We start from the raw sequence: 57,671 nt of genomic DNA, 5'->3' as shown, positions 1-57,671 counted from the left end.
AATTGAACAAATTGACTTAGAACGTATTATTCAAATTACAGTCCGCAGTCGCAATGAAATCGGTGACGAATCAGTAAAAACATTAGTAATCGAAATAATGGGACGACACAGTAATATTATCTTAGTAGATACGAAAACAAATGTTATTTTAGATAGCTTAAAACACGTTTCTTTAGCGGTAAACCGACATCGTACTGTATATGCTGGAGCTGAATATGTTGCCCCACCGGCACAACATAAAGTTAATCCGCTTCTTATCGAAACAGAAGATGATTTTATTAAACCGCTAGACTTTTTATCTGGCAACATGGACAAACAACTTGTCGGAGCATTCATGGGAATTTCCCCATTATTTGCAAAAGAAGTTGTAAAAAAAGCAGGTATGGCAAATGAAAAAGCATTATCTGAAGCTTTCTTCAGCTTGCAAAAACCATTGCTAACACATCAGTACGTGCCAGCAATGATAACAGCAAATGGAAAAGAGTTCTTTTACCTATTCCCTCTTTCTCACTTACAAGGAAACGAAAAAACATTTTCATCTGTTAGTGAATTATTAGATCGTTTCTTCTTTGGTAAAGCAGAGCGCGATCGTGTAAAACAACAAGCTCACGATTTAGAACGCTTTATGCAAAATGAAAAAACAAAAAACGAAAAGAAGCTAATTAAACTAGAAAAAACATTACAAGATGCCGGAAAAGCAGATAAATATCAACTATTTGGAGAGCTACTTACAGCCAATATGTACGCTTTGAAAAAAGGTGATAAAGAGATAGAAGTCGTTAACTATTACGACGAAAATGGTGGGACTGTAAAAATCACATTAAATCCTTTAAAAACACCATCTGAAAATGCACAACGCTATTTCCAAAAGTACCAAAAAGCGAAAAATTCAGTTGCTATTGTAGAAGAACAAATCGTAAAAACAAATGAAGAAATCCTTTATTTCGATAGCTTACTTCAACAAATGGAGGTTGCTTCTTCAAAAGATATTGAAGAGATTCGTGAAGAACTGACCGAAGAAGGTTATGTACGTAATCGTAAGAAGAAAAACACAAAGAAAAAACCGACAAAACCAGTATTGGACAAATATTTAGCTAGTGATGGCACAGAAATTTTCGTCGGTAAAAACAATAAGCAAAATGATTATTTAACAACGAAATTCTCCCGTCGTGATGAAATTTGGTTACATACGAAAGACATACCTGGGTCCCACGTTGTCATTCGTTCTCTTGAACCTACGGAAGAGACTTTACAAGAGGCCGCTAAAATCGCTGCTTATTACAGTAAAGCAAAAGATTCTAGTTCTGTTCCTGTAGATTTCACAAAGGTACGCCATGTCAAAAAACCGAGCGGTGCAAAACTTGGATTTGTTACATATGACAATCAACAAACATTATATGTAACACCAGATGCTGATACAGTAATGAAATTAAAAGCGTAAATTAAAAAATGCGTTGCTTGCTAGCAACGCATTCTTTAATTTAGTTCATATATCCATTAACTAATTCGTAACATCTTTCTTTTGTCATCTTATATTTCTCTTCCGAAGCCTCTATACGTCTCATCGTTCCATTATTTGGATCTGTACCAATCGCTGTAACTTTACTTTCTTTTTCTTTAACCCATGCAATCTGTTTTGTTTTTAATGACTGAAATGCATCAGCTGACATCGTATTTTTTAATGTACTGTAAATTTCATTTAGTTTATTATCCCATAGTTGATAATTTCCTTCTATTTCATTTACTATGTCATTTGTTGACATAACATTTGTATGTTTTTCTTCGTTTTCTAGAGCAACTAACTCATTTAGAGCCTTAGTTTTACCTAATACTGAAGAAGATTCTTTTTTTGGCTGCTTCTCTTCTTTTGAACTAGTATACGTACTGGAATCATTTCCCTTAGCTGTTTCTTGCTCTTGAATAAAATCTTGTTTCGTTACCTTTTCTTGCTCTTCATCATCTACATTGTGAGTAATAACAGATGTTTGGGCATCCACAGCAACTACTCCGTTACTTTCTTTAAAAATATATTTCTTATTTCCACTATTCTCTTCTCTAACGAAAGAGACATTCTTGAAACCTTGAACTCTAAGAATTTCGTTAGCTTCTTCTTTAGTTAACTTTAAATCTACTGGCGTATTTGATGACCATTTATCCATTAACCATTTTCCATCGGTATAAACTAAAACAAATTCCCACGTCTCCGCTTCATTCCCCATATCATTTGCAAGGATAAGCGTCTCAATCTTTAAAACATCATTTTTCTGTGAACAAGTTATTCTCACGTCTGGCTCAATATGAATTGGGAATGGCAACATATCCGTCTCTCTAGACCTATTAAATGTGTCAAGCGACTTAGGAAGCTGATTTTCTACAAACTTATCTGTAACTAATCCCTTAACTCCTTTTTTCGCTGTCTCCATATCTCCAGGATTATTTCGGCTCCATCCATTTTCTTTTTCCATCTCACTAAAAGCGTTTGCTATCCTATCTACGCTCTTTCGTACAATCTTTTTCGCTTCTTTTCCTGTCACTTCTGGTGCTTCATCAAGCTGTTCAATCTTTTCATTTACTTGAACTTTGTTTTCACTTTTTTCACAACCTGCTAGAACAAACATACTAACTACCAAGCAAAATGACATTACTTTACTTAATTTTTTCATATACTCACATTCCTTAATCCTATTTATTCGTTACGTATCCCTATCTTCGAGAGAAACCCAACAATTACCTATTGTATCAATAATTTTTTATTTATATATTAATTTTTATATTAAAATAAATAATAAATGTAATGTTATTTTCAAATATACACTCTAAACATCGCTTATCCTTTTCTTTCCTAACTTCGATATTCCAAAAAAATTTGACATTATTTTCTCGTATTTGTATAAATTTTTTTACAGTGTGTAAAAAAATCGATTCGATGTTCTTTTCATTTGCTCACTAATATTTTGAAGCAATCCGTAGTTTTCAAATAGTCCTTCCCACAAATAGCGGACAGAACTTTACCTTCCCTTATATATATTCCCCACTATCCTTTCTCTAAAGTTAACTTTTGGCACGCTATTTGCTTTATTCAATACTGTGAAAAGGGGGAAATTAACATGACTTTAAGAATTAATAAAATCCAAAATCAACTACAAAAATATGAAATTGACGGATTACTTATTACCAAAAAAGAAAATCGCCAATATGCAACAGGCTTTACAGGTAGCGCTGGCGTCGTCTTAATCTCTGCGGATAAAGCTGTTTTTATAACTGATTTCCGCTATGTAGATCAAGCGAAATCACAAATAAAAGAAGCTAAAATTATTATGCATAAAGGAAATCTAGAAAAAGAAATCGCAAATCAAGTATCGAAATTAAACATTCAAAAACTTGGAATTGAAGAAAATAACATGACATTACAACAATATAAAAACTTACAAAAATACATACATGCGGAAATGGTGCAAGTGTGCGAAATCATCGAAGATATTCGCATTATTAAAGACACACCTGAAATAGAAACAATGAAAATTGCGGCTAATATTGCTGACGAATCATTTCACCACATCCTTACGTTTCTAAAGCCAGGAATAAGTGAGACTGATGTCCGAGATGAATTAGAATTTTTCATGCGAAAGAAAGGGGCTACATCCTCATCATTTCAAATTATTGTAGCTTCTGGCGTTCGCTCTTCACTTCCTCATGGCGTTGCATCGAATAAAATAATCGAGCACGGCGATATCGTTACATTAGATTTCGGTGCACTTTATAACGGGTATTGTTCCGATTTAACACGTACTGTAGCGATTGGCGAACCATCGGAAGAATTCAAAGAAATATATAATGTTGTATTAGAAGCATTAAAGCGTGGAACTGCAGCCATTAAACCTGGAGAAACTGCGAAAAGTATCGATGATATAACGAGAGATTACATTACAGAACATGGATACGGTCAATATTTCGGCCACTCTACTGGTCATGGGCTTGGGTTAGAAATTCATGAACCTCTCCGTCTATCCCAAGAAAGTAAGGCTACTTTAGAAGAAGGTATGGTTGTTACAGTTGAACCAGGTATTTATATACCAAACTGGGGCGGGTGTAGAATTGAAGATGATATTGTCATCACAAAAGAGGGCTATGAGGTTATTACAAAGGCAAATCGGGAACTAATTGTCATTCCCTGTTAAAAATCATGAACTTTTTAACAGGAGTTTTTTCATAACTACTTTAAGTGGTTTCACGTATTTGAAGATGAGATCAACCATCGCGGACAAATTCGTTTAGTTAAAAAGATGCAAAAAGCTCATTCAGTAAAGTAAGAAAATGCCACCGAATAAGGTGGCATTTTCTTTTATTCATTAACGAATAACTTTTCGTTTACTTTTTTAGCGACTACCGCTACCGATATTAAAATGCATATTAAATATAGCAATTTCGCAATAAATAACCACCCTTGAAACATTACAATTCCATCTATTATCTCATTTCCTTTCAATAACAAAAACGGAATCGTACTAATTATAATGACAAACTCGATGCTGAAAACAATTTTCTTTTTTCGACTATATGCTTTCCATTCATCCCAGCGATACATAGGAGCAAAAATCAATACTCCTATACATAATATTACTGGTACCCATTCACTTTTAAGAAGTTGCCCCGAAATAACTGATAATAGTAAACAAACGAGCACACCATAATACCGATACGATAAACTTAACTAAATCTATACAATTCAATCAAATTTATACAAGTTAGTGCTTCATCGTGTTCTCGCACCCCCGAAGGGACGAGGGGTATAACACTCCACACGAGGCAGTATCGTTACCTCCTATTATCAAGCATTTATTTTACCCATCTTGATAAATTTATCGACACATTTACATCCCTATCGTGATGGCTATTGCACCCAACACAACGCCACTCACGTATTTTTAAACTCCACTGTCCTTCTGGTTGAACTGAATGGTCGTATTTTACTCCGCAACATGAACAAATCTTGCTTGAGGCGAACCATTTATCAGCTTTTACATACTCAATGCCATACTTCTCGCACTTGTATGACAAACATTGAAAAAAGAAGTTTAATTTTTGAAATGAAAATGCTTTCGATAGTTTTTTGTTTTTTAACAGGTTTGAGATAGGTAAGTCTTCCACAACAATTCTCATTGGTTTGGTTTTCACCAATTTAGCTGTTGCTTGATGGATATGGTTATTTCGGATATTCGTAATTTTCCTAGATAACCGCAGGTGCTCAGTTTTAGCTTTTTCATATCCGGCAGATTGAATTTTTACACCTTTTTTAAATCTCCTAGACATATCTCTCTGTGCTGACTTTTTCCTTTTCAAAAGTTTTTTAACCTTGGCATCTTTGTTTATATTTCGTTCTTTCATACCATTAGAAGCTACAAAAAGCTCTTTTACACCAACATCCACACCAATCGACTCATCGGTTAGTTCTTGTGATTCAAAGTCTTCTTGGAACCCTACACTAATCCACCAGTGACGACCATCAAATGTAACTCTTGGATTGGATAGTTTTTTGTTTCTTGGTAGTTGTTGGCTTGCTTTCACTTCTCCAATAGACTGAATATGAACTACTTTCTTTCCTATAATCAGTCTTTCATAATTGGCATAAAATCCTTGAATTAAATCTTTTTTAGATTTATAAGAAGTGTGATAACCATTTTTGTACTTTTCGAACGAATTTTTCCTCGCCTTATCAAAATCTTTTGAAGCCTGTTTGGGAACTTGTGCGTTGATGTCATTTAACCACTCATATCGCTTTCGCTTCTTGATCTTTGTAAATCGTTTCTGTAAAGCTAACTGTGAAACAGATTTTCCAAATAACTTATAGTATCTATCACTCATTTTTTTACAATAGTTATAAGCGAATCTTGCAGCACCAGCATGGTTTCTAAGCACTTTTTCTTGTTCAGGCGTTGGAATCAGTCTGACTTTCTTCGCCAATATCATCAGAATTTTACTCCTTTACTGTGCGATTATTCGGCACTCACCTTTCAGATAATGAAAGATTTGTTCTTCTGAATAGTAGCGTGTTCCACCAGCATTCTCCTAAGACTACTAGGATACAAACCTGTTAATTCCGATACTTGACTAACTCGTAAAAATTTCATTATTATTCTTACCTCATTGAATCCAATATTGCACATACGTTCAGTGTATTCAATGAAGTTTGATAGATTCAATAAAATTTATCTCGTTCAACTAAGGGCGCAATTCCTTGGCCAGTTCTCTTATGAACTTCTCATGTTTTCACATGAGCGCAGACTATATGTTTATCTCTTTAGGGATAGAGGATTTTCCCATCACCATAGGCTTGTGATATACTCTCGTCAGTTATACGAGATAGTCGTTGAACGTTCATCTTATCAATTTTGACTTAGACGATTCGATGCGGAAGACCCATTATTCTAGTGTTTAGGATTTAACCGTGCACGATCTGATTGATTTTTTCTGCTTTCGCGACATTCACGCTCGCCATTTCTAGCCACGTTGTAGTTCAATCAGCTTTAGGGATTGCCCGCAGTTAACCCTCACTACTAGCCAATCACTTGACTAGCAGGGCTTACTGATATATTTAATTAACTTTAGTTATAATTGGTTAAATAAATCGTAACAGTTAGTTACCCTATTTTCTCTCTCATTCGTACTCCCCCATTCTACTTCTCCTTTAATATGTAACTTGCTATTCTTATCATGACTCTTAGAAAAATAACGACTACAATTACAAGATAAAGACCTTTCGCAGAAGACATCCAATCTTGAAAAATAGACATTTTCTCCATTTGCTTTTGGCCCTCTATTAAAATAACCCCTACGACAAATGAACAAACAACAATGATACCTATCATAATTCCAATACCTTTCTTACCATGTTGTTTCATGTCATCCCAACGATATAACAGTATAAAAACAAACCCGAGAACAGGTATGATACTTATCCATTCATTGTTTGTAAGCAGATTTAAAATGATTAATAGACTACAAGATATGATAAATCCCCAAAATCTAATTTCTTTGCGCATAAGCCCTTCTTTAATTCCATTTTTAGGGTTAATTGTATTGTAACATCCATTTATTGTTCTTACCATTACAGTACATGAAATTTCACTTTTTTTCTTTTTCCTATCCTCACATACTTTCACTGCTTCCATACAATGAACTACACGAATGCCTAAAGGATGTGAATGTTATGGGAGTTGAATTAACGCTTTTACATGCTCTCTATATTCTTTGTTTACTCACTATTATTACCTTTTTTATTTTTAGAAAAGATACGACGATCATTTGTATCGTTTTTATCTTTTTATTAGCATTAACCGCTACAAGTTCTATCCCTCTTGCCATTAGTGGTATCTTTCAAAGTTTCATTTACGCCATTACCGAACTATTACCAACTATATTAATCATCTCCATTATCGTATCAATGAGCAACCTACTCGTTCATACCGGCATAAATGATACGATGATTTCACCATTTACAAAGATGATTCGTACACCTGCACATGCCTACTGGATTATCGGTCTTTTAATGATGACAATTTCCTTTTTCTTTTGGCCTTCTCCAGCTGTCGCCTTAATGGGGGCCATTTTATTACCAGTCGCTGTACGCGTCGGCCTTCCGCCAATTGGAGTCGCAATCGCTATGAACTTATTCGGACACGGCATCGCCTTATCTGGTGACTTCGTTATTCAAGGTGCACCGAAATTAACTGCAGATGCTGCTGGTCTTCCTGTTTCCAGCGTTGTTTCAGCCAGTGTTCCCCTCGTTATCGTTATGGGTATTGTGACAACTTCCGTCGCATTTTTCTTCTTACGAAAAGAATTTCATACAGGCTTATCTATACAAGAATCTATTCCATCAACTGAGTCTTCTAAAACGCTCACTTCATTATCTCCTCAGACAAAAAAATGGCTCGCTATTTGTATTCCGATCGTATATGCCATAGATATTCTTTGCATGATTCAATTTAAACTACAAGGAAGCGATGCAACTGCACTTATCGGCGGGACGACTGTTATTATGATTATCATTATTTCTCTCATCGCCTACAAAGGTAATGGACTGAATAAAACGACCGATTATTTTATAGAAGGGCTCCAATTTGGATTTAAAATCTTTGGTCCAGTTATCCCAATTGCTGCACTCTTTTATTTAGGAGATAGCGGCTTTGTGAAAATTATCGGGGACTATTTACCGAAAGGTTCACATGGAATCATTAACGACTTAGGAATCGCCTTATCTCAAATTGTTCCTTTAAACCAATATGTATCGGCAGGAACATTAACTATCGTTGGTGTCATAACAGGCTTAGATGGATCTGGCTTTTCCGGTATATCACTTACTGGTTCGATTGCCAATCTTTTCGGAACAGCACTTGGGCATGGAACAGCTACATTAACAGCACTTGGGCAAATTGCAGCAATCTGGACTGGCGGTGGCACTTTAATTCCTTGGGCGCTTATTCCTGCCGCTGCCATATGCAAAGTAGATCCTTTTGAACTTGCGCGCCGAAACTTTTTACCAGTTGTGATTGGCTTAATCGTCACCACGATCGTTGCGATGTTTATTCTATAGCGTAAGCGAGTATTCTCTTGCTTACGTTTTTCATTGTGAAATCAATCATTTATTACTGACTTTCAAAAGGGATTATGTATATGTTAGCGAAGTTATATTAGGAGAGTATTTATTTCAAAACGTTTACGAGAAACAGATTACTTCAATTAGAAAAGGGGACATAACTATGAATGAATTGATTTTTGTCTTATTAATTTGTCCATTACTTATCTTTATCGTTTCTGTTATTGGAACACGTAGAACGAGAACGTACTATGTAATGCCAATTGTAACGTTTGCTAGTTTTTTAATAGTAGGTGCTATCGCCTTCCCTCCAAAGTTTTTCTTTTGGGTCGGTATGTATAGTATCTTCTCATTTATTATTTCTTATATGACTCTATTGTTTGTGAGAGGATATGAAGTTGCAGAAAACAATAAGTAGTTATTAGTGAGGAGATTGTACTATGATTTTCTTTGATATCGATGGAACTTTACATAAAATTTTAGCAATGATATAAAAAAGACGACCGCGTTCCCCCGCGGTCGTCTTTTTTCGTGTTACGCTGTAATCCAAGCTTCATTTGCTGGATTTTTACGCCACTCTTGTAATTTTTTCGTTTCAGCTTGTCCGATCATACCTTTTTCTGCTGCAACTTCAGTTAATGCACTGTAATCACTTAAAGAATATGATGCTACGTTTGCTGCTTCTAGTTTCTCTTTTCCTGACTCAAGCTCGTATGTGAAGATTGATACGATTCCTAATACTTCACAGCCAGCTTCGCGAAGTGCTTCTACACATGTAATTGCACTACCGCCAGTTGAAATTAAGTCTTCTACTACTACTACTTTTTGACCTTTTTCAGCTTTTCCTTCGATTCGGTTCCCTTTACCGTGACCTTTTGCTTTACTACGCACGTAGCACATTGGTAAATCCATACGATCGCTTACCCATGCAGCGTGCGCAATACCAGCAGTTGCTGTTCCTGCAATAACTTCTACAGTTGAGAAGTGCTCTTTAATTAACTCTTCTAATCCAGCTGCAATCGCTTGGCGTACTTTTGGATAAGATAAAGTTAAACGATTATCACAATAAATTGGTGATTTTATACCAGAAGACCAAGTAAATGGGTCATTCGGTTGTAAAAATACTGCTCCAATTTCTAATAAATGCGATGCGATTTCTTTTTTCATACTGTTACACCTTCCCACTGTTGTTTTACTGTTTTATACGCTTCAAGCGGATTTTCTGCTTTTGTAATACTCCGTCCAACTACGATGTAGCTTGAACCAAGTTCCCTCGCACGTTTCGGTGTTGCTACGCGCACTTGGTCATTTACGTCATCGCTTGCAAGACGAATCCCCGGTGTTACTGTTACAAATTCATTTCCGCATACTTCACGTAATTTTGGTACTTCAAGTGTTGAACAAACAACTCCATCAAGTCCACTTTCTTTCGTTAATTTTGCATAATGAGCAACCGCTTCTTCTAACGTTTTCTCAATGCCAATCTCTTTTTTCATCATAGCTTCCGAAGTGCTTGTTAATTGTGTAACTGCAATACAAATCGGTCTCTCTTTTCCTTCTTGCTTACCTTCCTCTAATCCCTCAATCGCAGCTTTCATCATACTGCTTCCCCCAGCAGCATGAACATTTACCATATCTACATCTAGACTAGCTAGGCTACGCATAGCGCTTTTTACCGTATTCGGAATATCATGAAGTTTTAAATCTAGGAAGATTTTATGTCCTTTTTCTTTTAAGTACGTAATAATTGCAGGACCTTCTTTGTAAAACAACTCCATACCAACTTTGACAAATAACTCTTCCCCTTCAAAGTGGTGTAAGAATTGTTCTACCTCTTGTTTCCCTGGAAAATCTAGTGCAACGATTAACGACTGTGACATGTTTGCTTCCAGCTCCTTCCTTGACATTCCGAAATATGATCAAATCCTAATTCATCTAGTAATGCTGGTAATTCTTCAATAATTGTCGGACATACGAACGGATCGATAAAGTTCGCCGTTCCAACTGCGACCGCGCTTGCGCCCGCATAGAAGAATTCAATTACATCTTCCGCTGTTTCAATACCACCCATTCCGATGATCGGAATGTTAACCGCTTGACTTACTTCATGTACCATACGAATTGCTACTGGCTTAATCGCAGGCCCTGATAGTCCGCCCGTACGGTTTGCTAAAATTGGTTTTGCAGTTTTTAAATCTAGACGCATACCAAGCAATGTATTAATCATCGTTAAACCGTCCGCACCCGCATTTTCAATTGCTTTTGCAATTTCCACAATGTTTGCCACGTTCGGTGACAATTTCACATATACCGGTACTTCAGAAACCTCTTTTACTCGCTTCGTTAAATCAGCAGCAATTTCAGGATTTGTACCAAAAGCGATACCACCCGTTTTTACGTTTGGACAAGAAATATTTAATTCTAGCGCATGAACATTAGGTGCCTTTGAAATCGCCTTCGCAACCGCTACGTAATCCTCAGCTTGTGAACCCGCAACGTTTGCAATAATCGGAAGATCAAATTGCTCGAGAAAAGGTAATTCAGAATTCATTACCTTTTCTAATCCAGGATTTTGAAGCCCGATTGCATTTAGCATTCCGCCTGGTGTTTCAGCAACACGAGGCGTTGGATTTCCATAACGAGGTTGTTCTGTTGTCGCTTTAATCATAATTGATCCAAGTACACTTAAATCATAGAACTGTGCATACTCACGACCAAATCCGAAGCAACCAGATGCTGGGATGATTGGATTTTTTAATGATAACCCTGGTAATTCAACTTGCAATCTGTTCATAGTACAACCTCCCCGATTGGAAATACTGGTCCGTCGCTACACACCTTCTTGTAAGAATGCCCACTCGGATCTGCTTGCAAATGGCATACACATGCGAAACATGCTCCGATACCACAGCCCATACGTTCTTCTAATGAAATGTAGGCTTTTCTCTCCTTATAGCGTCCTTCTAATGCACGAAGCATCGCTAAAGGTCCACATGAGTAGAGAATGTCAAAGTCAATTCCATAGCTATCGATTACATCTGTTACAAACCCTTTTGTACCATGTGTACCATCAACTGTTGCAACATACGTATCACCAAGTTCTGCGAATTTCTCTTCATAGAAGACAACATCTTTCGTTTGGAAACCTAAGATGTGAATAACGCGTACTCCTTTTGCTACAAGACGCTGTGACAATTCATATAGTGGTGGTACACCAATTCCCCCACCAACTAATAGAGCCGTTTGTCCAGGTTCCGCTTCTTCTACAGGAAATCCATGACCAAGTGGTCCTAACACATCTACAAGTTCACCTTGTTTTCTTTTCGCTAATGTTTTTGTCCCTTGTCCTTCCGCACGATATAGCATTGTAAATTCGTTCTTGTCTTGATCGACATTACAAATACTAATTGGGCGGCGCAGAAGGGGCGTAATGCCCTCTGCTACCTTAATGTGTACAAACTGCCCTGGATCGTTCATTTGCTGCACTAAATCCCCTTGAAGCACTAATTCGTAAATGTTTTTTGCGATTTCTTTTTGGTTAACGACGATCATATTTTGCTTTTGCATCATGCATGTACCACCTCGTGACGCTTCGTTTGCGTAATTTCTTTCATTGAATGAGCTGAGAATGTCATAGATTCTAATACTCTCAAGATTGCTCTCGTTGTATCAAGTGATGTTAAGCAAGCCACACCATTTTCTACTGATTCACGGCGAATGCGGAAACCATCACGCGCTGGTTGTTTTCCTTTTGTTAATGTATTGATTACAAACTGCGCTTTCCCTTGACGGATAATATCAAGTAAGTTGTAGTCTTCAGAATCAATTTTGTTTACAACTTGCACCGGAATGTTTTGTTCTGTTAGCGATTGTGCTGTTCCTGCTGTTGCTAATAAGTTATAGCCGATTTCATGGAAGCGTTTTGCAATTTCCAGCGCTTCTTCTTTATCTTTATCCGCTACAGTGATGATTACTGATCCGTGCGTTGGAATGTTAATTCCTGAAGCAACAAGTCCTTTATATAATGCTTTTTCAAGCGTTAAATCTTTACCCATTACTTCCCCTGTTGATTTCATTTCAGGCCCTAATGTTGTATCAACTGAGCGTAGTTTCGCAAATGAGAATACCGGTGCTTTTACATACACTTCCTTCTCTTCTGGGTGATAGCCAGTTCCATATCCTTGTTCTACAAGGTTTTGACCTAAAATAACTTTCGTTGCGATATTTGCCATCGGTACGCCTGTAATTTTACTTAAGAATGGTACTGTACGGCTCGCACGTGGATTTACTTCAATTACATACACTTCATCTTTGAATACTACAAACTGAATGTTTAGTAATCCAACAATGTTTAAACCTTTTCCAAGCCCAATTGTATGTTCAATAATTTGTTCTTTTAGTTTTTCAGATAAGCTCTGTGGTGGATATACTCCAATTGAATCCCCAGAGTGAACTCCAGCGCGTTCGATATGTTCCATAATACCTGGAATGAATACATTCTCACCGTCTGAAATTGCATCTACTTCAATTTCTTTACCAACCATATAACGGTCGATTAATACTGGGTGATCTGCGTGAACTTTAACCGCATTTTTCATGTAGTGCAGTAATTCTTCTTGACGATATACGATTTCCATCGCACGTCCACCTAGTACGTAAGATGGTCTTACTAATACTGGGTAACCAATTTTGTCAGCGATCGCTACTGCTTGCTCTACAGTCGTTGCTGTTTTACCAACTGGTTGCGGGATACCAAGCTTTGTTAAAGCTGCTTCAAACTTATCACGATCTTCTGCACGGTCTAAATCTTCAAGTGATGTTCCTAAGATTTTTACACCGTGTGCTTCTAATTTAGCCGCTAAGTTAATTGCCGTTTGTCCACCGAACTGGACGATAACACCTTCTGGCTTTTCTAAATCGATAATGTGCATTACATCTTCGATTGTTAATGGTTCAAAGTATAATTTGTCAGAAATACTGAAGTCTGTTGAAACTGTTTCTGGGTTGTTATTAACAATGATTGCCTCATATCCAGCTTCTTTTATTGCCCATACAGAGTGAACTGTTGCATAATCAAACTCAACACCTTGACCAATACGGATTGGACCAGATCCTAGTACAACTACACTCTTACGATCTGTTACAATCGATTCATTCTCGTCACCATATGTGCTGTAGTAGTATGGTGTTGCAGATTCAAACTCTGCCGCACAAGTATCTACCATCTTATAAACAGGAGTCATATTGCTTTCTTTACGCATATCGTAAATTTCTCGCTCTGTTTTGTTCCAAGCATTGGCGATGTAATGGTCACTGAAGCCCATTTCTTTAGCAGATTGTAACACTTCCATATTTCCTACATTCGCTTTTACTTCGCGTTCCATGTTTACGATATTTTCAACTTTTTGTAAGAAGAAGAAGTCCATTTCACACCATTCGTTGATTTCTTCTTTCGTTACACCTTGACGGATTGCTTCTGCTACAACGAACAGACGCTCGTCATCAGCTTTTATAATACGCTTTTTCATCGTTTCTTTATCAAGCTCTTTTAAGTGGTCTAACTCTAGGTGATAAACGCCAAGCTCTAAAGAACGAATCGCTTTTAATAATGATTGTTCTAAGTTACGTCCGATTGACATAACTTCACCAGTTGCCTTCATTTGTGTACCAAGTGTTCTGTTTGCTGATTCAAACTTATCAAATGGCCAACGTGGAATTTTTGAAACAATATAGTCTAATGCTGGCTCGAAGCAAGCGTATGTTTTTTGTGTTACTGGGTTTATAATTTCATCTAATGTTAAACCGACTGCAATTTTCGCCGCTAGCTTCGCAATTGGATATCCAGTTGCTTTAGATGCTAGTGCAGACGAACGACTTACACGCGGGTTTACTTCGATTACATAGTATTGGAAGCTATGTGGATCAAGTGCAAGCTGAACGTTACATCCACCTTCAATTCCTAATGCACGAATAATTCTTAATGAAGTGTTTCGTAACATTTGATACTCACGGTCACTTAATGTTTGGCTCGGTGCTACAACGATAGAATCACCTGTGTGAACCCCAACCGGATCGATATTTTCCATGTTACATACTACAATCGCGTTATCATTCGAATCACGCATTACTTCATATTCAATTTCCTTACAACCGGCAATACTCTTTTCTAATAAACATTGTGTTACTGGACTATGTTTTAATCCACCTGATACGATTTCAATTAGTTCTTCTTCATTATTACAGATTCCGCCACCTGTTCCCCCCATTGTAAATGCTGGGCGAACAATAACTGGATAACCAATTTCTTTTACAAATTCATGTGCTTCTTCCAGCGTATGAATAATCGTGCTAGATGGAATTGGTTCATTTAATTCCTGCATTAATGTACGGAATAAATCACGATCCTCTGCTTGCTCGATTGCTGATAATTTTGTTCCTAAAATTTCAACTCCGCACTCTTCAAGTATGCCTGATTTCGCAAGTTCAACCGCCATGTTTAGGCCTGTTTGACCACCTAATGTTGGTAGGAGTGCATCTGGACGTTCTTTACGAATGATACGGCTTACGAATTCTAATGTTAATGGTTCTATATATACTTTATCTGCTGTTGCAGTATCTGTCATAATTGTTGCTGGGTTAGAGTTAACAAGGATTACTTTGTAACCTTCTTCTCTAAGAGATTGACAAGCTTGTGTACCAGAGTAATCAAACTCTGCTGCTTGCCCAATTACAATTGGTCCTGATCCGATTACTAAAATTGTGTTAATGTCTAGGCGTTTTGGCATAACTCTTCCCCTTCTTTCTTGAAGTTTTCAATCATTGCTAAGAAATCTTCGAATAAATCATTTGCATCTTCTGGTCCTGCAGAAGCTTCTGGATGGTATTGTACTGTAAATGCTGGGAACTTCGTATGACGAAGACCTTCTACTGTTCCATCATTTAAAGCAACATGTGTAATTTCCAGTTCTGTATTTCCAACTGATTCTTCTTCTACTGCGTAACCATGGTTTTGAGATGTAATTGCTACTTTTCCAGTTGTAAGATTTTTTACTGGATGATTTAAACCACGGTGACCGAATTTTAACTTACTTGTATTCGCACCAGATGCCAGGGCGAACAATTGATGTCCTAGGCAAATCCCGAATAAAGGAACTCTACCAATAATTTCTTTTAACATTTCAATTGCTTCTGGTACATCTTTTGGGTCCCCAGGTCCATTACTTAACATAATTCCATCTGGGCTAAGGCGTAGAATTTCTTCTGCTGTTGTATTGTAAGGTACAACAATTACATCACAATCACGCTTATTTAATTCTCGTAAAATACCATGTTTCATTCCGAAGTCTACAAGTACAACTCGGTGTCCACGGCCTGGACTTGGATATGGATCTTTTGTTGATACGCGTTTCACATGATCTGTAAAGACAGTTGCTTTCAATTGGCTAACGATTTCCTCTACATCCACATCCATATTGCAAAGACGTCCGCGTAAAGTTCCATATTGACGAATTTTTCTTGTTAATTTTCTCGTATCAATTCCTGCTAATCCTGGGATATTTCTTTCTTTCAAGTAATCATTTAACGAAATTTCATTACGGAAGTTTGATGGGTGATCACAAATTTCGTTTACGATTAAACCATTTACAGATGGGTGAATTGATTCAAAATCATCACGGTTAATGCCGTAGTTTCCGATTAATGGATACGTAAATGTTACGATTTGACCGCAGTATGATGGATCAGATAAAGTTTCTTGATATCCAGTCATCCCAGTTGTAAATACAACCTCACCTGACTTTTCTATTTCTCCTCCGAAACCTTTTCCAATTAATACTGTTCCATCTTCTAAGATAAGTTGTCTTTTCATACTAATGCACTCTCCTTTTGCCATGCGATCTTACCACCAACGATTGTCATAACCGGCCAACCTTGGCATTTCCAACCTGCGAATGGTGTGTTTTTTCCTTTTGATAAGAATGTTGTTGGATCAATTTCTTCTTCCTGTTCTAAATCGATAATTGTAATATCAGCTGTTCTACCTTCTGTTAGGCGCCCTGCTTCTAAACCGAATGTGTCAGCTGGTTTTTCTGTTAAGAATTGAATCAGTTGCTCTAATGTAATGATTTCTTTTTTCACAAGGTTTGTATATAAAAGCGGGAATGCTGTTTCAAAACCAGTAATTCCGAACGGTGCTCTTTCAATCCCTTGCGCTTTCTCTTCTGCAGTATGCGGTGCATGGTCAGTTGCGATCATATCAATTGTTCCATCTAATAGTCCTTCAATTAACGCTGCATGATCTTCTTTTCCTCGAAGCGGTGGATTCATTTTAAAGTTAGGATCAGCCGATGGGATATCATCTTCACATAATACTAAGTGATGCGGTGTTACTTCTGCTGTTACTTTAATTCCCGCGCGTTTCGCGTCACGGATTACACGTACAGATCCTTTTGTACTTACGTGACATACGTGGTAGTGACAATTTGCAGCTTCCGCAAGTAGTATATCCCTTGCAATATGTACGGATTCACATACTGATGGGATACCGTTTAATCCGTGTTTCTCAGAAAACTTCCCTTCATGTACACATCCTTTATTAATAAGTGTGTTCTCTTCACAGTGTGCAACAACTGCCATTTTTAATTTCGATGCACGCTTCATTGCAGCTAACATCATGCTTGCATCTTGCACGCCTACGCCATCATCAGTGAAAGCAAACGCTCCAAGTTCTTTTAACGTTTCAAAATCGGTCATTTCAGAACCTGCTTGACGTACTGTAATTGCTCCATATGGTAATACATTTACATGTGCTTTTTCTTTAATACGCTTTTGCAGGTCTTCCATATGTTCTCTGCAATCTGGTACTGGGCGTGTGTTTGGCATTGCGCAAATTGTAGTAAATCCACCTTTTGCTGCTGCAAGTGTTCCTGTTTCAATTGTTTCTTTATGTTCACCACCTGGTTCACGAAGATGAACGTGTACATCTACTAATCCAGGTGCCATTAACTTTCCATTTACATCGATTACTTCAGCATTATCTGCCGTAATATTTTCTGCTACCTTCGCAATTTTACCGTTTTGTACGAGAAGATCTGTTGCTACAATTTTTCCTTCTTCATTCATATAACGACCGTTTTTAAACAAATAATTCATGTTTCATTCCTCCTAATACATTTGGTAATGCGCGTTTTAGTACAGCCATTCTTACGTAGACCCCGTTTTCCATTTGCTTAAATATGCGTGAGCGTTCACACTCGACAAGTTCACTCGCAATTTCAACATCACGGTTTACAGGGGCTGGATGCATAATAATGCTTCCTTCTTTCATACGTTTTTCTCTTTCAACTGTTAACCCATGTTGCTCGTGATACTCTTTCATAATGTCTGTTTCATAATGGTCATGACGCTCATGTTGTACACGAAGTAACATCATCACATCCACTTCTGGAACAAGTTCATCTAAACTCTTGTACGTTCCAAATGTGTTCTCTTCATCTTTCCACTCTTCTGGGCTTGCAAAGTAAATTGTCGCGCCCAGTTTCGTTAATGCTTCTGCATTAGAACGTGCTACTCGGCTATGACGAACATCCCCAACTATTGCAATCTTCAAACCTTCAAATTTTCCAAACTCTTGTTTAATTGTTAGAAGATCCAGCAGACATTGCGTTGGATGATTTCCACATCCATCTCCAGCGTTCAAGATTGGGATATTCACCTGATCTTTTAATTCATCGAAGTAACGATCTTGCTCATGGCGGATGACTACCGCTTTTGTTCCGATTGATTCTAGTGTTCTTATCGTATCGTATAAAGTTTCTCCTTTTTGTACGCTAGATGCATCTGCGGAAAAGTCTAATACTTCAAGTCCTAATCTCTTCTCAGCAACTTCAAAGCTAAATCTCGTCCTCGTACTATTCTCAAAGAACAAGTTCGCAACAAATGTTTGCTCTGTCGTTTTTCTCTCTTTTCCATTCGCGAAATCTTCTGCGTCTTTTAGGATTTCTGAAATTTCTTGTTCCGATAATTCACTCATCGTTAACAAATGGCTCATCGTCATCCCTCATCTTTCTGTTTTTTATGATAACACCATTGAATTTATATAACAATAACTGTATAAAAATACCCTAGTCTTTGAGACTAGGGTGCGTTAAAGTAGCCACCCTTTTCTATCTCACAGGACTGAATTAAAAGGTTATTTTTATGAAGCAATCTGCTTAGATTGTTTTGTTTTATTTGTTTGTTTTGTCTCTGGTAGTAGTAGATTTAATAGTACACCTACAATTGCTGCTAACGCCATTCCTTCCACTTGGAACGATTCACCTACGTGCAGTACCGCTCCGCCAATACCGATTACTAGTATAACTGATGCAATCATTAAGTTTCGTTTGTCACCTAAGTCTGTTTTATCGTCTACCATCATACGTAAACCACTTGATGCGATTACACCGAAGAGTAAGATTGATACACCACCCATAACTGGTGTTGGAATCGAATGAATCAGTGCTGAAATCTTCCCGATAAATCCAAACATGATTGCGAACACTGCTGAACCGATGAATAAGTATACACTGTATGCTCTCGTAATTGCTAGCACACCGATGTTTTCACCGTACGTTGTATTCGGTGGTCCTCCTATTAATGATGCGATCAATGTTGCTATCCCATCACCGAAGATTGAACGATGTAAACCTGGTTTTTCAATTAAATCTCTTTTAATAACATTTCCAAGTACAATTTGATGTCCGATATGTTCTGAAATTGTTACAAGTGCAACTGGCACCATTAAGAGTACAATTTTCCATGAAAACTCCGGAGTATATGTTACAAACGGTACTGTGAAGTCTGGTATGACAAACCATTTTGCCTCAGCTACTGGCTTTAAATCTACTAGCCCTTGGAAGTAAGCGAATATATACCCGCCGATGATTCCAAGTAGCACTGGTATGATACTGAAAAATCCTCTCCCGAATATGGAGCAAATGATTGTAATTGCTAATGTTACTAATGCTACTGAAAAGTGTGTAATGCTATACTTACCATCCGCACCGTTCATCGCCATGTTCACTGCTGTATGTGCTAAAGATAAACCGATTACCATTACGACTGGCCCAACTACGATTGGCGGAAGTAATTTCATAATCCATTCTGACCCAGATTTCTTAATTCCGAGTGAGATTAAGATGTAAACAAGTCCCGCAAGCATTCCTCCAAGCATCGCTGCTCCAGGTCCACCTGCTGTTTTCGCTGTAATAATTGGTGCAATAAAGGCGAATGATGATCCTAAATATGCTGGTACTTGACCTTTCGTTATTAGAAGAAACGCTAGCGTTCCTAATCCACTTGATATTAAAGCTACTGATGGATTCAGTCCTGTTAAAAACGGAACAAGCACTGTTGATCCAAACATCGCGAACAAATGTTGTATACTTAATAATAACCATTTTCCCGGTTTCGGTACTTCATGAATGTCTAACACTGGCTTTTGCTCCATTGTTACATCCTCCTTCAGTTTTAATTTTTGCAATAAAAAAACTCTTTGTGCCTGTGCACAAAGAGTCCTACACTTTCGTATGCCAAATTTGACATATGAAAGCCAAGACCCTTTGGCAGCCTCACAGGACTACATTTAAAAGGGCTTTACTTATCGTATATGCTTACTCGATCTTGTTGATCTGTCTCTTGCAAATCAACTTCGATACGCTCTTCACTAGATGTTGGAATGTTCTTTCCTACATAATCAGCGCGAATTGGTAATTCACGATGACCTCTATCAACAAGAACAGCCAATTGGATTTGTGATGGTCTACCTAAATCCATAAGAGCATCCATTGCTGCTCGAACTGTTCTTCCTGTATATAACACATCATCCACAAGGATAACTTTTTTCTTCGTAATATCTACAGGAATATCAGAACCTTTTACAAGTGGTTCTTTATGTTTCGATTGTAGTGTTAAATCATCACGATACAACGTAATATCTAACTCTCCTACTTCCATCTCTTTTCCTTCAATTTGACCAATTCGTTCTGCCAAACGTTGTGCAATAAAAATTCCACGTGTTTTTATTCCGACAAGAACACAATTATCGACACCTTTATTTCGTTCCACGATTTCATGACTAATTCGTGTTAAAGCGCGGCGAATCATTTGGTCATCTAAAACGACAGCTTTCTCTTGCATGCTCTACACCTCCAAGTTTTTTTTCTTGCGTGAGAGTAATGGTATAAAAAAAGTCCTCTCAGCGTGTGCGAGAGGACTTTTGAAAAAAGGGTACAACATACCCTAAGTATTTCAAACCGTTACCTTCTCAACCTCACGGGGCTGTGTTAAAGGATCATTATTTAACTGTTGTCAGTATCTCAGTTTTCTTATGATTTGTCAATATTATTTCCGTAAAATATTTAGCGCTTCTTCAAACACTTCTGGAATCGGTGCCTCAAACTCAATATATTCACCACTACGAGGGTGATCGAAACCTAAAATCCCTGCATGAAGTGCTTGTCCATTCATATCTAATGTTTTCTTCGGACCATACTTTGGATCCCCTGCAAGTGGATAACCAATATATTTCATATGAACACGAATTTGGTGTGTACGTCCCGTTTCTAAGCGGCATTCTACAAGTGTGAAATCCTTAAATCGCTCTAACACTTGGAAATGTGTAACTGCATTCTTACCATTTTCATCAACAGTCATACTTTGACGTTCTTTTTTATCACGACCAATTGGAGCGTCAATTGTTCCTTTATCATGTGGAATTACACCATGTACAATCGCTTTATAACGTCTTGTTACCGTTTTTGCTACAAGTTGATTTACAAGTGATTCATGCGCCATATCATTTTTAGCAACCATTAATAATCCAGATGTATCCTTATCAATACGGTGTACTATACCAGGACGCATTACACCGTTAATACCTGATAGGTCTGTACAATGATGCATAAGTCCGTTTACAAGCGTACCCTTCGTATGCCCTGGTGCTGGATGTACTACCATGCCACGCGGCTTATTTACAACTAGTACATCGGCATCTTCATAATAAACTTCTAAATTCATATCTTCCGGTTGAATATCTAACTCTTCTGGCTCGGGAATTGTTACTGTAATTTCATCATTTCCTTTTACTTTATAATTCCCTTTAACTGATTTTCCATTTACTGTCACAACAGCATCTTTAATCCATTGCTGCACTTGTGAACGTGACCATTCACTGTTTATTTCTGCAACGAATTTATCAATTCGCTCGCTTTTTTGTTCTTCTGCAACTGTTACTTGTACTACTTCACTCATTCAATTACTCCTTCGCTTTCTTTCCTTCTAATACTGTTTGAATAATAATTAATACAACTCCAATACATAATGCTGAGTCAGCTATATTGAATACCGGATAGTTGTACGAGAAAATATACACGTGAATGAAATCCACTACTTCTTGTCTAAATACACGATCAATAAAATTGCCAATTGCTCCGCCTAAAATTAGACCTAATGAAATACCTAGAAGCTTGTCCGTTTTCGCATATTTTTTCATATAAAATACGATAAATGCTACGAAAATGACTGTAATAATGTAGAAAAACCACATTTTATTTTCTAAAATACCCCAGGCAGCTCCTCTATTTCGATGAGATGTTATGTATAATACATTATCGATAATCGGAATGCTCGTACCCAATTCCATGTTCTTTACAATTAGCCACTTCGATATTTGATCGATGGCAATGACAAATAACGCTATTACATAATATATCATTTTCATTTCCCCCACAAAGACAGTGTACCTCAAAATTTTAGCATAGCTGCTACCTTTTCACAATGAACCTTTGTAGAAGAATAAAATAAATTAAAAAAAGGTAACATAATATCGTTGTGCGTATTCATACATTTACCTTTTCATAGAAAAATTCATGAATAGTACGAGCAGTCGGCATTGTTTTCATTTGTTTCGTAGAAATCGCTCTTCCAGTTTCTTCACAAATACCGTACATATCTATTTCCATTTTAAACAATGCACGTTCTACATCTTTTAAATCCTCTTTTATATCATGTAATAGCAATTTTTTCTTTGTCTCTTCCTTTATTTCGTATCCAAGTTCTTGCCCAAATTCCATATAGTATGTGTGCATTACTTCTTTAGCCAGTCTATCTTGCAACTCTTTTCTCATCAATTGTAATTCTTCTTTTATTTCCATATAAATTTCATTCACGTGTACATTCCTCCCAGCTGCAATGTACAATTAGTGTGTCCGAAATTTCCACGCTTACCTCACACACATTTTTCCTTCATAGGAAAGAGAGTGAAAGTTATTTTGATATATCATCAACAAAAAACTGACTGCTATTATGAGCAGTCAGCTTTTTTTCATTATTTTACATAATTTTCTTTAACAACCGTTGCACAACGCTCACATAATGTTTCATGTTCTGCATCTTTACCAATTGTTTCTGAAACAACCCAACAACGTTCACACGTCTCACCTGTCGCCTGTGCTACAACTACAGCTGTATGCTCATACTTTGGTGCTTCTGTTGGCGCTTCTTCAATTGTACCACCAAGTTTATACTCAGAGACGATGAATAATTGCTTTAAGTCTTCGCTAATAGACTCTAACATAGCCTTCATTTCTGCAGTCGGATATAGCGTAATGCTCGCATTTAATGACTTACCAATTACTTTCTCATTACGAGCTACTTCTAACGCTTTTAAAACGTCATCACGTAATGTCATAAATGCATCCCATTTTGCTCTTAACGCTTCTGAACCCTCTACTTCTGTAGCTTCTGGCATATTAGTTAACTGTACGCTTTCTTCTTCTGCACCAGGAACATATGGCCATACTTCATCAGCTGTATGAGGTAAGATTGGCGTTACAAGTTTCGTTAATGCAACAAGAACATCATATAATACAGTTTGAATTGCACGACGATCCGCGTGATCTGCACCTTCAATGTATAAAATGTCTTTTGCAAAGTCTAAGTAGAATGAACTTAGATCAATTGTACAGAAGTTGTGAATTGCATGATATACAGCAGCAAAGTCATATGTTTCATATGCATCTTTTACTTTTGTAATTAAGTCATTTAACTTCACTAACATGTAACGATCTACTTCACGAAGTTCAGCTACCGCTACTGTATTTTCACTTGGATTAAAATCATCTAAGTTTCCTAATAAGAAACGGAATGTGTTACGGATTTTACGATACACTTCTGCTACTTGTTTTAAAATATCATCTGAAATACGTACATCAGATTGATAGTCAACAGAAGATACCCATAAGCGTAAAATGTCTCCGCCTAATTGATCCATAATTTTCTTCGGTACGACGATGTTTCCAATCGACTTACTCATTTTACGTCCGTCACCATCTAGTACGAAACCATGGCTTAGTACGCCTTTATACGGAGCTTTACCAGTTACAGCAACTGCTGTTGATAATGAAGAGTTAAACCAACCACGATACTGGTCAGATCCTTCTAAATATAAATCAGCTGGACGTTGTAAGTCTTCGCGCTCTTCTAATACCGCTTGGTGGGAAGAACCTGAATCGAACCATACATCCATGATGTCTGTTTCTTTACGGAATTCACCATTTGGGCTACCTGTATGTGTAAATCCTTCTGGTAATAAATCTTTCGCTTCACGCTCGAACCATACGTTAGAACCGTGCTCACGGAATAAATCTGCTACATGATTAATTGTTTCATCTGTAATAATTGGATCACCATTTTCTGCATAGAATACAGGAATTGGCACACCCCATGCACGCTGACGAGAAATACACCAGTCACCACGGTCACGAACCATATTATGAAGACGAGTTTCTCCCCATGCTGGTACCCATTTGGTTTCCGCAACAGCTTCTAATAATTCTTTACGGAACGCTTCAATAGATGCAAACCACTGCGCTGTCGCACGGAAAATAATTGGTTTTTTCGTTCTCCAATCATGTGGGTATGAATGCGTAATGAATGTTAGTTTCAGTAACGCTCCTACTTCTTCTAATTTTTCCGTAATTGGCTTGTTAGCTTTATCATAGAATAAGCCTTCAAATCCAGGTGCTTCATTTGTTAATACACCTTTATCATCAACTGGGCAAAGTACTTCTAAGCCATACTTTTTACCAACAACGAAGTCATCTTCCCCGTGTCCTGGTGCTGTATGAACACAACCTGTACCTGCATCTGTTGTTACGTGCTCTCCTAGCATAACTAATGAGTCACGATCGTAGAATGGATGTTTTGCAACTGTATACTCAAGTTCGCTACCTTTTACCGTTTTCACAACTTCAGCATTTTCCCACTCTAACGTTTTTGCAACTGTCTCAAATAGTTCAGAAGCGATGATATATTTCTCATCATTTAATTTCACAATAGCATATTCAAGTTCTGGGTGAACAGAAATACCTAAGTTTGCAGGTAACGTCCAAGGCGTTGTTGTCCAAATAATGTATTTCTCATCACCTTCTAATACGTTCTTTCCATCTTTTACAGGGAATGCTACGTAAATAGATGCTGATTTTTTATCTTGATATTCAATTTCAGCTTCTGCTAAAGCTGATTCACTTGTTGGAGACCAGTAAACTGGTTTTTGTCCTTTATAGATATAACCTTTTTTCGCCATGTCACCAAACACTTTAATTTGTTGTGCTTCATAAGCTGGCTCTAAAGTAATATATGGATTATCCCAATCTGCACGTACACCCAAACGCTTAAATTGTTCACGTTGACGTTCCACTTGCTCATATGCATACTCTGCACATAACTTACGGAACTCAGCAACTGTCATTTCTTTACGCTTTACACCTTTATTTGTTAAAGCTTGCTCAATTGGTAAACCGTGTGTATCCCAACCTGGTACATATGGTGCACAGTATCCAGTCATTGATTTAAAACGAACAATAAAGTCTTTTAACACTTTATTTAGTGCGTGTCCCATATGGATGTCACCATTTGCATATGGAGGTCCATCATGTAGTACAAATAAAGGACGACCTTTCGTATGTTCTTGTACCTTTTCATAAATATTCATTTCAGCCCATTTTTCTTGCATTGCAGGCTCACGTTTCGGTAAATTCCCACGCATCGGGAATTCTGTTTTTGGCATTAGTAATGTATTTTTGTACTCCATGCTCAATTCCTCCTTAAATATATAAACGACAGACCTTAAAAAAGGGAATAAAAAAGAGACCTCTCATCCCCAAAAAGGGACGAGAAAGTCTCCCGCGGTACCACCCTAGTAGACCATATACAAATGCATAAGGTCCTCTTTATATTCTTAACGCGAATATACGCCTACGCTTACTAAATTTGTTCAGCGCGGAACTCCAGGGTGATATTCCCATTATCTCCTTATCCTGAGCTTACACCATCCTCAGTTCGCTATATAAGGTATGAAAAAGGTACTTATCCCTATCTTCGTTTTTCTTAATAAATATGCTGTTTAAAATTATATGTAATAATGAGAAAAACGTCAAGCTTACACTGTTTCTTCTTTTTTCAACAGTTCGTCCACTTCGTCTTCTAATTCAATTAGTTTATCCCAATCATCGTTGTTTAACATTTCAAGTTGTGTTTCTAATAACATACGGAAACGAGTTCGGAATACTTTCGCTTGTTTCTTCAACTCTTCAATATCAAAAGCAACTTTTCTTGATTTCACTAACGCTTCATTAATGATACGATCTGCATTTTTTTCTGCTTCACGTACAATTAATTTTGCTTCTTTTTGTGCATTACGCTTCACTTCTTCAGCAGCTTCTTGTGCGACAATGATAGATTTGTTCAGCGTATCTTCAATATTAGAAAAATGATCTAACTTTCCTTCTAATTGTGCAACCTTTTCTTCTAAAGCTTTTTTCTCACGAATGACTAATTCATAATCTTTGATGATCTGATCAAGAAACTCATTTACTTGATCTTCATCGTAGCCACGAAACCCGCGACCAAATTCTTTGTTATGAATATCTAATGGTGTTAACGGCACAACGCCACCTCCAAGTAGTTATCTAAATTTCCTCTTTCAATTATATCTTTTCTTCGACAAAATAAGAGAATTTCCTTCTAAAAAACCAATCATTTTAGTATACCATACAAAACTCTCCATTTGTCGCGCTTCGTTTTACCTTCTACAGAAAATAATTTACTTCGTCCATACCCTCTAACCGAGAAAACATCCCCCGGAAAACATTCATACGAAGTTTGCTCTACTGTTTTCCAATTGACTTTTACTAAGCCACCTTTTATAAGAGGCTGTACCTTCTGCCTAGATATATGTAGCATTTCAGCTAATAAAACATCTAGACGAAGTGACGAAACAGTCCCAGATTTTTCTCCCCATTTTTCACCTACACGCAAAATTTTCTCTACTTGTATAGGAGAGAGTGTGACTTTCATTTTCCCTATTGATTGTAAGTTCATTTCAATATACGATACAACTTCTTTGGCAACTGCAATTTGGGCACGGTCTTCTTGAAGCAAAATATCACCACATTTTTCCCTTGTTAAACCAAGCGACATGAATGCACCTAATATTTGCCTATGTTCTAGCGTAAAAAACTTGGAAGGATAGTCAATTTCTAATACTTCTACTTGAAATTCCTCTTCATTTAATTCTAGATAATCTGGATAAATTATTGCTCTTTTCCGTTCGGCTTCAGGCATCGCACCATCAAACCGTACAGCTACATCTCCTTGCCCAATTACCATAGAAACAATTTGTTGCTGTCTTGGATCAAGAAAATCTGTTAACTTGACTTGATGGTACTCAGCAGCCTGTTTCCACTCTAATACTTTATCCACAAAGACCTCTTCATCAGGTCTAAAATGCTCATAGATGCTCATGTATTTAACCTCACACTATAAAAAATAGTTGAATAAACTCACTAAACCACCTCTAGCAAGTTTCAAGGCAACAATAGCAACAAGTGGAGAAATATCAATCATACCAAATGGTGGAATAAACCTCCTAAACGGCTCTAAATACGGTTCGCAAATACGCGCAAGAAAATCTCCAAAAGCTGATTCCTTTGCGCCAGGAAACCATGATAGGAGAATGTAAATAATTAGTGCCCACGAGTAAATCTCGATAGCAGTAAGTAACACTGTTAAAACTGTTGTCATGGCGTATTACCACCTCTTTATATTTGTCTCTTCTTCTTCACCGAATAACTCTGAAATCGCACCAACGATATCAACATTTTCAGGTGTACACATAAATGTTTTCGGGCCTATTTTTTGAATATCCCCGCCTATAGCGTATACAGTACCACTTAAAAAGTCAACGATACGTACAGCTTGATCTGTAGACATTCTTTGCAAATTAATTACAACAGCTCGTCTACCTTTTAAGTGATCCGAAATGCCTTGCGCTTCCGAATATGTACGTGGTTCTAGTAAAACAACTTTTGAAGATTGCTTCGCTGTTTCAATACTCACTACATTTTGCTTCGGTTGCACTTTCGCAAACGGAACATCTTGTTGTTCTGGGGGATCTTGTTGCTTTTTCATGTCTGTTTGCTCCTTTTCATAACTATATTGAGCTGCTTCTTTTTCTTCCGGTGTGTCAAAAAAGAAGTATTTTACTTTTGACCAACTCATAATAACTTTCTCCTTCCTCCTACGCTTTTCCTACTAAAACCGTTCCCAAACGAATATATGTAGCGCCTTCCTCAATTGCAATCGTGTAATCATTTGACATTCCCATTGATAATTCTTTACATGGTGCATGTAATAATTCTAGCTCCTGCACCTCTGTTTGTAGCATGCGCAATTCCTTAAAGCAGCGACGAATCTCTTCCTCTTCTCCTGTAAACGGAGCCATTGTCATTAATCCTACCACTTCAATCTTATCCAATTCTTGCAAACTTTGAATAAAAGAAATTGTTTCTTCTATCGCCAATCCTTGCTTTGATTCTTCAGATGATGTTTTCACTTGAATAAAGCATTTAACTTTCTTATCAGCACGTTTTTGAATTTCTTTTGCAAGCGAAAGACGATCTAATGAATGTAAATAATCAATCTCATTAATGATTTCTTTTACTTTTCTCGTTTGCAATGATCCAATAAAATGCCAATTCACTTTTGAACCGAAATGCTCGTATTTTTGTAAGAAACCTTCATTTCTATTTTCACCTAAATCAATAATTCCTGTTTCAATTACTTCGCTTGTTTTTTCAATCCCTACAGTTTTTGTAACTGCAACGAGCTTAATATCTTTCATCGAACGTCCAGCTCGTACACAAGATTCTTTAATTACTTCGTTTACATCTGCTAAATTCCCTTGCACTGTCACTTACTTCACTCCTCCTTAAAACCTATGAAACTCAACATTCTCCCCGTCTTACCTTGATCACGACGATGAGAGAAAAATAATTGTTCTTCACAGCTTGTACAAAGAGATGACATTACAATATGTTCTTCTTTTATGCCTGCTTGTACACATAATATACGATTAACTTCTTTTAAATTAATTGCATACTGACCATCAGAAATTACTTTATGAGGAACAGATCCGTTTACTACTTGCTGTGCTGCTGTTAATACACGATCATCAACAACATAACAACATGATCCGATTGCAGGACCAATTGCGACATGAATTTCATCACTTGAAACACCTTCTGCATTCCACTTTTGAATCATTTCTTTCGCAATCTCTGTTACAGTCCCTTTCCACCCAGCATGCGCAAGTCCTATCATATCATGTGATGGTGCATAAAAATAGAGCGGAACACAATCAGCGTAACAAGATGTTAAGAGAACATCTTTGTTAGTCGTATAAATGCCATCCGTTTTTGGAATACCGTCTTCATATGAATAAACGCCTTTCCCTTTTTCTTGCAGTCCTACTTTCTCAACATGATGGTCATGAACTTGTTCAGAGCAAATCCATTTTTCTAATGGTTTTTGTAACTTATTAGCTAAAATGCGTCTGTTTTCATGAACATTCTCCACGATATCATTCACATGTAATCCTAAATTCATCGCATGAAAGGAGCCTGTACTTACTCCACCATCTTTTGTCGTAAATCCAACAGTAATGTTTCCAAGTTCTTTCCACGCTTGTAAATACAGTATACCGTCCGCATATTTAAATGGTTCTCTCATAAAGCGACTCCTTTTAATTAAAATAACAGAAAAAAGTATGGTACTTCCTGTCTATTTTACCATACTTTTATTTTTTCATAATGACAACAGAAAAAAAAGAGGAATTTGTAATATTCTTTATGAAATTGTCGGTGTTTGTATTGATTCTGTTACAGAATTAACATGATCTACTTTTACAAGTATGACATCTTCTCCAATTTTCATAATTTGCTCCCAAGGAATCACAAATTCTACTTCCTTCCCAAAGAGTCCAAGCATTCGTGCCTGCTTAGAAATAATAACCGCCCTAATCTTTCCTGTGTCTATATCAATATCAATATCTCCAATATTCCCAAGCCTCTTTCCATCTGAAACATTTACAACATCCTTCATTTGAAACTCCGAAATCCGTATCATATTCATCCTCTCCCTTATATCATGAATCGTAAGTACGCTCTCAAATAAAGTGAAACCTTAATCAGTGGGATTATCCCCATCCCTACTGATTATTAACCCATGCCAATCGGACTTTTACGGGCAGTCCCGCTTCCATCTAACTTTTTACTTCAGCCTAATTTCGAAGCGGATAAACAGTATATAACCGCTACTAATAGAACATCCATTTTATTTTCATTATATGAACCTACCCAATCTACTATGAGCGCAAAATATTATATATAAAAAAGACCTCACCATAACTGGTGAGGACCTTATCCTTGAATCGTCTTATTCATTTGCTTAATAGCAGACTTCTCCAAACGTGATACTTGCGCTTGAGAAATCCCAATTTCTTCGGCAACTTCCATCTGTGTCTTTCCTTGAAAGAAACGTTTTCGAATAATCATTTTTTCACGATCATTTAAACGCTTCATTCCTTCTTTCAACGCCAGTTCTTCAACCCACTGCTCGTCCTTTTGTTTTTCATCCTTTAATTGATCCATAACAAAGATAGGATCTCCTCCATCGTTATAAATCGGTTCAAATAATGAAACCGGATCTTGAATCGCATCTAGTGCAAAAACAATCTCTTCATGTGTCACTTCAAGAACTTTCGCAATATCCATTGCTGTTGGTTCTTTTGAATTTTCAGCAATCAATTTTTCTCTTACTTGCAACGCTTTATACGCAATATCTCGTAATGAGCGAGATACACGAATTGGATTGTTATCACGCAAATATCTGCGTATTTCTCCAATAATCATCGGCACAGCATACGTTGAAAACTTTACATTTTGGCCTAAATCAAAGTTATCAATGGATTTCATAAGTCCAATGCAACCAACTTGAAATAAATCATCAACATATTCTCCTCTGTTATTAAATCTTTGGATGACGCTCAGCACAAGACGTAAGTTTCCATTCACTAATTTCTCTCTGGCGCTTATCTCTCCACTTTGCATTTCACGAAATAATTTACGCATCTCTTCATTTTTTAGTACTGGAAGTTTAGCTGTATCAACACCGCAAATTTCTACTTTGTTTCTCGTCAAAGTGTTCCCTCCTATCGGGAGTTGCTGTACAGTGTAAAGTATTTCCTTTGAAGGGGATTTTATGCATACGGTTTTTCCATCATTTTTCACAAATATCATATTTCCTAATGCACAAAAAAAGAATAAGACCAGTCTAGATACCGACTGGTCTTATTCTTCACACCATTTTATTAAATTCTTTTCGTAATCTTTTTATAATTCTTTTTTCCAAACGAGAAATATAAGACTGTGAAATTCCAAGCATATCAGCCACATCTTTTTGTGTCTTCTCTTCGCCACCAGCGAGTCCAAACCGAAGCTCCATAATTTGTTTTTCACGGTCATTTAATTGATGCAATGCTTTCATTAAAAGATGACGATCTACAGTAGCTTCTAAATCTTTTGTAATAATGTCATCATCTGTACCTAAAACATCTGATAGTAACAGTTCATTTCCGTCCCAATCAATGTTAAGCGGTTCATCAAAAGAAACTTCCGAACGATTTTTATTATTTCGACGCAAATGCATTAAAATTTCATTTTCTATACAACGAGATGCATATGTTGCTAATTTAATTTTCTTTTCTGGATTAAATGTATTCACTGCCTTAATAAGACCAATTGTTCCTATACTAATCAAATCCTCAATATTAATCCCTGTATTTTCAAATTTTCTTGCTATATATACAACAAGCCTTAGGTTACGTTCAATAAGCATCGACCTCGCAGCTTGATCTCCATTTGGTAATTTATTCAAAAGAACTGCCTCTTCTTCTTTCGTTAACGGCGGTGGCAACGCTTCACTTCCACCAATATAATAAATTTCATCGGTCTTAATTCCTAATTTCAGCAATACTTTATACCAAAGGTATACCAAATAAAATTTAAATTTCACCATATTATCCCGCCTCTCATAATTAAGCAATTACCATCTTTTGCGAAATCAACATTTTCGGATGTACAATGCATTGATACTCACCATTAGTAGATAATTGTTGTGTATTTAATCCAATCAGTACTTTGTTTACAACAACCGAACTACCTTCATGATAAACTCGCACACAATCTGGCTTAATTGCCCATAAAAATTGATTCTCTACTCCTACTGCTCGGAAAGGAATTAAACGTAGTTTCGTCGCCCATCCAGAATCATTTTCTGGTATTTGAGGAATTTCTGTTTTGGAATAAATTTGTTCTGTTAACCAAGCTGGCAAAAAATGTTCTAATGATGAAATATGCATAATCATAACGGGTGTTTTCGTTAACGGGTCATAAAGTTGGTTCCCACTATCAATTAGACCTGCTAATTCTAGTTCCTCTCCAGCTAATTGAATTTCCACTTTCACGATTTGATCATAGTGTATCTTTGTGACCTCTACGCTTTCTATACGCTTTTTAGAAAAATAATAAATTACTGGAAAACCAAAAATAACAAATACCCAACTAATTGGATCACCGTAAGAAATTGATTTAGATTGAACTAATCCATTTACCATTTCGTTCGTTTGCAAAAAGTAATGCGTTCCAATTAATCCTCCACCAACCATAAAGGTTACAAAATAGAAAGTAAAAACAGTTTGTGTATAATTTCTAAATGTCGAAAACCCAAATGCTGTATACACAATAAGTAACGAGTACAATAGTTTCATAATTGGATGTGTCATCATAGAAGCAAAAGGCGTAAAGGCGAAAATAACAATAGTTGAACCTATAAATGCCCCTAACACAAGCCTCCATCTTTTGATTCTCTTTTTTAACACGGTGGCTGTTAATAAAAGTAAAAGAAAATCAATGCAGGCGTTTAACAACCAAACGATGTCGGCGTAAACAACCAAACAATTCACCTCTTTTTTTAAGTTGAGACTAGTATAATGCATATCCAATAGGAAAGTGTGTCAATTGGTGGAGGGATTTTTTTGTTATTTTGTGTTTTCTAGACATAATCTGTCGGTAAAAAATAAAAGTGTATTTTTCATAGAATAATATAAATTTTTTACTTGTATACATAATAATTGAATTATATATATACAAAGTTTATCTTGCTATTTGCGGGCAGTAAGACCCTGCCTCAAAATTCAGCTATAAAAAAGTACAGAAGTTAAGTGGGCGTCGGGCTAACAATCATTTTTGGATGAACACCCCCGACTAATTAAAGTTTCAATTTATTTATCACAGCTTATGGTTTAAAAATAGGACTGGGCTCTCCATATGCAAAATAAAAAAAAAGATCTGCTTAGCAGATCTTTTCCATTTAGACAACAAAAAAAAGGAGCATGAAAGCTCCTTTTCTTTTATCGTCTACGACGGTTACGTAAGAATGCTGGAATATCGATGTCATCTGAATCTGTATGACGATCATGCACAACCGGCTCTTCACGTTTCATTTCACGCTTAACTTCACGTTGTTTTGAAGGTTGAGCTACTGGTTGTTGTTGCTGTTGTGTGTGATTCGCAGTCGGACGGATAATTGGTTTTGGTGGTTGTGTCGAAGCACTATCATCAAAACCAGTTGCAATTACAGTGACAACGATATCATCTTTTAATCCTTCATTAATAACAGAACCGAAGATCATATTTACTTCTGGATCCGAAGCTGAAGCTACAATGTCTGCTGCTTCTTGTACTTCATATAAACTTAAGTTTGCGCCACCCGTAATGTTCATAATAACACCTTGAGCTCCATCAATAGATGTTTCTAGTAATGGACTAGAAATCGCTTTTTTCGCAGCTTCCGCAGCACGATTTTCACCATTACCAGAACCGATACCCATTAAAGCAGAACCTCTATTAGACATAATTGTTTTTACGTCTGCAAAGTCTAAGTTAATTAGACCTGGTGTAGCAATTAAATCAGAAATACCTTGAACACCTTGACGTAATACGTTATCTGCTTCACGGAACGCTTCTAACATTGGCGTATTTTTATCAACAATCTCTAATAAGCGATCATTTGGAATTACGATAAGTGTATCTACATTTTCTTTAAATGACGCAATACCAGATGCAGCTTGAGTTGCACGTTTACGCCCTTCAAATGTAAATGGACGTGTTACAACACCAACTGTTAACGCGCCTAGTTCTTTTGCAACTTGAGCAACAACTGGAGCTGCACCAGTTCCAGTTCCGCCGCCCATACCAGCAGTTACGAAGACCATATCCGCGCCACGAAGCGCTTCTTGAATCTGTTCTTTACTTTCTTCTGCAGCTTTTTTCCCTACTTCAGGGTTTGCGCCTGCACCAAGTCCACGCGTTAATTTTCCACCAATTTGCATTTTCGTTTCAGCTTTTGATAGATTTAATGCTTGTGCATCAGTATTCACAGCGATAAAGTCTACACCTTGTACACCGTGTTCAATCATACGGTTTACAGCGTTGTTTCCGCCACCGCCGACACCGATAACTTTTATATTCGCTAATTGATCTTGAGTAGTATCAAACTCTAACATGTCGAAATCCCCCTAGAACCTCATTTTTCGTGTCCAATTTTAATCCCATAAATAACGGAATGCACGTTTTACTTTTGACATCATGCGGTCATCATTTTGATTAGTATTGTTTTGATTACGAGTTTTTTGTTTCGCAGGTTGCTGTTGTACCGGCATTGGTGCTGGTACTGGTTCAAAATGTTCTTGCTTTTCCTGCACATTTTTCCCACGTAATTTAGCTTTTTGATAAGAATGTTTAATTAATCCAACTCCACTTGTATATTGAGGCTCACGAACACCAATATAATCAGGAGTTGCTATACGAACATTTTCATGTAAAATATCGTATGCAAGATCAAGAACACCCGGCATAGAAGCTATCCCACCAGTTAGTACATATCCAGAAGCAGCTTGCTTTACTCCTAACTTATGCACTTCATCTTGAACAAACATTAAAATTTCCTCTACACGAGCCTCTATTATATCCGATAATTCCAACTGAGAATATTGTTCTGTTTGATCGCTTCCCATAATAGGAACCGTAAACATCTCTTCTTCAGATGCTGTATCATAAAAAGCATGTCCATATTTCAGCTTAATTTGATCTGCATTTTCTGTTGAAGTTTTCAGCCCAATCGCTATATCCTTCGTTATATGATCTCCACCTAATGGCAATACGCTCGTTGCTTGCAACTCTCCATCTTTAAAAATAGATAAGGTTGTAGATCCTCCGCCCATATCAACAAGGGCTACCCCTCTATTTCTTTCATCCGAAGATAACGCAACTGTCGCTGCCGCTAAAGGTTGCAGACAAATATCAACAATTTCAAGACCTGCTTTTTCTACACAACGAAGTAGGTTATGTAGTAAAGTTCTCGAGCCTGTAATAAGTGTACCTTCCATTTCTAATCTTACACCGATCATCCCGCGTGGATCGTTAATCTCGTCAAGACCGTCTACAATGAACTGTCGAGGTACCACATCAATAAATTCACGTTCAGGAGCAATTGACACAACTTGCGCTGCATCTAGAACGCGTAAGACATCTTCATTCCCGATTTCACGATCTTCATTTGAAACAGCGACTACTCCGTGACACGGGAGCAACTGTACCTGGTTTGCATTGACACCTACTACAACTTGCTCAATGTGGATACCCACCATGCGCTCAGCTTGTTCAATTGCTTTTTTAATTGATCGAACAGTTTCATCTATATCAACTATCGATCCCTTTTTCAAACCATTTGATTTTACGTTTCCAACACCAATAATGTTTAAGCTATCATTAACCATTTCACCAATGATGACTTTAACATTGGATGTACCGATGTCAAGACTAACATATATTTCATTGCTGTTCATTCTTTGGCACCTCCTTCTTTATTTATACCATACAACTCAATATATGGAACAACAATCGCAACTTTACTATTTATAAGAAAAATATTCAACGTCTTTGTACGTTTCCCTTTTTTAACCCTATATTTTTCTTATTTTTATTTAACATTCATTTAAGAATATCGCAGTAACCTGTGAATAACTGCTCTATCTTGAAATAATTATATTTCAAGTGTAAAGATTACCGCCAAGTATAAGTCTACACTAAGATGTACTTGTAGAAAAGTGAAACTTGTACCAATCCTAGTATGAATCTAAGAAAATTTACATTTTTTTCATCAAATTAAGCATTCTTGCAAATTAGCATCCATATAAAAGAACGTTTGTTTCATTTCATACGTAATAACGCAGTAAAAACTATCATTCTATTCTTTCTTTTCTTCAGCACCTAGTTCCTTCGTATATGCACCCACTTCTAAGTCAATTAAAACCTTCTTACCAGGTTCAATTGTTTTTAAAATAAGTGGATAAGCTTCCATTCGCTTTGCGAAATTTTGAATAGTGGTGCTCACTTCATATCCTTCATTCATATATAAAGTAAGATGATCTTCATTTGCGTTCGTTGGTGTATAACGGATTTCAGAAATAGACCTTAAAATAGTTGGCGTTAATTTTTCTAGTTCTGCAATTAATTCCTTCATTTTTTCCTCTTTAAATGGTTCAAAAATTGGTGCTGCAACTGGAAGCTTTCCGTTCGGAAGTACATCGAGTGTTTTCCCATTTTCTAATAACGGTTGTAATTTCCCATCTTTGTTTATATAGCCAATTGTTAAATATTCTTCGATATGAACATCAATTTTGTTTGGGAAACGTTTTTTTACATTTACCTCTTTAATTTCTTTTCGTTTCGTTAAGTTTTCTTCTGCTTTATGTGCTGTTACTCGGAAATAACTCGTATCATATGTCACACCTGATTCCTTCATAACTTGTTCATCTGTCATATAATGATTTCCAAAGACACTTATCTTTTTTATATTACTAAGCGGAGACCGAAAATAAATTAAAAAGAGTACTAATAAAAATAAAATCGATATGTATAAAATTAACCGATGATTAACAGGTTTCTTATTTTTTTTATTTTGATTCTTTAATTTTGGTACACGATCTTGTAGTTTAATCACTTTACTATTTTTCATGTACGATCCCCCTATGTAACATAAAGAACGGCATGTTCCTCATGCCGTTCTTATCTTCTTATTATAACATAAATGATAATGAGCGGAACGAACAACCGTTATCTTCCAATTATTTCTACTTCTGTATGCATATCAACACCAAATTTATCTTTAATTGTACGCTTTACCAATGCGATTAAGTCTAATACATCTTGCGCTGAGGCCACACCAGTATTAACAATAAAATTCCCATGCATTTCAGAAATTTGAGCTCCGCCTATTGTATAACCACGAAGCCCTGATTTTTCTATTAAATCTCCTGCAAAATAGGGGACTGGATTTCGAAATATACTTCCTGCACAAGGGTGATTCCAAGGCTGCGTTTCACGGCGATACTCTTTATTCTTTTGCATGCTTCTTACAATTCCCTCGCGTTCGCCTACCTCCAATTGGAATTCAGCTTCCAAAACAATACCAGGGCGTTTCATTTGCAATACAGATGTGCGATAAGAAAAGCCCATTTCGGTATTCGTCAACCAATTAATTGTTCCATTGTCAAACAAAATACGAGCTTTCGTTAATACACTCGATATGTCGGACTTATGAGCGCCTGCATTCATATACACTGCACCGCCAACACTTCCTGGAATACCACTTGCAAATTCCAGGCCCGCTAATCCCTGTCGACTAAGTAAAGTTGACAATTTAATAAGGGGATATCCAGCACCGACTCTTACTCTATGTTTTTCGACTTCTAAATGGTCTAATCCTTCTCCTAAACGAATAACCACACCTTCTATACCTTGATCAGATACGAGAAGATTTGAACCACGACCAATTGCAGTCCACCTTGTCTTGTACTTCTTTACTAACTCTAGAGTCTTCTCAATACCAGCAACATGCTTTGGTACAATTAAAATATCAGCTGGTCCGCCTATTTTCATAGTCGTGTAACGCGCTAACGGTTCATTAACTAACACGCGACCAACATTTGCTTCTAAAAGCTCTTTTACTAATTGTTCCATAGACAATCTCCCCCATATCAAGTCTCCTTATTACAGTAATATGCGGGGCGTTCACCTAATGTTATTTTTTAATAAGCTTGTTCATTACTTCATATAGCTTATTTGCTGCATCTGGAATACCAAGTTGCTTAGTAGCCAGTTTCATATTTTGTAATGTTTGTGTATCCAATAAAATCTCATCAATGTCACGAATAAGCGTTTCAGATGTTAAATCTTTTTCAAGTAGCATTTTAGCTGCTCCTTTATCAACAACTGATCGTGCATTTTTTTCTTGATGGTTATTTGTTACGTACGGACTTGGAATTAATACACTCGGCTTTCCTAACGCTGTTAATTCTGCAAGCGTTGTAGCCCCTGCCCTTGAAACAACAAGATCTACACCCGTCAGTACCTCTGGCATATTATGAATAAAAGGTTTAATAATAACATTATTCGGATTCCCTTTTTGTTTCACGGCTTCCATAACTTTATCATAATGTACTTCGCCTGTTACATATAATACTTCGTAACTTTTATTCCCAAATTGTTCAATCGCTTCTACAAAAGCATCGTTAATCGGTCTAGCCCCGCGGCTCCCACCAAAAATAAGCACGGATTTTTTAGAAAGGGATAGTCCTACCGAACGTTTTCCTTTCATTCCATTTTGGTCCATTACTTCTGATGCACGTGGATTACCTGTCATAACCACTTTTGACTGTGGAAAATGTTCTGCCGCTGCTTCAAAACAAACTGCAACTTTATCGACATAACGACTTAAAAATTTATTCGTTACACCAGGTACACTATTTTGTTCATGGACAATAGTCGGAATACCTAATTTAGCCGCAGCATATACAACTGGCCCACATACGTATCCACCCGTACCAATCACAATATCAGGGTTAAAACGACGAATATATCGTTTACTATCTTGAACACCTTTTAGGAAACGCATCACGGTTTTTACATTATCAAGAGATATTTTTCGTTTAAATCCACTTATAACAATAGATTGGAACGGAATACCCGCTTTCGGTACGATGGTACTCTCTAATCCATTCTCTGTACCAATGTATAAAAATCTTGCTTCCGGATTTAGTTTTTTTATTTCTCTAATTAAAGCAAGAGCTGGATAAATATGTCCTCCAGTACCCCCACCACTTACTAATACTCGCACTACTGATTCCTCCACTTCCCTGTTCTTATTCAATCGTATTTATTTCTATATACATATTGTATTTTCACACACACACGAAAAACCCTGTCTTTTAAACAGGGTTTAATAGCGAGAATGGCGACTTATATTCAATAATACACCTACTGCCATTAACATTAAGGTCAAACTTGATCCACCATAACTTAAAAATGGCAAAGTAATACCGGTAACAGGCATCAGTCCTGTTACAACACCAACATTAATCATTACTTGAATCGCAATCATCGCCACAATACCTACTGCTAAAAACGTACCATATAAATCTGGCGCTCCTAATGCTATACGAATCCCACGCCATAATAATAGACTAAATAATAATAACACAAATGAACCACCAATAAAACCTAATTCCTCAGATAAGATTGCAAATATAAAGTCTGTTTGTGGTTCAGGTAAATAAAGAAATTTTTGTCTACTTTGTCCAAGTCCAAGCCCAAATAAACCACCAGGTCCAATTGCGAGTAACGATTGGATAATTTGAAATCCACTTCCGAGCGGATCCGACCACGGATCTAAATATGATGTGATGCGTTTCATTCGATATGGCGCTGATGCAATTAACCCTACAAATCCCGCTGCACCAAGCAAACCAAACATTGCAAAGTGAAAGACCCTTGCTCCCGAAATAAATATCATAATAATACATGTCCCAATCATTACCGTTCCCGTACCAAGATCTGGCTGTAACATAATTATCCCAAAAGCTAGAAATACAAAACTAAGAGCCGGTAGTAAACCTCGTTTAAAAGATGTAATTAATTTTTGTCGTTCCGCTAAAAATTTTGCTAAGAAAATAATCATCGCGAATTTCATAAACTCTGACGGTTGGATAGAAAATGCCCCGATTCCAATCCAACTTCGCGCCCCTCCACGAACGAGACCTACTCCAGGAATAAGAACGAGAATAAGAAGAACGAAACAAACTAGTAAAATTACTTTTGAATACGTACGCCATACCCAATAATCAATTTTCATCAGAAAAAACATAGCTACTACCCCAAGACTCGCAAATAACAATTGTCTTTTTGCAAAAAAGAATGAATCCCCCATTTTATAAGAGGCCCAAACCGCACTCGCACTATAAACCATAATCATTCCGATTGTTAACAACGCAAGTGTAACGATGATGAGAATAAAATCAGGCGTTTTCTTCATTACCCATGAACACCACCTCTTTGGGCAGAACCTTTGCCCTATGTAACAAAACATCAGTAGGTGTTAGCCTACTGATGTTTTGATTTACTTTATATAAGTTTATGCACAGCTTGTATAAAAATGTCTCCTCTTTCTTCAAATGTTTTAAATTGATCCCAGCTTGCACATGCTGGTGAAAGAAGAATTACATCACCATCGGTAGAATGAGCATAAGCTTTCACTACTGCATCATCTAAAGTATCGACACTTTCAATTACATCTAATCCTGCTTTTTCTGCCGCTCTTACTAATTTTGGTGCAGTTTGTCCAAATGTCACAATCGCTTTGACATGTTTAAAATATGGAATTAAATCATCAAATTCATTACCACGATCAAGTCCACCAGCCAATAATACAATCGGTTGTGTAAATGCAGATAATGCTTTTTCTGTCGCTAGCATATTCGTCGCTTTTGAATCATTATAAAATTTACGATTATTAATCGTTGTTACATATTCTAAGCGATGTTTTACACCTGTAAAACTTTTTAACACAGCAGTAATTGCTTCATTAGAAACACCTAGTAATTTAGCAATACTCATTGCTGCTAAAATATTTTCTAAATTGTGCTTACCAGGTAAAACAATATCACTTACTTTAACTACTTTTTCGCCTTTAAAATAAAGAGCGTTATCTTTTATATACGCACCATCTTCAATTTCTTTCGTCGTCGAAAATAATACTTTCTGTCCTTTACTATATGCCGATAACGCCATGACATCTGCATCATCTGCGTTAATTATACTATAATCTGCTTCAGTTTGGTTTTTGAAAATATTCGCTTTCGCCAAACCATACTCTTTCTTCGTCCCGTGATAATCTAAATGCGCTTCAAATAAATTTAAAAAGGCTGCAATTTTTGGTTGGAACGATTCCACTCCCATCAATTGAAACGATGAAAGTTCCGTAACGACAACTTCATTTTCCTTCGCCAATTGTGCAACTTCACAAGCTACAGTACCTATATTCCCCGCAATAACTGGGTGCTTTTGTCCTTCTTTTAACATTTCAAACGTTAACATTGTCGTTGTTGTTTTACCGTTAGATCCCGTAATCCCAACAAACGGTGCTGCTGAAATGGAATATGCTAATTCAACCTCAGTTACAATTGGAATTTGTTTTTCTTTCGCCGCCACTAAGAGTGGATTAGAATATGGAATTCCTGGATTTTTTACGACAAGTGAAATGTTTCTCTCCAGCAATTCTAATGGATGTCCACCACATACAACATCCATTCCTTCCGCTTGTAACTCAGCTGCAAGCACATTACCCGCTAATGGTTTCCCATCATTTACAATGACGTTTGCCCCTAACTTTTTTAATAAAGTAGCTGCTGCATAACCACTTTTAGCAATACCTAATACAAGAACATTTTTATTTTGATATTCAGTTACAGTTTTCAATTACATCCACACCCCGATATAAATTCCTAGCACAGCTAATAAAAATCCTACAGACCAAAACGTTACAACAACGCGCCACTCTGACCAACCACATAATTCATAATGATGATGTAATGGACTCATTTTAAAGACACGCTTTCCTGTTGTTTTGAACGAAATAACTTGGATAATAACAGATAAAGTTTCCGCTACGAATACACCGCCAATAATAACGAGTAACAATTCTTGTTTTAACAAAATCGCTACAGCTGCGATAGCACCACCTAAAGCTAGAGAACCAGTATCCCCCATAAATACTTTCGCTGGATTCGCATTGAATACTAAAAAGCCAAGTACAGCTCCTACGACTGCCATACAGAAAATCGCTACCCCAAATTGTTCTTGAGCTACAGCAATAATACTAAATGCTCCGAATGCAATAGCAGCTGTTCCTGATAATAAACCATCTAAACCATCTGTTAAATTAACCGCATTTGATCCACCAATAAGCATAAATAATACGAGAACAAAATACGCCCAGCCTAATTCAAATTTAACATCAGTTCCTGGAATCATGATATACGTGTGAAATGCTTGCCCTTTTCCAATTAAAAAGAACGCAATAGCAATTACAAGCTGACCAATCAATTTTTGTTTTGATGTTAAACCAAGATTTCTTTTCTTTACTACTTTTATGTAGTCATCTAAAAATCCGATTAATCCGTACCCAAATGTAACTAATAATAACAATGATACTTCTGCACCTAAATTGTTAAATTTAATCGCCATAATAAGCGTAGTCACCATCATAGATACATATATGACAATACCACCCATCGTTGGTGTCCCTGATTTCTTTTGGTGTGACTTCGGTCCTTCGTCACGAATACTCTGTCCGAACTTTAACTTTCTTAAAAATGGAATAAATAATGGCGAAAGGGCAACAGAAATTAAAAATGCTACCCCAGCCGTTACTAATAAACCTTGTTCAAGCACATGTAGTCCTCCTCTCATGCTGTTACACTTCGTTGTTTAAACGCTCCGTGATTGCTTCTTTAGCAACTTCACGATCGTCAAAATGATGAACTTCTTTACCAATAATTTGATACGTTTCATGCCCTTTACCAGCAATAATAATAATATCTTCTGCTTTTACTTTCGAGATAGCGGAACGTATCGCTTCTTTTCGATCGACAATTACTTCATAATTATTCCCATTCACATCATTTACCATATCATCTAAAATAGCCTTCGGATCTTCACTTCTTGGATTATCTGATGTATAAATTGCATGAGTTGCATATTCGGTTGCGACACTTGCCATTATTGGTCTTTTCGTTCTATCTCTATCACCACCGCAACCAACGATACAATATACATCGCCTTTTGCAAACTGTTTTGCTGTTTTTAGTACGTTCTCTAAGCTATCAGGTGTATGCGCATAGTCAACAATAACTGTGTAATTTTGTCCACCATTTACAACTTCAAAACGTCCAGGAACGCCAGCAAGCTCTTTAATTACATCAATAATTGTTTGTAAGCTCACTCCTGAAACAAGACCTGCTGCTGTAGCAGCTAACACGTTGTATACATTAAACTTACCAATTAATTTCATCGTAACATTTACAGTTTCATACGGTGTTACAAGTGTAAATGTTGTACCGCCACTCGTCATTACGATATCTCGTGCCATAATGTCGCTTGCAACATCTATACCGTATGTTACAACAGTAGCTGCTGTACTTCTCATATACTCTTCTGCTACTGGATCATCACTGTTTAATATAGCGTATTTTTCACGATTATGATGATAACTATTGCCAAGCTGTGCGAAAAGCAACCCTTTCGCATGTTTATATTCTTCCATCGTTTTATGATAGTCTAAATGATCTTGTGTTAAATTCGTAAATACTGCAACATCATAATCGCACCCGTGTACACGGCCAAGATCTAAAGCATGAGACGAAACTTCCATTACTGTGCTATCCACACCTTGTTCAACCATTTTTGAAAATGTCTGTTGAAGTGTTAGTGCATCTGGTGTTGTATTTTTCACCTCAAATGTTTCATCACCGATTTTCATATTAATCGTTCCAATTAGCCCTGTTTTATGACCATGTGCGCGCATAATTTCATCCATAATATGCGATGTTGTTGTCTTTCCATTTGTACCTGTAATACCGATTAAATGTAACTTGTGTGTTGGTTGGCCATAAAAATAATCAGCTAAAACCGCTAGCGAACGAAAAGTATTTTTCACAAGTACAACTGGAACGTCAACATCAATTGGTCTTTCCGCAACAATAGCAGCCGCTCCTTGTGCGGCTGCTTGCTTAGCAAAGTCATGGCTATCAACCGTATATCCTTTCATACATATAAATAAGCTTCCCTCTTTCACTTTACGTGAATCCGCTTCAATAGATGTTATTTCTGGATTTTCTGTTGGAACAACTGGAAAATCATGCAAACATGATACAAGTGTATGCAACTTCATTTCACTAAACCCTCTCTACATTGTTTATTTATCTCTTATTTTAGCAAGTAACACGTTACCTCCTAGTTATATAAAAATAGGAGGTAAGTGCTACTATAGTCTAATCAATAGATTTATTTATTAATGAGACACTTATCGTCTCAAGTAAAGCAATTTTTCTATAAAGAACTCACTTCCACCAATTGTACCATAAAACACAATCAGTTACCTTTAATTCCCGAAGTAAATTCTAACTTTTGAACCCTCTTTTACTTTAGCTCCTGCTTCTGGTGATTGTTTAATTACTTTCCCACCATCACCACTTATATCAAGCTTCAAGTCTACAAGTTGCGTTTGTAAATCTTTCTTTTTCATACCAATTAAATTAGGAACTTCCACAGTTGGTGTATCGCCCCATTTATATTCTTTCTCAACTTGCTCTTTTCTCGGTTCCACTCCCATTACAGGAAGTGCGTCACGAAGAATATTCCCAACAATAGGTGCTGCTACAACTCCACCAAATTGAGTGACTCCTTTTGGATTATCCACTGCTACATAAACAACAATTTGCGGATCGTCAGCTGGAGCAAAACCGATAAATGATACAATGTAGTTATTATCTAAATATTTTCCATCTTTCACCTTTTGAGCAGTTCCAGTTTTTCCACCTACACGATATCCATCAATATAAGCCCCTTTACCCGAACCTTTCGCTACAACATTCTCTAATGCGTAACGAACTTTCTCTGAAGTTTCCTTGGAAATAACTTCCCTTTTCGCAACAGGTGTCTTTTTGCTGACAACTTGATTATTCTTCGGATCAATAAATTCCTTCGCTATATATGGCTGATACAAAGTTCCACCATTTACAGCGGCCGCTACAGCTGCTACTTGTTGAATCGGTGTAACAGAAACACCTTGCCCAAATGAAGTCGTCGCTTGCTCGACTGGACCAACTTTATCTAAATTAAATAAAATCCCGCTACCTTCACCTTGTAAATCAATTCCGGTCTTCTGTCCAAACCCGAAATTGCGAATGTATTTAAACAATCGATCTTTACCAAGACGATCACCGAGTTCAATAAATCCTGGGTTACAAGAGTTTTGAACTACCTCTAAAAACGTTTGGCTACCATGGCCGCCAGCTTTCCAACACCGCAATCTAGCTCCACCAACTTCAGCTGCCCCATCATCATAAAATGTATCTTTCTCTAAGTCTACTAAATTTTCATTCAAGGCTGCAGCTAATGTAATAATCTTAAATGTTGACCCCGGCTCATACGTACTCCATACAGGTAAGTTTCTGTTATATACTTCCGGAGAAACACTTTGGAAATCTGCTGGATCAAAACTTGGTCGACTTGACATACCTAAAATTTCACCATTTTTCGGATTCATTGCAATTGCTATCATACCGTCAGGATTATACGTTGATTCCGCAATATTCATTTCTCTTTCCATAATCCTCGTAATGCGTGAATCAATTGTTAATCCTAAATTCAAGCCGGCTTCTGGTTTTTTGAAATCATCTCCAACGTTAGGCATTCTCTGTCCTTTCGCGTCTGCAAAAAATCGCACATGACCTTTATCACCATTTAGCTCTTTATCATAATATTTCTCTAGTCCCATAAGCCCTTGATTATCACTGCCCGCAAATCCTAATACGTGTGACAAAAAATTACCGAATGGATAGTACCGGATAGAATCCTCTGCGATGTACACACCCTTTAAACTTAATCCGCGTACTTCTTTCGCTTTGTCATGCGATATTTTCCTTCCGCCTTTATCAAGCCTTACAATCGATTCTTTTTTTGTAATCCGCTTATAAACATCATCTTTTTCCACACCTAATACTGCAGCTAACTTCTCTGCAGTCTCTGCTGGTTTTTCAATTTGCCTCGGCACAACAAAGACGGTCGGTGCACTTTTATTCGTAGCAAGCTCCACACCATTTCGATCTAAAATTTTCCCTCGCTCTGGTTCAAAAGTAATATTACGACTCCATGAATCCTTCGCACGATCCGTTAACATATTTCCAAGAAAAAATTGCACATATCCAAGACGAATATCGATAATGGTGAAAATGAGTATACCCGATATAAGTATAAAAATAAGTCGTTTTCTAACTGTTACATTTGATACACGCATATTGGAACAAGCCTCCCTTACGCCTAGCTTGTTCCAATATATGCTTGTACTTATTTAATTAGAACTTCTTCCCTATTACCATTATGGCTTTTCTGCTTCTTGCTGCGGTTCAAGTGGTGGTACGAGTGTTACACCTAATTCTGTACCAGGTTGCAACAATGTCCCTTCCGCTACACTTTGCTCAGTTACATATCCTGTACCAGAAGGTTTTAAGTTAAGCTTTAATGTTTTTGCTAAATTCATAACATCACGCAGTGCCCATCCCTGTATATTTGGCATTGTAGGTTTATCTCCTACTAAGAAGACTCGATCACCCTTTAATGTTTGTTCAGTTGCTTTTGGCACTTGCTGCTGCACTTTACCTTCACCTAATACGATTGGACGAAGTTTTGCTTTATCAATTGCTTTTTTCGCTTCTTCCATCGTTTTTCCGGTTACATCTGGAACGACAGTTTGTTGTTCTTTCACATATTTTTTCGGGTCTTTTACTTCATTCGGCTTAATCTTTAAGTACTCTAAGCTATTTTTCGTTACATATTTAAAGATATCTGCTAAAGGCTTAGCCCCGTTTTCATCATCTTTTAATTTTGGTTGTTTAACTGCCACATACACAACAAGTTGCGGATCGTCCATCGGTGCCATACCTAAGAATGAGAATATATAATTCTCTCTTCCCGTCATATAGCCACCTTTCCCGTCAGGAATTTGTGCTGTACCTGTTTTCCCCCCAACTGAGTACCCATCAATTTTATATGCAGTTCCTGTTCCTTTCGGTGATGTAACAACACGTTCTAGTAATTGCCTTACTTGCGCTGCTGTATCTTTGGAAACAGGTTTCCCTACTTCTTTTGGTTTATGCTCTAGCTGTACTTTACCTGTTATTGGATCCACAATTTTATCAATTGTATAAGGTTTCATCATTTTCCCATCATTTGCAATCGCTGTTGCAGCTTGTACAAGTTGAATTGGTGTAACTGTAGAACCTTGTCCAAACGCTGTTGTTACTTGTTGTATTTGTTGATCAAATAAAATTGTATTTGACCCTTCACTAGGTAAATCAATGTTTGTTTTTTCATCTAATCCAAAATTATGAATATATTTCCGGAAACGATCTGGACCAAGTTTTTGATCACCTAAAATTGCAAACGCTACGTTTGAAGAGCGCTCTACCCCTTCATCAAAAGTAATAGAACCCCATCCAGCGCCGCCGTTGTGATCTTTTATTTTGCGATTACCAACTTGATATGTACCAGACTGATAAAAGTCTTGTCCATTATATACACCTTCATTAATGGCCGCCGCTAATGTGAAAATCTTCATTGTTGATCCCGGTTCAAATGCATTTGCAATTGCATCGTTATAATAATAATCCATCTTTCCCTGGTTCGGATCATAACCAGGTTTACTAGACATCGCTAATATTTTCCCCGTCTTTGGATCCGCAACAATTCCAATTAAATTTTCTGGTTCATAATGTTTACTCGCTTCTTTCATTGCGTCTTCTAAATAACTTTGAATACGTTGGTCAAGCGTTAAATACACATTATCTCCATTTTTAGGTGCCTTTACATTCACTTTCCCACCGTCAAGAGATACTCCTTTACGGTCCCCTGTATAAGCTACCTCACCATTAGAAGCACCTAAATACTTATCCAAACTCTTTTCTAAGCCAAATTGACCTACTGCGATTCCATTCTCATCAGGGCTGGCATGCCCTATGACGTAAGATGCGAAATCACCGTTTGGATATACTCTCGCATTTTCGGTGATAAAAGAGATTCCTGGCAATTTCAACGCTTCTATTTGTTCTTTCTTTTCTTTCGTCAAGCCCCTACCCAATGTTCCAAATTCCACTTGACTTCTATCTTTATTTAAAGCGGCTAAGATCGCATCTTCGCCCGTTCCGAGTACTCCAGCGATTTTCTTTGCAGTATCCTCTTTATCCTCAACAGGCTTAGCACCTTTTAATTCCGCTACCATTTTATAGGAATTTGCGTCTTGTGCTAGCACATGACCATTTTGGTCATAAATTGTTCCTCGATTTGCTTCGAGAACTCCTTTTTTACTATGTTTCTGTTCAGCAAGTTTCTTCAAATCATGATTGTCCACTGTTCCTGTTACTTGTATGTAAAAAAATCGGGCTAATAACAGCAAAAAGAGCAGGAGGAAAAATATCATAAAATAACCTGCTCCCTTATTGGTATGAAATTTGGTCATATTTCTCTTCATCTTTTCTTCACACCTATTTGCCTTACTTTAGGCCTTTCACATTATTCGCATTAATTTCTAGCCCGTGTTTTTTTGCAACTTCAGCGATACGTTCATAACGACTTAACTTTTCTACTTCAGCCTGCAATTCTTGATTTTCCTTTTGTTTTTTCACAATTTGTTCTTCTATCGTCGCTGCTTCTACATTAACTTGATATAGACCAGCTTTATTCCCAATAAATGCTACACAAGCATATAATAAAAATCCAATAAACGTTACGTACAATAGCTTTTCAATTCTTGTAATTTTCGTTTTAACTTTTGGCTTAACCATCTGCTGTGGCGGCGCTTGAATTTGTACCTCTTCTTGCGCCTGTTGTTTATACTTTACAGCTAAATTAGTCATACCTCTCTCTCCTTTTTATCGTTTTTCAGCGATTCTCAACTTCGCAGAACGCGCTCGATTATTTTCTTCTAATTCAATGTCAGAAGGTAAAATCGGTTTCCTTGTAATAAGCTTTAATTTCGGCTTAAATTCATCCGGAATAATCGGTAGTCCCTGTGGTAATTGCGGCGTTGTGCTATTTCGCTTAAACGTCGTTTTACAAATACGATCTTCTAAAGAATGGAATGTTATAACACTAACTCTTCCACCAGGCTTGACCATATCAATTGCAGATTCCAACGCTTCTTCAAATACTTTTAATTCATCATTTACAGCAATACGAATCGCTTGAAATACTCGCTTCGCAGGATGTCCACCTGTTCTACGTGCCGGAGCTGGAATACCTTCTTTAATTAATTCCACTAATTCTCCTGTCGTTTCAATAGCCTTATTCTCGCGATAAGCTTCAATTTTCCTTGTTATTTGCTTTGAAAATTTTTCTTCTCCGTATTGGAAGAAAATTCTTACGAGTTGTTCATATGACCAGCTGTTCACAACATCATATGCTGTTAATGGGGCATCTTGATCCATCCGCATATCTAACGGTGCATCATGATGATAACTAAAGCCACGCTCTGGTGTATCTAATTGTGGGGATGAAACACCTAAATCGAATAAAATCCCGTCTACTTCTGTGATACCTAATTCATGTAGTTTTTCAGATAAATAACGGAAGTTGCTCTTCACTGTTACAAATTGTTCACCATAAGAAGAAAATTTTTCCTTCGCATTTTGAATCGCTATTTCATCTTGATCAAATGCTATTAACTTTCCACCATCTGTTAGCTGAGATAATAAATAAGAACTATGTCCTCCTCCACCCAGTGTACAATCTACATATGTACCACTCGGTTTTATATCTAAGCCATCTACTGTTTCTTTCAAAAGTACTGTTACGTGTTTGAACATTGCTGCACCTACTCTTTTTCCAATTAATTATGTTAAATACATTTCTCACTCTACAAACACAATTTACTACTAGAGGATGAAATGCTACTAAAGAACGACTCATTTAACTTCCAACAAGGTAGTACGCTATACAAATCGCTATTTTATTTTATTATATACTAAATTTTATCATTTTTTGCGGGAATTTAAACAAAAACCTGTCGAAAAAGATATTAATCCGTTTACATTTTGTGCTATTTTGTCATATATATATACCTGATACATAGCGATTCATTACATTAAAATAAGATGGATAATTCAGAAATATTCCACTTCACAGTTAATTCAACAGAATAAAAATAAAATCCTGCTCAAAAGAGCAAGATTCTATAGTTTTATTACATGATGTTTTCCATCCCACGAAAAAGATTGTTCCATTACCCGGTCAACAAAATCAAGGCCGAACTGATTTAAATAATAACACACATTCCACACACGTTCTTGCGGTGCTCCTAATGGACGAAGCGCGAATTGTAAACGGCGGAATTTATTCAGTTGAACCTCATGTTTCTTCTCAACATTTCTTTTCAACATTTTTTCTAACAGTTCAATTTGCTCATTAATTTTCAGTTCATTTTTCCCCGCAAACTCATTTAACCCTGGATCTATTTTTTTCACGAATTGTTGTAATGATGTATGAATATCCATTATTTCTTTTTTCGCTTCTATAAATCGCTCGTCTATCGGCTCCTCTATTTGATTAGAAAGCCAATTGTCACGCAGATTATCTATATTATTTAGAAATGGATCAATTTCTTGCAAATCTAAATCATATAAATCTGTCGCTATATCTCGCTCCATATAAGTAATTGTAAGCCGCGGAACAACAGGTGGCATTTGGAAACCTACCGTATGAAACACTTGTTGCAATTCACTCCAATAAGCTAACTCCCCTGGACCGCCAATAAACGCTAACGTAGGAAACACATATTCTTGCATAAGAGGGCGCGTTACAACATTATTACTAAAACGTTCTGGACTTCTTTCCATCTCTTCCATCAATTCTTCATACGAAAATGAATGCACTCCATCTTTTCCAATAAACTTCCCTTGATTCTCTTCAAGCAATACTCGCTCATTATCAATTTCCATAAATATATGCACTGCATTTGTCTTCGTTTCAATAATCGGTTTAAAACCTAATTCCTTAAGTACTTCCTGTTGATTACGAAGCCCTACTTGAATTTCTTTATATTTACTTATAATTTGTTGTAAAAACGGCACTTCTAATTTTCTTAATGCAGGATGATGTGAATCTACAAGAATTAAACCAGAATTTGCGAACATTTTCGTAATAAGGTGCGCAAAGAAATCTACATATGTATGCGATTTACCTAAAGCATCATCAACAAATTGTAATACATCCTTTGTAAAATTCGTTTCCGGATATGTTTTAAAAATCTCTTCGACCCATTTTCTACAGTCTTCAATAGAAAACTCAGACTCAGAAGCACTCGCCTTTTTCGGATAACGATCATGAAAAATGGTCTTTTTTATTTTTTTATTTTTCGTTACAAATGTATGATTAATTTCATCCATATCATGGTCTTCACCGACAATCCAAAAGACAGGAACAACCCGAACCCCTAAGCTCTCTTCTTTTTCTTTTGCAAGCTGTAAAATTGAAATGATCTTATGAACTGTATAAAGCGGACCAGTTAATAACCCAGCTTGTTGTCCAGCTATAACTACATATGTATTTTCATCTTCAAGCGCTTTTATATTTTGAATTGTAAATTCTCCCGCTTGCAATTGTGTATTATATTCTAATAAATGCGTTACTAAATCTTGACGGAAAAACTCTCTCTCACGTAAATCATGTAAACGCTGTTTAAAAGCATCCTCTGTTAACAGATAATCAAAACATGACTGTATCTCTTTTTTACCGTTCATATAGTCCGCTACAACACCTTGTAGTGGAACAGAGATTTCTTTTATCTCCATATAATTCTTCCTTTCGTATCCTGTTCTCTCACCAACCCACATTGTATTCAATGTTTCACGTAAAAGCAAAGAAAAACACTTATAATTCCATTCCTTTTATTGCATTGAACAAAAATTGAAGTGTCGGAACAGATTGTTGTTGTTCCTTAGCTTCTTCTAATACATATCCAACAATCGCATTAACTTCCGTTTGTCTATTCGCTCTTACGTCCGCTAACATAGATGAAGTATTATGGGATGTTTTTTCACATACTTGGCATACCATTTTCCATAGCATTTCCTTATCTTCTTCTTTAACAAGAAATGCAACTTCCTGAAATACTTGCTCCATCATTTGATAAAAAAGTGGGTTTGAAATTAACTCCCCGTTCTCAACCCGCAATAATGCCGTCAACGGATTAATACATACATTGACTACTAATTTATTACGCATAATCCCCTTCCAATCATCTTCTATCTGAATCGGAAAATAATCAAAAGGAAAACAATTAAATACCTTTTTAAAACAACTAGATTGACCACGCACTACACCAAACTTTGTAACACCTATTCCAGTATGACGAACTGTATGTCCATCCTCTTTTTTTGCACCATGCTCCACAATCCCGACTGCTATACGTTCATTTCCTATTTTTCGCATAACGTGAAGATGTGACATTCCATTTTGCAAAAAGATTAATGACGATTCTCCCTGCACAAAAGGTAATATATCAGTTACATGATATTGCTTTACAGCAATAAATATATAATCTAACTGTTTATCCAGCATACTTTCTATCGGTAAAATAGATGGAAATACCGTTTCACGTTCTCCATTCCTAATACAAGTTACACCCGTTAAGTTTAATTCTTCTGCTTGCTTATCGTTTCTTGTAAACAACGTAACATCTTGATTACTTTTTTGTAAATAAAATGTATATAGGAGACCAATAGCTCCCGGTCCAACAATTCCAATTTTCATCTTCACACAAAGAACTCATATTAACAAGTGATATAAGTTCCCTTGCCTTTCCCCCTTTATATCTTATTAAATTACAATTACATAGTTGAGGATTCAATTATCTTTTAACAAATGCAACCTCTTCTTTCACTACGTATATACTACCCATATACATAGTTCTATTCTTAGTTTAGCAAATCCTCAAAAAAATAATGAAAGAAATATTCTATCTTCTTCATAAAAATTTAAAAATGAGTTATAATATTATTATAAATATTTTAACTTTTCTGCATTCAACAAGATAAGAAAAGGACGTGATGTAATGGGATTCCCAAAAGTTGAACGCTTGCTCATCAATTATAAAACATTAGATGAATTTAAAAAATTTAAAGGGTGCGGAGCTCAAGAACTATCCATGTTGGAAGAATTACAAGCAAACATTATTGAAAATGATAGTGAGTCTCCATTTTACGGTATTTATTATGGAGGATCGCTAATCGCACGTATGAGTCTATATATGAAAAGGAACGGCGGGGAACCATTTGAAATTACAGGTACTTACCTAGAACTTTATAAACTTGAAGTATTGCCGACTTTTCAAAAACAAGGATTCGGACAATTGCTTGTTAATTATGCGAAACAACTACAATTCCCAATTAAAACGATAGCACGTATCCAGTCATCTGGTTTTTGGGATAAATTAAGTTTCCAGCCAGTATCAGTAACTGATGGTGATTTTTATATTTGGCATCCAGAAACAAATTCGAATGCGATTACAAACGAAGAATCTGCATAAGAAACAAAAAAAACAGCTGTTACGCAGCTGTTTTTATTTCTTTAATTTTTCTAATTCTCCATTCGAGCGAGCGCCATTTCTTTCCGCTACCATTACACTTCTTTTTTGATCGATATAATCAAGTAATGTTCTATATTCTTCCTCATATACTGATAATCGCTCCAGAAGACGTTCTTTCTCTGTTTGTAACGATTCAATTTGTTGTTGCAACACCATTAAAGAGCTTTCATCTTTATAATTTCGCAAAAATTCAATAACATCATTCAATGTAATTGATGTAGGCTCTAATACCTTTGTCTCTTTCACTTCATAATTTTCTACTTTACGAAGTTGCTTTGCTTCTTCAATACGTTCTTTGTATTGCTTTCTAACATAAGAATTCCATCTAAATCCACATGCTGCTGGTGTGCGAGACAAATGTCTCCCCACTTCTTTAAAGGCAGAAAGTTGCGTTCCACCTTCTTGAATATGCCGGAGTACTACTTCTGCCAGAAGCAAATCTTCATCATCAGTCCAAGCATCTTGTCTTGTTGTCGCCATCTCTCTAGTCCTCCCTATGCATTTTTTATTAAGCATATGCAGTTACTAGAAAAGATAGAATACAACAAATAAAGAATAAGACAAAAAAAATAAACGTAGAAGATATCTTCTACGTTTATTTCCCCGCAATTACTTGCTGATTACTTCTTTACCTTTGTAAGTACCGCATGCTTTACATACACGGTGAGCTAATTTCGCTTCACCACAGCTTGGGCACTCTACCATACCAGGTACTGATAATTTGAAATGCGTACGACGCTTTCTTTTTACTGTTTTAGAAGTTCTTCTAAAAGGTACAGCCATTCTTCCCACCTCCTTAAAAGAAATAGTTATTTTCATATGAAGGCCTAAACCAGTCTTCCGATTATTTGTCAAAAAACTTTGCAAGTCCTGCTAATCGTGGATCAACAGTCTTTTCTTTGTTTTCTTCCGAAATCACTTGCCAGTCTTGACCTTGCATCGGTGCTCCACCAGAAACATCATCACTGAAAATTTGCATTGGAATCTCCAAAAGTATATTTTCCTTGATTACGGGCAGTAAGTCAAGTACTTCTCCTTCTAAACAATGAATTTCAGCTTCTGTTTCAAATTCTTCTTCCGAAGTTTGGAACACCTCAGTTGTTTTAATGTCAAATGGTAATGTCACATCTACTAAAGAGCGAGAACATGGTAAAACCATGCTTCCAGTTATATGTAGATGAAACGTAAACTTACCGGAGCCAAAATCAACTCTTCCTGTTACATGAGCAGGATTAATTTCACGAATATCTTTCTCGACCTCTTTTAGCCCACTTACATCTACCATTTCATTTAATGTCAATCCTTTATTTCTCAATTTATTCAATTGATGGATGGACCATTTCATATCATATCACCTCAAGGCAACAAACAAAATTATAGCTAGCCATTTTATATTTGTCAATGTTTTTTCTTTACACTATAATGAAGTCATCATAGGAAATAATATATAGACTATCACGTTTTCCAAAAAGATGCTACATCGAAAGGAGAGATTACCATAAAATCCAGTGGTATTGTTGTTGAATATAACCCTTTTCATAACGGTCATGCTTATCATGTGCAACAAACAAAAAAGTTAACACAGTCTGATATTATTATCGCCGTTATGAGTGGTCCTTTTTTGCAGCGTGGTGAGCCCGCACTCATCTCCAAATGGTATCGTACCAAAATGGCCTTAACAAACGGCGTAGACCTCGTTGTAGAGCTTCCATATGCATTCGCAACACAAAAGGCCGAAACTTTCGCAAATGGCGCAATTTCGATTTTAAACGCACTTGGTGTTTCTGAAATTTGTTTCGGTAGTGAAGATGGACAAGCTGAAAATTTCTACAATACCATCGCTATACAAAAAAATGAAGAAGAGACTTTTAATCGTCTTGTAAAGCAATTTATGAATGCAGGTAATAGTTATGCAAAAGCTACATCTGAAGCCTTTCTACACATCTTACCACCCGAAAAAAACGTAGATATGTCACAACCAAATAACATTTTAGGCTTACAGTACATTAAAGCAATTCTCTTACAAAACAGTTCGATGCAAGCACAAACTATAAAAAGATTCGCCTCTCATTATCATGATGAAACATTTCACGATCAACATATTGCAAGTGCAACAAGTATTCGCAAACAGCTATTTAATGAAAACAGTTCCTCTACAACTATTGAGCCTTTTATCCCGAAAATGACTGCTTCTCTTTTAGAAAACTACAAGCAAAACTACGGGACGTTACATAACTGGGAAAAATACTTTTCATTTTTTAAATACAAACTTATGACGATGTCTTCAGAGGACTTACAACATATATATGAAATGGAAGAAGGTTTAGAGCATCGTATTTTATCAAAAATACAAAACAGTTCATCTTTCTATTCATTCATGGAAGCATTAAAAACAAAACGTTATACATGGACTAGATTGCAAAGAGCTTGTACACATATTTTAACAAATACAACGAAGGAAGAAATACACAAAGCAAATATAGAGCAACATGCGCCGTATATCCGTCTTCTCGGAATGTCACAAAAAGGACAAACTTATCTTTCTAGAAATAAGAAAAAAATAGAACTCCCAATCCTTACTCATACAAAAACATTCGAACATCCAACTTTAGACATAGAACGAAAATCAAATGCTGTATATTTCTCCATAATGCAAGAACCTTTGCGGACACAACTGCTAAAACAAGACGCAACGCATCATCCAATTCGTTATGATGAAATAACGAAAAAATTCCTATAAGAAAAACCTCTCTTCTTCAGAGAGGTTTACTTTGTTTCACCCATTTTTTCCAAATAAGTTAGTGCATCATCCAGTGTGTCCACCGGTACAATTTTCATCTTCGTTTTAATATCTTTCGCAGCTTCAAGAGCATCTTTATAATTCGATTTCTCTACACCTTTTTCATTTGGCGCAAAAAACACTTCAGCTCCCGCATCACTAGCAGCTACTACTTTTTGCTGAATACCACCAATTGGACCAATTTCTCCTTTATCATTGATTGTACCTGTTCCAGCTATTTCATGTCCGTTTGTTAAATCTTCTTCAACGAGCTGATTATAAATTTCTAGTGTAAACATTAACCCCGCTGATGGACCGCCTATTTCATGGGAATCGATTTTCACTTTCGGATCTACTACTAACTCTCTTTCCGTAACGATAGAGACCCCTATACCGACGCGTCCATTCCCATTAGGAATCGTCTTTACATTTAAATTTTCTTTAAACTGTTTTCCGCCCCGCTTGTATTCAATATTTACTGTGTCCCCTTCTTTTTTCCCTGTCATATACTCAATAAATTGTTCCGTCTTGTCGAATATTTTTCCATCGACAGCTATAATAACATCTCCAAGCTTAAGCTTTCCCTCTGACGGCATACCCTTTGCTACACCAGCAACTAGTACACCTTTATTTTCAAAAGAAACAGAGCGATTTGCACGTTTATACGCATTATAGATTGCTGCATTTTGCGAATCTTTCATTGCATAATTTTGGCGAAATTGATATTCTTCATCACTCTCGCCTTTTTGCAATATTTCTTCCGCCTTCGAAACGTGTGTATATTTATTAAATTGCGCGGCTATTAAGTTCACCACATTAGCAGGTCCCATTGAGACAGTGACAAGCATGAAATCACCAGACTCTTTAGTTCCACCGTCAACTTGCACGTACGGCGCTAATTTCGCGGCCATACCTGGTTTTGTCACATAATACGGCAAGCGCACATAAACAAGTAGCATCGCCAATATAACCCCTATTAAAATTGCATATATAAACCGAAAACGCTTAAACATTATGTTTCTCCTTCCACTGCTCAATTAGTAA

At 36.7% G+C, this 57,671-nt stretch carries 54 protein-coding genes and 1 other annotated feature (2 of these 55 only partly in view); of the genes, 6 read left to right on the top strand and 48 right to left on the bottom strand.

The window, feature by feature from the left end; all coding sequences use genetic code 11:
* Positions 1–1,441, top strand: partial view of an Rqc2 family fibronectin-binding protein gene (locus JFU18_RS23715; RefSeq protein WP_002014489.1) — the 3' portion only. The gene continues 269 nt to the left of window position 1, outside the view; only the last 1,441 of its 1,710 coding nucleotides appear in the window; the start codon falls outside the window, past its left edge; the stop codon is at positions 1,439–1,441.
* Between the two features lie 40 nt (positions 1,442–1,481).
* Here the strand turns inward: JFU18_RS23715 and JFU18_RS23710 are convergent, their stop codons facing one another.
* Positions 1,482–2,663, bottom strand: a complete 1,182-nt coding sequence (locus tag JFU18_RS23710; protein ID WP_078206262.1) for a lysozyme inhibitor LprI family protein — start codon at positions 2,661–2,663, stop codon at positions 1,482–1,484.
* Positions 2,664–3,107: 444 nt separating this feature from the next.
* Between JFU18_RS23710 and JFU18_RS23705 the strand changes: the two genes are divergently transcribed.
* Complete coding sequence (locus JFU18_RS23705; protein WP_201031682.1) at positions 3,108–4,178, top strand: M24 family metallopeptidase; 1,071 nt, start codon at positions 3,108–3,110, stop codon at positions 4,176–4,178.
* A gap of 164 nt (positions 4,179–4,342) precedes the next feature.
* Here the strand turns inward: JFU18_RS23705 and JFU18_RS23700 are convergent, their stop codons facing one another.
* The 3 genes from JFU18_RS23700 to JFU18_RS23690 all read right to left on the bottom strand — a co-directional run bounded on the left by JFU18_RS23700 (position 4,343) and on the right by JFU18_RS23690 (position 7,106).
* A complete protein-coding gene (locus JFU18_RS23700; protein WP_201031683.1) occupies positions 4,343–4,684 on the bottom strand; it encodes a YoqO family protein in 342 nt (113 codons plus the stop codon).
* A 152-nt stretch (positions 4,685–4,836) separates the two neighbouring features.
* Positions 4,837–5,967: an RNA-guided endonuclease InsQ/TnpB family protein gene (locus JFU18_RS23695; protein WP_201034258.1), complete on the bottom strand. Its 1,131-nt coding sequence runs from the start codon at positions 5,965–5,967 to the stop codon at positions 4,837–4,839.
* A gap of 707 nt (positions 5,968–6,674) precedes the next feature.
* Positions 6,675–7,106: a YoqO family protein gene (locus JFU18_RS23690; protein ID WP_242483496.1), complete on the bottom strand. Its 432-nt coding sequence runs from the start codon at positions 7,104–7,106 to the stop codon at positions 6,675–6,677.
* Positions 7,107–7,207: 101 nt separating this feature from the next.
* Between JFU18_RS23690 and JFU18_RS23685 the strand changes: the two genes are divergently transcribed.
* Positions 7,208–8,593: a membrane protein gene (locus JFU18_RS23685; RefSeq protein ID WP_033731203.1), complete on the top strand. Its 1,386-nt coding sequence runs from the start codon at positions 7,208–7,210 to the stop codon at positions 8,591–8,593.
* A gap of 166 nt (positions 8,594–8,759) precedes the next feature.
* Positions 8,760–9,014, top strand: a complete 255-nt coding sequence (locus tag JFU18_RS23680) for a YbeF family protein (RefSeq protein ID WP_002033769.1) — start codon at positions 8,760–8,762, stop codon at positions 9,012–9,014.
* 116 nt (positions 9,015–9,130) lie between these two features.
* Here the strand turns inward: JFU18_RS23680 and pyrE are convergent, their stop codons facing one another.
* The 39 genes from pyrE to panE form a co-directional block, all read right to left on the bottom strand.
* Positions 9,131–9,763, bottom strand: a complete 633-nt coding sequence (pyrE, locus tag JFU18_RS23675) for an orotate phosphoribosyltransferase (RefSeq protein WP_201034259.1) — start codon at positions 9,761–9,763, stop codon at positions 9,131–9,133.
* Complete coding sequence (gene pyrF / locus JFU18_RS23670; protein WP_000083510.1) at positions 9,760–10,476, bottom strand: orotidine-5'-phosphate decarboxylase; 717 nt, start codon at positions 10,474–10,476, stop codon at positions 9,760–9,762. Before pyrF ends, pyrE begins: the two co-directional genes overlap by 4 nt.
* Positions 10,461–11,390: a dihydroorotate oxidase B catalytic subunit gene (pyrD, locus tag JFU18_RS23665; RefSeq protein WP_002088238.1), complete on the bottom strand. Its 930-nt coding sequence runs from the start codon at positions 11,388–11,390 to the stop codon at positions 10,461–10,463. Before pyrD ends, pyrF begins: the two co-directional genes overlap by 16 nt.
* Complete coding sequence (pyrK, locus tag JFU18_RS23660; protein WP_137059239.1) at positions 11,387–12,166, bottom strand: dihydroorotate oxidase B electron transfer subunit; 780 nt, start codon at positions 12,164–12,166, stop codon at positions 11,387–11,389. Before pyrK ends, pyrD begins: the two co-directional genes overlap by 4 nt.
* On the bottom strand, positions 12,163–15,381 hold the full coding sequence (carB, locus tag JFU18_RS23655) for a carbamoyl-phosphate synthase large subunit (RefSeq protein ID WP_201031685.1): 3,219 nt from the start codon (positions 15,379–15,381) through the stop codon (positions 12,163–12,165). Before carB ends, pyrK begins: the two co-directional genes overlap by 4 nt.
* The gene (locus JFU18_RS23650; protein WP_201034260.1) at positions 15,366–16,463 is read right to left on the bottom strand and encodes a carbamoyl phosphate synthase small subunit; all 1,098 of its coding nucleotides are present in this window, start codon (positions 16,461–16,463) and stop codon (positions 15,366–15,368) included. The genes carB and JFU18_RS23650 overlap by 16 nt, the downstream gene beginning before the upstream one ends.
* On the bottom strand, positions 16,460–17,746 hold the full coding sequence (gene pyrC, locus JFU18_RS23645) for a dihydroorotase (protein ID WP_201031687.1): 1,287 nt from the start codon (positions 17,744–17,746) through the stop codon (positions 16,460–16,462). Before pyrC ends, JFU18_RS23650 begins: the two co-directional genes overlap by 4 nt.
* Positions 17,730–18,644 (bottom strand): aspartate carbamoyltransferase, encoded by a 915-nt coding sequence (gene pyrB / locus JFU18_RS23640; protein ID WP_201050354.1) that lies wholly within the window; start codon positions 18,642–18,644, stop codon positions 17,730–17,732. Before pyrB ends, pyrC begins: the two co-directional genes overlap by 17 nt.
* A gap of 147 nt (positions 18,645–18,791) precedes the next feature.
* A complete protein-coding gene (gene uraA, locus JFU18_RS23635; RefSeq protein ID WP_002014712.1) occupies positions 18,792–20,084 on the bottom strand; it encodes a uracil permease in 1,293 nt (430 codons plus the stop codon).
* A 146-nt stretch (positions 20,085–20,230) separates the two neighbouring features.
* Positions 20,231–20,773 (bottom strand): bifunctional pyrimidine operon transcriptional regulator/uracil phosphoribosyltransferase, encoded by a 543-nt coding sequence (gene pyrR / locus JFU18_RS23630; RefSeq protein ID WP_001156489.1) that lies wholly within the window; start codon positions 20,771–20,773, stop codon positions 20,231–20,233.
* Between the two features lie 204 nt (positions 20,774–20,977).
* Positions 20,978–21,886 carry an RluA family pseudouridine synthase gene (locus JFU18_RS23625; RefSeq protein WP_201034262.1) on the bottom strand — a complete coding sequence of 303 codons (909 nt, stop codon included), beginning with the start codon at positions 21,884–21,886 and terminating at the stop codon, positions 20,978–20,980.
* Between the two features lie 4 nt (positions 21,887–21,890).
* Positions 21,891–22,349: a lipoprotein signal peptidase LspA gene (lspA, locus tag JFU18_RS23620; protein WP_002128849.1), complete on the bottom strand. Its 459-nt coding sequence runs from the start codon at positions 22,347–22,349 to the stop codon at positions 21,891–21,893.
* 124 nt (positions 22,350–22,473) lie between these two features.
* Positions 22,474–22,803, bottom strand: a complete 330-nt coding sequence (locus JFU18_RS23615; protein ID WP_002014715.1) for a TraR/DksA C4-type zinc finger protein — start codon at positions 22,801–22,803, stop codon at positions 22,474–22,476.
* A 158-nt stretch (positions 22,804–22,961) separates the two neighbouring features.
* Complete coding sequence (ileS2, locus tag JFU18_RS23610; protein ID WP_201034263.1) at positions 22,962–25,727, bottom strand: isoleucine--tRNA ligase; 2,766 nt, start codon at positions 25,725–25,727, stop codon at positions 22,962–22,964.
* Between the two features lie 72 nt (positions 25,728–25,799).
* Positions 25,800–26,024: a binding site (T-box leader), on the bottom strand.
* Positions 26,025–26,075: 51 nt separating this feature from the next.
* Complete coding sequence (gene divIVA / locus JFU18_RS23605; RefSeq protein ID WP_001131609.1) at positions 26,076–26,582, bottom strand: septum site-determining protein DivIVA; 507 nt, start codon at positions 26,580–26,582, stop codon at positions 26,076–26,078.
* 89 nt (positions 26,583–26,671) lie between these two features.
* Positions 26,672–27,439 (bottom strand): YlmH family RNA-binding protein, encoded by a 768-nt coding sequence (locus tag JFU18_RS23600; protein WP_201031689.1) that lies wholly within the window; start codon positions 27,437–27,439, stop codon positions 26,672–26,674.
* A gap of 15 nt (positions 27,440–27,454) precedes the next feature.
* Positions 27,455–27,718 carry a YggT family protein gene (locus JFU18_RS23595; protein WP_002014720.1) on the bottom strand — a complete coding sequence of 88 codons (264 nt, stop codon included), beginning with the start codon at positions 27,716–27,718 and terminating at the stop codon, positions 27,455–27,457.
* 6 nt (positions 27,719–27,724) lie between these two features.
* Entirely contained in the window at positions 27,725–28,195 is a 471-nt protein-coding gene (locus tag JFU18_RS23590) for a cell division protein SepF (protein WP_002014721.1), read from the bottom strand.
* A gap of 19 nt (positions 28,196–28,214) precedes the next feature.
* Positions 28,215–28,889: a YggS family pyridoxal phosphate-dependent enzyme gene (locus JFU18_RS23585; protein WP_002033757.1), complete on the bottom strand. Its 675-nt coding sequence runs from the start codon at positions 28,887–28,889 to the stop codon at positions 28,215–28,217.
* Positions 28,890–28,894: 5 nt separating this feature from the next.
* The gene (gene pgeF, locus JFU18_RS23580; protein WP_002128855.1) at positions 28,895–29,704 is read right to left on the bottom strand and encodes a peptidoglycan editing factor PgeF; all 810 of its coding nucleotides are present in this window, start codon (positions 29,702–29,704) and stop codon (positions 28,895–28,897) included.
* Between the two features lie 117 nt (positions 29,705–29,821).
* Positions 29,822–30,100 carry a YlmC/YmxH family sporulation protein gene (locus JFU18_RS23575; protein ID WP_012261605.1) on the bottom strand — a complete coding sequence of 93 codons (279 nt, stop codon included), beginning with the start codon at positions 30,098–30,100 and terminating at the stop codon, positions 29,822–29,824.
* Positions 30,101–30,393: 293 nt separating this feature from the next.
* The gene (gene sigG / locus JFU18_RS23570) at positions 30,394–31,173 is read right to left on the bottom strand and encodes an RNA polymerase sporulation sigma factor SigG (protein WP_002014725.1); all 780 of its coding nucleotides are present in this window, start codon (positions 31,171–31,173) and stop codon (positions 30,394–30,396) included.
* Positions 31,174–31,330: 157 nt separating this feature from the next.
* Positions 31,331–32,050, bottom strand: a complete 720-nt coding sequence (gene sigE / locus JFU18_RS23565; RefSeq protein ID WP_002128857.1) for an RNA polymerase sporulation sigma factor SigE — start codon at positions 32,048–32,050, stop codon at positions 31,331–31,333.
* A 19-nt stretch (positions 32,051–32,069) separates the two neighbouring features.
* Positions 32,070–32,987: a sigma-E processing peptidase SpoIIGA gene (spoIIGA, locus tag JFU18_RS23560; RefSeq protein ID WP_201034264.1), complete on the bottom strand. Its 918-nt coding sequence runs from the start codon at positions 32,985–32,987 to the stop codon at positions 32,070–32,072.
* Positions 32,988–33,443: 456 nt separating this feature from the next.
* Positions 33,444–34,598, bottom strand: coding sequence for a cell division protein FtsZ (ftsZ, locus tag JFU18_RS23555; protein ID WP_002014730.1), 1,155 nt, complete (start codon positions 34,596–34,598; stop codon positions 33,444–33,446).
* A 39-nt stretch (positions 34,599–34,637) separates the two neighbouring features.
* Entirely contained in the window at positions 34,638–35,939 is a 1,302-nt protein-coding gene (gene ftsA, locus JFU18_RS23550; protein ID WP_002014731.1) for a cell division protein FtsA, read from the bottom strand.
* Between the two features lie 401 nt (positions 35,940–36,340).
* Complete coding sequence (gene divIB, locus JFU18_RS23545) at positions 36,341–37,111, bottom strand: cell division protein DivIB (RefSeq protein WP_002014733.1); 771 nt, start codon at positions 37,109–37,111, stop codon at positions 36,341–36,343.
* Positions 37,112–37,209: 98 nt separating this feature from the next.
* Positions 37,210–38,115: a UDP-N-acetylmuramate dehydrogenase gene (murB, locus tag JFU18_RS23540; protein ID WP_002033752.1), complete on the bottom strand. Its 906-nt coding sequence runs from the start codon at positions 38,113–38,115 to the stop codon at positions 37,210–37,212.
* 61 nt (positions 38,116–38,176) lie between these two features.
* A complete protein-coding gene (gene murG, locus JFU18_RS23535) occupies positions 38,177–39,271 on the bottom strand; it encodes an undecaprenyldiphospho-muramoylpentapeptide beta-N-acetylglucosaminyltransferase (protein ID WP_002088269.1) in 1,095 nt (364 codons plus the stop codon).
* 102 nt (positions 39,272–39,373) lie between these two features.
* Entirely contained in the window at positions 39,374–40,465 is a 1,092-nt protein-coding gene (gene spoVE / locus JFU18_RS23530) for a stage V sporulation protein E (protein WP_002014736.1), read from the bottom strand.
* Positions 40,466–40,554: 89 nt separating this feature from the next.
* Positions 40,555–41,907: a UDP-N-acetylmuramoyl-L-alanine--D-glutamate ligase gene (gene murD, locus JFU18_RS23525; protein WP_002142942.1), complete on the bottom strand. Its 1,353-nt coding sequence runs from the start codon at positions 41,905–41,907 to the stop codon at positions 40,555–40,557.
* Positions 41,908–42,882 (bottom strand): phospho-N-acetylmuramoyl-pentapeptide-transferase, encoded by a 975-nt coding sequence (gene mraY / locus JFU18_RS23520; protein WP_002014738.1) that lies wholly within the window; start codon positions 42,880–42,882, stop codon positions 41,908–41,910.
* 22 nt (positions 42,883–42,904) lie between these two features.
* The gene (locus JFU18_RS23515; protein ID WP_201034265.1) at positions 42,905–44,380 is read right to left on the bottom strand and encodes a UDP-N-acetylmuramoyl-L-alanyl-D-glutamate--2,6-diaminopimelate ligase; all 1,476 of its coding nucleotides are present in this window, start codon (positions 44,378–44,380) and stop codon (positions 42,905–42,907) included.
* A gap of 210 nt (positions 44,381–44,590) precedes the next feature.
* Complete coding sequence (locus tag JFU18_RS23510) at positions 44,591–46,507, bottom strand: stage V sporulation protein D (RefSeq protein ID WP_002014741.1); 1,917 nt, start codon at positions 46,505–46,507, stop codon at positions 44,591–44,593.
* Positions 46,508–46,588: 81 nt separating this feature from the next.
* On the bottom strand, positions 46,589–48,736 hold the full coding sequence (locus JFU18_RS23505; RefSeq protein ID WP_434088053.1) for a penicillin-binding protein: 2,148 nt from the start codon (positions 48,734–48,736) through the stop codon (positions 46,589–46,591).
* Positions 48,737–48,758: 22 nt separating this feature from the next.
* Positions 48,759–49,121, bottom strand: coding sequence for a cell division protein FtsL (ftsL, locus tag JFU18_RS23500; RefSeq protein ID WP_002014745.1), 363 nt, complete (start codon positions 49,119–49,121; stop codon positions 48,759–48,761).
* Positions 49,122–49,136: 15 nt separating this feature from the next.
* Complete coding sequence (rsmH, locus tag JFU18_RS23495; protein ID WP_002014746.1) at positions 49,137–50,069, bottom strand: 16S rRNA (cytosine(1402)-N(4))-methyltransferase RsmH; 933 nt, start codon at positions 50,067–50,069, stop codon at positions 49,137–49,139.
* A gap of 366 nt (positions 50,070–50,435) precedes the next feature.
* The gene (gene bshC / locus JFU18_RS23490) at positions 50,436–52,052 is read right to left on the bottom strand and encodes a bacillithiol biosynthesis cysteine-adding enzyme BshC (RefSeq protein WP_201050350.1); all 1,617 of its coding nucleotides are present in this window, start codon (positions 52,050–52,052) and stop codon (positions 50,436–50,438) included.
* 79 nt (positions 52,053–52,131) lie between these two features.
* Positions 52,132–53,019 carry a 2-dehydropantoate 2-reductase gene (panE, locus tag JFU18_RS23485; RefSeq protein ID WP_061689327.1) on the bottom strand — a complete coding sequence of 296 codons (888 nt, stop codon included), beginning with the start codon at positions 53,017–53,019 and terminating at the stop codon, positions 52,132–52,134.
* 295 nt (positions 53,020–53,314) lie between these two features.
* Between panE and JFU18_RS23480 the strand changes: the two genes are divergently transcribed.
* Positions 53,315–53,788 (top strand): N-acetyltransferase, encoded by a 474-nt coding sequence (locus JFU18_RS23480; RefSeq protein WP_201031692.1) that lies wholly within the window; start codon positions 53,315–53,317, stop codon positions 53,786–53,788.
* A gap of 33 nt (positions 53,789–53,821) precedes the next feature.
* Here the strand turns inward: JFU18_RS23480 and JFU18_RS23475 are convergent, their stop codons facing one another.
* The 3 genes from JFU18_RS23475 to JFU18_RS23465 form a co-directional block, all read right to left on the bottom strand.
* Positions 53,822–54,328 (bottom strand): RsfA family transcriptional regulator, encoded by a 507-nt coding sequence (locus JFU18_RS23475; RefSeq protein ID WP_002066865.1) that lies wholly within the window; start codon positions 54,326–54,328, stop codon positions 53,822–53,824.
* A 129-nt stretch (positions 54,329–54,457) separates the two neighbouring features.
* On the bottom strand, positions 54,458–54,631 hold the full coding sequence (rpmF, locus tag JFU18_RS23470; protein ID WP_001984764.1) for a 50S ribosomal protein L32: 174 nt from the start codon (positions 54,629–54,631) through the stop codon (positions 54,458–54,460).
* 61 nt (positions 54,632–54,692) lie between these two features.
* Positions 54,693–55,193: a YceD family protein gene (locus tag JFU18_RS23465; RefSeq protein WP_201031693.1), complete on the bottom strand. Its 501-nt coding sequence runs from the start codon at positions 55,191–55,193 to the stop codon at positions 54,693–54,695.
* A gap of 153 nt (positions 55,194–55,346) precedes the next feature.
* Between JFU18_RS23465 and JFU18_RS23460 the strand changes: the two genes are divergently transcribed.
* Positions 55,347–56,588 carry a nucleotidyltransferase gene (locus tag JFU18_RS23460; RefSeq protein ID WP_164081469.1) on the top strand — a complete coding sequence of 414 codons (1,242 nt, stop codon included), beginning with the start codon at positions 55,347–55,349 and terminating at the stop codon, positions 56,586–56,588.
* A 26-nt stretch (positions 56,589–56,614) separates the two neighbouring features.
* Here JFU18_RS23460 and JFU18_RS23455 read toward each other — a convergent pair whose 3' ends face one another.
* Positions 56,615–57,640, bottom strand: coding sequence for a SepM family pheromone-processing serine protease (locus JFU18_RS23455; RefSeq protein WP_002142950.1), 1,026 nt, complete (start codon positions 57,638–57,640; stop codon positions 56,615–56,617).
* Positions 57,633–57,671, bottom strand: partial view of a patatin-like phospholipase family protein gene (locus JFU18_RS23450; RefSeq protein WP_201031694.1) — the 3' portion only. Its footprint extends 753 nt past the window's final position; 39 of the gene's 792 nt are visible here — the last part of the coding sequence; its start codon lies off the right edge, out of view; its stop codon occupies positions 57,633–57,635. The genes JFU18_RS23455 and JFU18_RS23450 overlap by 8 nt, the downstream gene beginning before the upstream one ends.

Source organism: Bacillus sp. TH22, assembly GCF_016651015.1.
GTDB lineage: Bacteria > Bacillota > Bacilli > Bacillales > Bacillaceae_G > Bacillus_A > Bacillus_A mycoides.
The sequence above is the reverse complement of the archived record's forward strand: the minus strand, read 5'-3'. Positions and strand labels throughout refer to the sequence as shown.

Bases quoted from the DNA above. Each gene is read 5' to 3' on its own strand.
- spoVE (WP_002014736.1), bottom strand. From the start codon at position 40,465: ATGAAGAAAACGCCTGATTTTATTCTCATCATCGTTACACTTGCGTTG.
- JFU18_RS23625 (WP_201034262.1), bottom strand. From the start codon at position 21,886: ATGAGTGAAGTAGTACAAGTAACAGTTGCAGAAGAACAAAAAAGCGAG.
- divIB (WP_002014733.1), bottom strand. From the start codon at position 37,111: ATGAAAAATAGTAAAGTGATTAAACTACAAGATCGTGTACCAAAATTA.
- JFU18_RS23595 (WP_002014720.1), bottom strand. From the start codon at position 27,718: ATGACAACAGTTTTAACAGTGTTACTTACTGCTATCGAGATTTACTCG.
- JFU18_RS23685 (WP_033731203.1), top strand. From the start codon at position 7,208: ATGGGAGTTGAATTAACGCTTTTACATGCTCTCTATATTCTTTGTTTA.
- pgeF (WP_002128855.1), bottom strand. From the start codon at position 29,704: ATGAGAGAACCATTTAAATATGCGGACGGTATACTGTATTTACAAGCG.
- pyrR (WP_001156489.1), bottom strand. From the start codon at position 20,773: ATGCAAGAGAAAGCTGTCGTTTTAGATGACCAAATGATTCGCCGCGCT.
- JFU18_RS23710 (WP_078206262.1), bottom strand. From the start codon at position 2,663: ATGAAAAAATTAAGTAAAGTAATGTCATTTTGCTTGGTAGTTAGTATG.
- JFU18_RS23515 (WP_201034265.1), bottom strand. From the start codon at position 44,380: ATGAAGTTGCATACACTTGTATCATGTTTGCATGATTTTCCAGTTGTT.
- JFU18_RS23680 (WP_002033769.1), top strand. From the start codon at position 8,760: ATGAATGAATTGATTTTTGTCTTATTAATTTGTCCATTACTTATCTTT.
- JFU18_RS23510 (WP_002014741.1), bottom strand. From the start codon at position 46,507: ATGCGTGTATCAAATGTAACAGTTAGAAAACGACTTATTTTTATACTT.
- JFU18_RS23705 (WP_201031682.1), top strand. From the start codon at position 3,108: ATGACTTTAAGAATTAATAAAATCCAAAATCAACTACAAAAATATGAA.
- JFU18_RS23590 (WP_002014721.1), bottom strand. From the start codon at position 28,195: ATGAGTTGGTCAAAAGTAAAATACTTCTTTTTTGACACACCGGAAGAA.
- JFU18_RS23695 (WP_201034258.1), bottom strand. From the start codon at position 5,967: ATGATATTGGCGAAGAAAGTCAGACTGATTCCAACGCCTGAACAAGAA.
- pyrF (WP_000083510.1), bottom strand. From the start codon at position 10,476: ATGTCACAGTCGTTAATCGTTGCACTAGATTTTCCAGGGAAACAAGAG.
- carB (WP_201031685.1), bottom strand. From the start codon at position 15,381: ATGCCAAAACGCCTAGACATTAACACAATTTTAGTAATCGGATCAGGA.
- ftsA (WP_002014731.1), bottom strand. From the start codon at position 35,939: ATGAACAGCAATGAAATATATGTTAGTCTTGACATCGGTACATCCAAT.
- lspA (WP_002128849.1), bottom strand. From the start codon at position 22,349: ATGATATATTATGTAATAGCGTTATTTGTCATTGCCATCGATCAAATA.
- JFU18_RS23600 (WP_201031689.1), bottom strand. From the start codon at position 27,439: ATGAGCATCTATGAGCATTTTAGACCTGATGAAGAGGTCTTTGTGGAT.
- rpmF (WP_001984764.1), bottom strand. From the start codon at position 54,631: ATGGCTGTACCTTTTAGAAGAACTTCTAAAACAGTAAAAAGAAAGCGT.
- uraA (WP_002014712.1), bottom strand. From the start codon at position 20,084: ATGGAGCAAAAGCCAGTGTTAGACATTCATGAAGTACCGAAACCGGGA.
- JFU18_RS23475 (WP_002066865.1), bottom strand. From the start codon at position 54,328: ATGGCGACAACAAGACAAGATGCTTGGACTGATGATGAAGATTTGCTT.
- pyrB (WP_201050354.1), bottom strand. From the start codon at position 18,644: ATGAGCCATTTGTTAACGATGAGTGAATTATCGGAACAAGAAATTTCA.
- ileS2 (WP_201034263.1), bottom strand. From the start codon at position 25,727: ATGGAGTACAAAAATACATTACTAATGCCAAAAACAGAATTCCCGATG.
- JFU18_RS23505 (WP_434088053.1), bottom strand. From the start codon at position 48,736: ATGAAGAGAAATATGACCAAATTTCATACCAATAAGGGAGCAGGTTAT.
- pyrD (WP_002088238.1), bottom strand. From the start codon at position 11,390: ATGAACAGATTGCAAGTTGAATTACCAGGGTTATCATTAAAAAATCCA.
- ftsL (WP_002014745.1), bottom strand. From the start codon at position 49,121: ATGACTAATTTAGCTGTAAAGTATAAACAACAGGCGCAAGAAGAGGTA.
- JFU18_RS23650 (WP_201034260.1), bottom strand. From the start codon at position 16,463: ATGAAAAGACAACTTATCTTAGAAGATGGAACAGTATTAATTGGAAAA.
- JFU18_RS23575 (WP_012261605.1), bottom strand. From the start codon at position 30,100: ATGATACGGATTTCGGAGTTTCAAATGAAGGATGTTGTAAATGTTTCA.
- rsmH (WP_002014746.1), bottom strand. From the start codon at position 50,069: ATGTTCAAACACGTAACAGTACTTTTGAAAGAAACAGTAGATGGCTTA.
- bshC (WP_201050350.1), bottom strand. From the start codon at position 52,052: ATGGAGATAAAAGAAATCTCTGTTCCACTACAAGGTGTTGTAGCGGAC.
- pyrC (WP_201031687.1), bottom strand. From the start codon at position 17,746: ATGAATTATTTGTTTAAAAACGGTCGTTATATGAATGAAGAAGGAAAA.
- pyrK (WP_137059239.1), bottom strand. From the start codon at position 12,166: ATGATGCAAAAGCAAAATATGATCGTCGTTAACCAAAAAGAAATCGCA.
- JFU18_RS23465 (WP_201031693.1), bottom strand. From the start codon at position 55,193: ATGAAATGGTCCATCCATCAATTGAATAAATTGAGAAATAAAGGATTG.
- pyrE (WP_201034259.1), bottom strand. From the start codon at position 9,763: ATGAAAAAAGAAATCGCATCGCATTTATTAGAAATTGGAGCAGTATTT.
- JFU18_RS23455 (WP_002142950.1), bottom strand. From the start codon at position 57,640: ATGTTTAAGCGTTTTCGGTTTATATATGCAATTTTAATAGGGGTTATA.
- JFU18_RS23690 (WP_242483496.1), bottom strand. From the start codon at position 7,106: ATGGTAAGAACAATAAATGGATGTTACAATACAATTAACCCTAAAAAT.
- murB (WP_002033752.1), bottom strand. From the start codon at position 38,115: ATGGAACAATTAGTAAAAGAGCTTTTAGAAGCAAATGTTGGTCGCGTG.
- JFU18_RS23480 (WP_201031692.1), top strand. From the start codon at position 53,315: ATGGGATTCCCAAAAGTTGAACGCTTGCTCATCAATTATAAAACATTA.
- ftsZ (WP_002014730.1), bottom strand. From the start codon at position 34,598: ATGTTAGAGTTTGATACTACTCAAGATCAATTAGCGAATATAAAAGTT.
- sigE (WP_002128857.1), bottom strand. From the start codon at position 32,050: ATGGTGAAATTTAAATTTTATTTGGTATACCTTTGGTATAAAGTATTG.